The sequence below is a fragment of the Vreelandella lutescens genome, assembly GCF_014640815.1.
GTDB classification, from domain to species: domain Bacteria; phylum Pseudomonadota; class Gammaproteobacteria; order Pseudomonadales; family Halomonadaceae; genus Vreelandella; species Vreelandella lutescens.
Genome location: NZ_BMHM01000001.1, coordinates 516837 through 572736 on the forward strand (window position 1 = coordinate 516837; position 55900 = coordinate 572736).

Below are 55900 nucleotides of genomic sequence, written 5' to 3' on the forward strand. Positions count from 1 at the left end.
ACGTGGAGTAGCGCGAAAGCGGTGATGCATCAAAAATTCCTTAAGGAGAAGGAAATGAAAGGCGAGTGCCTGTGTGGGGAAGTGGCGTTTAAGATTGCGGGCGAGCTGCCTCATCTGTATCAATGCCACTGTTCGTTATGTCGTAAGGCAACCGGTGCCGCTGCTAATGCGGCCACCTTTGTGCAGGGCGAGCAGTTCAAGTGGCTTTCGGGGCAGGGGAATATCCGTTCTTATCAGCGTGAAAGCGGCTACCGAAGCGATTTCTGCGCGACATGCGGCAGCCCCGTGCCCAACCAACTGCGCGGTAGCGATTGGGTGTGGGTGCCTGCCGGGTTATTAGAAGGTGAGAGCTCGGCCAGAGTAGCGGTGCATCTTCATATGGAATCAGCTGCCGCCTGGGAGCAGGAGACAGCCCACTGCCAGCGCTTTGATGCCTCCCCCGAGAACCTACAAGCGCTGAACAGCGCACTGCAGCAGGTATAGTTATGAACGCTAACTCAACCGACTATCGCATACGCCCCTTTCAGGCCGATGATATGGAGGCCGTGCTCTCTATCTGGCTGTCGGCGTCGGTTCAAGCGCATGATTTTATCGCGCCCCGCTTTTGGGAATCGAAGCAGGGCGCAATGCGAGATGTGTATCTTCCTGCTTCAGAGACCTACGTGGCTGAAGCGTCGGGGCATGTAGTGGGCTTTTACAGCCTTTACGAAAACACGCTGGCCGCCATTTTTGTGCAACCCAACCAGCAGGGCAACGGCTTGGGCAGTGCGCTGCTGAAAGATGCCAAGCGCCGCAGGGAGTGGCTGCAGTTAACTGTTTATGCCCAGAACGCTCCTAGTATCCGTTTTTATGAAGCGCGTGGTTTTGTGCCAATGGGCGAGCAGTTAGATGAGCACACGGGAGAGCCGGAGCTGCTGATGCGTTTTAGCCCTTAGCCAGAATAGCGCTACACTCAATTCGAAACTTTTCCTCACTGCTTAGGAATGCACACAATGAACCACCGCCAACCACGCTGGATGCGTGCTGCGCTGTCAGCGTGCCTGTTGCTCGCTTCATCTTATGCGATGGCGCAGGAGGATCGCATTACCGCTGAGCTTGAGCGCATCGAGCAAACCCTGGATGCGCGCATTGGCTTTGCCGCCCACCATTTAGCCACGGGCCAGCGCTGGGGAGTGAATGCGGATGAGCGCTTTGCCATGTCCAGCACCTTTAAAACCCTGGCCTGCGGCGCGCTACTAGAGCAGGTAGATGAGGGGCAGCTGGCGCTGGAAACCGAGGTCAGTTTTGAAGCATCGGAGTTGGTCACTTACTCGCCGGTCACCGAGCAGTACGCGGGCCACCAGCCGATGACGCTGTTTGAACTGTGCGATGCCACCATGACTACCAGCGACAACACCGCCGCGAATCTTGTGCTGCAAGCGCTAGGCGGGCCGGAAGACATCACGGCGTTCGCGCGTAGTATGGATGACCCCGTTACCCGGCTGGACCGCTATGAGACCGAGCTAAACGAAGCCACGCCAGGGGATGAGCGCGACACCACCACGCCCAACGCCATGCTGGCTACGTTAGAAAAGCTGGTGCTTGGAGATGTGTTATCAGATGAGTCTCGTCAGCAGTTAGAAGCATGGATGAAGGGCAATGCGGTGGCGGATGGCTTGTTCCGTGCCGCCATGCCGTTTGATTGGGTGATTGCAGACAGAACCGGCGCAGGCGGTTACGGCTCACGCTCGATTACCGCGATTATTTGGCCTCCGGAGCAAGCGCCCACGGTGGTGGTGTTTTATATCACTGAAACCGAGGCATCGTTTGAAGAGCGCAATGCGGCTATTGCGTCGTTGGGAGAGGTGATCCAGACAGTGTTGGCGGATCATGAATAGATAAACGAGCCGATACTCTATTTTTTGAAGCAACTTTTTATGTTGAGTCGTGACCCACGAATTCTCGTTCGTGGGTATTCTTATGATAGTGTTTACTAAAATCTAGGTGCTTTTATTCCAAAATCACTAGCGCTGACGATCTCTTCTAGCTTTCCTATTTGAGATAAATCTTTCTCATTGAGGTCGCTGTTAAAAGTTGCTTCAGGGAATTTCAAGTTTTTCACCACGTTGACATTAATAGGAATGCCTTTTCGGTCTGTGTCTTTTATCCATGCTAAGTAGCCGCCCGAGTATTTTGCAAGACTTCCAATAGGGTATAGCCCATAAATTTGTATGTACTCTACTAAGATGGAGTTATTTAATATTTTTTCTTCGTCGTGTACTTTGCGATAAGCACTAATAGGCGAAAGTGGAGGTGTGCCATTTCTAGCATGCATCAGTTTGTTGATTTCCTTGACGACTAGCAAGATTTCAATGAAGTCAAATAACTTTTCTTCTATATCTGTTTCTCTTTCGTTGTTGTTGTTTTTGTCTGACTTTTTTATTATGGTCAGGCATATTTCACTTGGTTTCCACTCTGTCGTTTCTAGTTTTTTGATTAATGCTTCTCTGTGGCCCTTCAATATTTCTTTTTGAGCAGGCGTCATGTTTGATTTTAATGTGGTGATTTTAGGGCCTACTAATAAAGGTTTTCCAAGGCTGTGTAAAAGAGTGCCTAAAATAGTTTCTCTTATGTATGGGCTGTAAGGGTCTCGGCTGATAAGCATGTCAGTGACGTAACTGGCCACTTGTATGGAGTGTCGAACCCACTCCACCTCTTCTCTAAGTAACGAGAGTGCAAATAAAAAAGACTTCCTGTTCTCTTCGATGGAGTATCGAATAGCATCAACACACTTGTAAAATATTTCTAATGGGAATACGTTTTGAGTTTTTAAATACATTAAACCTGCTTGTAGCTGGTGTGCTATCTCTATGACACCCCTTTCCATCGCTGTTCGTTGAGCTTTTCGCTTACGGTCATTGCTTTCTTTGAGTAATATATTTTTCTCTTTAGCGCCTGGTATGAATAGGGAGGAATGCGAAGCCATCGCGTCGCTCATGCCCGTTTGGTAAGCAGCTTCTCTTTCTGCTTCATTAGTAAACCTAAAAAGTTGCTCTAGCTGTGTCATAGATAGGTTGGTAAATTGAATGCCGAGGGCGGCATAGCCAAAATAACCTAATGGTCGAATGTGTTTTATTTTGCCTTCAGCATGAAAACTTTCTCCGTTAGGAAATTCTAAGGTTAAACCGGATAGCTCTTTACCCACAACGATGGCATTAGTGTCGGATAGGGGGATATCTACCATGCATCCACCCACTGAAAGGTTGCGTATTTTTCCAGAGATAATCAGTTCGTTAGGATAGATTTCGATGTTTGCTCTAGCATTCATGCCTAGTACAAAAGGTATTCTTATTGTTCCTCTTTTTTCTTTAACAAAAATAGACTCAGGCAGTTGACAGTCGATTTTGTATAGCGATAAATCAAGCTTGGTGATTTTTGCATGAACGTTAGAGATGCTGAACGTTTCTTTATCTGATTGTAAAGGGCTCTTTACTGATTCAATATCAATGCTAACTAATCCGTTATTGATGTAAGAGTTTATCTCTCGGTCGGATGTTTGAGTCTCTAAAGTAAGCCTGCCGGTGCTAATATCTAACTCGCTTACTTCAGCCTTTAAAGAAAATGTACTGTTTATGGAAACAAGAGATACTTGATGTGTGTGTTGCAATAAAGACCTCACTACTGTTGCAGTGATATTCTTAGTGGCTGCGCTTTTAGGCATTTTCTTCCCCTGGATTTTAATTGCTGCAATGTTTAGTTTATTCGTTAAAAGGATGCAAGTTTTTTTGTTTTTCTATAGTCTTGTTTTGTGTTTAAAACGTTTGTTTTTGTAAGTGATTATATATTTTAAATTAATAGGGAAAATAGCTTGCAATGCGTCTAGTTGAGTGGTCTGTTTATTTTATTATTGTGTCATGGTTTTAGGAAAGTAAGTGATAACAGGGATAAGTGAGATGTTTGGCGAAGACGTTGATTTTGCTGGCTTGTTTGAGTTTGGAGCGAGGAAGACCCCTGTGGGCATCGTGCTAGTGGATGCACAGAGTGCCAGCATGCCTATCGTTTTTGCTAATAAAGAATTTTATAATATTACCGGCTATTCCAAAGGGGAGGTGTTAGGAAAGAATTGTCGGTTTTTACAAGGTATGGCTACTAATAAAGATACCGTGAATAAAATTAAAGAAGCCATAAGGGAAAGTAGAGAAGGCAGGTTCACAATCTTAAACTACCGAAAAGATGGTGCGCGTTTTTGGAACCAGCTGACGTTGAGCCCAGTTATCAATGCGAATGGTATATGTACGCATTATATTGGGTTTCAACAGGATATTACCCATCAATACAAGCAGGAGGCTTTGCTGTTATACCAATCTAATAACGATTTGTTGACTGGTTTGTTAAATCGTAGCGCATTGGACGACGTTCTTAATAGAATGTTGAATAGCGCTAATTTGGCAAATGAGCTAGTAGTTGTTATGTATTTAAATCTGGATGATTTTAAAACTATCAACGACGGACTGGGATATGAAATAGGTAATGAGCTGGTAAGGGGGGTGTCCGGTCGTTTAAAGGAGTTTCTAGAGCCAACGGATGTTTTGGCAAGACTCAGTGGCGATGAGTTTGCTTTTGTTTTTTCTGGTTTCAAAAGTTATGCTCAAGCGAATGAAAAAGCAAACGCTATCTTAGAGTCTATTTTGCTTCCATTTTATGTTAATGGCATTCCTCTGCATGTCAGTGCAAGTATGGGTATTTCATGTAACAAATACTCTAAAGAGCTGTCGTGTGATTTGATGCAGGAAGCTAGTATTGCAATGGCCGAAGCTAAAGATTCTGGTCGCAATACATGGTGTTGGTCAAATGGAAAGTCGGATAATATTTCGAACAATGAGTTAGCGGTAAATCTGCGCTATGAGTTGAATAGTGCAATGATAGATAATCAGTTTGAGCTTTTTTATCAGCCAGTTATCGATTTGGATAACGGTCATGTTAACAGTTATGAAGCACTGATAAGATGGCATCATCCTGAAAAAGGAATGATTTCCCCCGGTGTGTTTATACCGATAGCAGAGCAGACGGGGCAAATTATACCCTTAGGCCTCTGGATATTGAGGCAAGCCTGTTCCGACCTTGTCTCAATACAAGCGGCACAGGGCGAGGCGGCTCCTGTGGCCATTAATATCTCTCCTTTACAGTTCAGGCGAGCAGGTTTTTTTGAAGCATTTTTAGATATTGTCAATGAGTTTTCTTTGCCTACAAGCTTACTTCAAATTGAAGTAACAGAAAGCCTCTTAGTGGATGGTTCTCGAAAAGCTATCGAGCTAGTTGAAAAGTTTAGTGCAGCAGGTGTCAAGGTGGCACTGGATGATTTTGGAACTGGATATTCTAGTTTGAGTTATTTGAGAGATCTTCCTATTGATAAAGTGAAACTGGATAGAAGCTTTATAAAAGATATTGACAATAATGTAAAAAATGCCGCGATTGTTAAGGCGGTTGTCGATATGTCGCATTCATTAGGGCTTCAGGTTGTCGCCGAAGGGGTAGAAGAAGAGGGGCAATTAGAAGTGCTGAAGAGTTATAAGTGTGATTTTATCCAAGGTTTTTTATTTTCAAAGCCGTTGCCGCTTTTAGAGATCATTGGCATGAAAAACTTAGTGTACGGGGTTAATGCCTAGTATGGGCATGTTTGACACAGGAGGTGGTGATAAGCCAGCAGTGGGTGATATGAGGCAGCCCGGATAGGGCTTTTGCAGTGAACATCACAATACCCCCGTATGCTCCACAACCACCATTACACCAATCCCAATCAACACAACGCCGCCAATCAGCTCAGCCCAATGGCCAACATACTTACCTAGTTTGTGACCAAGCAGCGTTCCCATGGAAGCCATCACCGTGGTGGCGAGGCCAATAGCGAGGCTGGTGGTGATAATGTTCACATCAATAAAGGCAAGGCTTGCACCCACGGCCATGGCGTCTAGGCTGGTGGCCGTGGCTGTCAGTACCAGTAGCCACAGCGTTTGTTTGCGGTGCTCTACCTTTTCTTCTTTCTTCAGCCCTTCATGCATCATGTGAAGGCCAATGATGGACAGGAGTGTGAACGCGACCCAATGGTCCCAGGCTTCTACGTACTGTTGAGACGCCTTGCCAGCGAGCCAGCCCAGCACCGGTGTCATTGCTTCGATAACGCCAAACACTAGGCCAATGCCAATGGCATGACGGAAGCGGGGCTTGGTTAGTTCTGCGCCCTTGCTGATGGACGCCGCAAACGCATCCGCCGACATGGAAATCGCAAGAAAAAGCAGGGCAACAGGCGTCATGATAGGCAGGCTCTTTAGATAAAAGGCGATATGTAAAATGCTTACTTGAGTATAAAAGTAGGGATTTGAATAGCGCTGAATCCTATCAGGTTTTTTGCTGATAACAAGGCGGTTGTCAAAAAATAAAGTTTGTAATAGCGAACAAATATAGCCTTGGCTAACAATGTGTCTATCAGCTGATTTTGTTGGCTTTTTGAACTTAGATGTGGCTTAAGTGCTTGTGGTTGTTTTTTTATGATGCTGTGGTGTTTAGATGTCAAAGTAGTCGATAGATAAGTAAAGTCGGGGGATGAATAACTCCCCCGTTAGTGAAGTGGTTGTTAGCGTGCGTCTATCCTACTAAGCCCCAGTTATTAACGTTTACCGCATTAACAGTCTCTTTTGTATTTCGAAAATAAGGTCGATCGCCTTTTACGGTCACACGCTCCCCCCTTCGTGCCTGCCCGGAGTAATCAAAAATGGCTCGGTGCTGGGTGCAGCGGTTATCCCAAATAGCCAGGCTGTTGGGTGTCCAGTTTAGGCGCACGGTAAACTCGGGCGTTTCCTGGTGGCGATAGAGAAACTCCAGCAGCGCCTGACTCTCTGTGTGGGAAAGCTCAACAATCTCCCGAGTAAAACCGCGATTAACAAACAGGCTTTTGCGCCCGGTTTCAGGGTGAGTGCGCACCACAGGATGCACCGCCTCAGGGTAATCCGCACCGTTCTTGAAGCCAAATTGACTGCGATCTTTAGCCGCTTGATGACCGTAATGGAGGCGATAAGTAGCTTCGCCTGAGTGAACGGCGGTTAAGCCTTCAAGCAGCGATTGTAAGGCGGGGGAAAGGGCTTCATAGGCTGCATAACCGCTGCTGAACAGGGTGTCGCCTCCGTATTCAGGCACATCGCGCAGGTACAGCAAACTGCCCAGTGGAGGCTCTACATCGCAAGAAACATCCGAGTGCCAGTGGCCACCGTTGACCGCACGCTTGCCGCTGCGAATGGCCTTCGGGTCGTTAGATGAGTTGGCATCTGCCTCAATGGGAAAAATTTCCGGGTAGCCCTCAGGGCCTTTCGCCATAGGGTGAACGTGCAGGTCGCCAAAGCGTTTGCCCAGTGCAATATGCTGATCCCGTGTGAGCGCTTGGTTACGCAGAATCACCACTTGGTACTGGAGAAACAAAGATTTTAGCGCTGCAAACGTTTCGTTGTTTAGATTGGCAAGATCAATCCCTTCGATCTCAGCGCCAATATGCCCGCTTAATGGGCGTACATGAAGCGTGCTTTGTGTGAGTGTTAGCGATGTCATGTGCAGTGCTCTCTTAAATGGAGTGTGAACTCACTATCGAAGAGCCGCTGCATGAACCCAAATAACTTAATTAAACGTGCTTTTTATGATTTAGATATCAAAAGGCAGCGAATAAGTAGTTCAGTTATTCGCTGATAAGAACTTCTCGAAAACTCACTTCTGAGTCATATCAGAACTTCATAAGGTGGCCTGACATTTAATGCTCAGGAGCACCGCCATGACTCGAACGCTCATTAGTACTTCTATTAGTACTTCTATTAGTACTTCTATCGGTACCTATGGTTTAGCCACGCTGTTGGCGGTGTCGCTGGCAAGTGCCAGCCACGCTCAAGCCGCAGAACAACTGCGTATCGCTGAACAGTTTGGCATCACCTATTTACTGCTCCACGTTGCCCGTGACCAGGAACTGATTGAAAAGCACGGTGCTGAACGCGGTGTGGATATTGATGTGGAGTGGCTGCAGCTTTCAGGTGGGGCGGCTGTTAATGATGCGCTGCTCTCTAACAGCATCGATATTGCCGGGGCTGGGGTGGGGCCGCTGTTAACGGTGTGGGACCGGACGCATGGCAGCCACAATGTAAAAGGGGTGGCGTCGCTCGGGGAGTTCCCTAACTTTTTGATCACCAATAACCCCGATATTCAGACACTTGAAGATATTGATGACAATGACCGCATTGCCGTGCCCGCGGTGGGTGTATCTGTTCAGTCGCGCTTTCTGCAAAAGGCGGTGGCAGATGTCTTCGGCAATGATCAATTTGACCGCTTAGAAGGTAACACGGTTGCGCTACCAAACCCGGATGCTACCGCGGCACTCATCAGCGGCGGCACTGAAATCAACACCCACTTCTCCGCTATTCCTTTCCAGTATCAGGCGCTTCAGCACGAAGGTGTGCACAAAATCACCGATTCTTACGAGATTATGGGTGGTCCTATTTCTCCCACCGTGCTTTACGCCACAGAGGCATTTCGTGCTGATAACCCTGAAGTCTACGCAGCGTTCCTAGACGCTCTTGAGGAAGCAAGAACCTTCATTGAAGAAGACCCTCGCGAAGCGGCAAATATCTATCAGCGCCTGAGTGGTACGCAGTTGGATATCGATTTCCTTGAGTCGATCATTACCGATGAGCAGGTGAGTTTCTCACTGGTGCCCCACAACACCTTCCCCTTGGCAGAGTTTCTGTTTGAGGTCGGTGCGATACGTAATGAGCCCACCTCATGGCAGGACTACTTCTTTGACGATATCCATGCCTGGGAGGGGAGCTAATGTCGATTGCACTGCGTAAGCGCCATGTGCTGGGTGAGGCCTCGCTGGATCGCGAGGCTTACTCACCGACAAATACGTCATCCGCAGTAGCCACCCCTCGGCTGGCAGTGGACAACGTCACCCTTGAGTACCGCACTCGCCAACATGTCGTGAAAGCGACCCAGCAGGTTAGCTTTAACGTGCAGGAGGGGGATAGGTTTGTCCTGCTGGGCCCATCCGGTTGCGGCAAGTCCACGCTGCTCAAAGCCATCGCCGGTTTTCTAACCCCTGCAGAAGGCAGCATTCGCCTGGATGGCAACACCATTCATGGCCCAGGGCCTGACCGTATCGTGGTGTTTCAGGAGTTTGATCAACTGCCGCCCTGGAAAACCGTCAAGCAGAACGTCATGTTCCCGCTGCTGGCTTCGCGCACCTTGGGGCGCAAAGCGGCGGAGCAGCGGGCGTTAGAAACGCTGGAAAAAGTTGGGTTTGGGCGTTTTGCGGATGCCTATCCGCATACGCTTTCCGGTGGCATGAAGCAGCGTGTGGCCATCGCCCGTGCGCTGGCCATGCGGCCACGGGTGTTGCTGATGGATGAACCCTTTGCCGCACTCGATGCGCTCACCCGGCGCAAAATGCAGGAAGAGTTGCTGGCGTTGTGGCAGCAAGAGGGCTTTACGCTACTGTTTGTTACCCACTCTATTGAAGAAGCCCAGGTAATAGGTAACCGGGTACTGCTGCTGTCACCCCATCCAGGCCGGGTACGCGCTGAGCTAGGCTGCGCTGACGATAGCCTGCACAGCTTGGGCAGTGAAGCGACGAAAGCGCGCACCCAAACCATTCATCGGCTGCTATTTGAAAACGAGGTGGCCCCATGAGTGCGTTCGTCAGCCCGCGTGTAGATGAAAAAGTCACTCCCTTAGCAGGCCAACGTTATAGCTATGTTGAAGGGCTTTACTGCCCGCGCTGTGCTGCTGAATATGCCCATCAACACGTTCAACAGCTGTGCCAGTGTGGCTCGCCACTCTTGGTGCGTTATGACTTGGAGGCGCTTAAAGCGTCATGGTCGAAGGCGGATCTTGCCTCGCGCCCCTGGAGCCTGTGGCGTTACCACGAGTTGCTGCCCGTGACGTCGCCAGACGCCGTCGTCAGCCTAGGTGAAGTGGTCACACCGCTGATTGAGTTGCCTGTGCTGGGTGCCGATATGCGCTTGGATAACCTGGTCATGAAAGACGAAGGGCTACTGCCCACGGGGTCTTTTAAAGCGCGCGGCGCGGCGGTGGGCATATCCCGCGCTAAAGAGTTGGGGGTTACCCACCTAGCCATGCCAACCAATGGTAATGCTGGTGCCGCGTGGTCGTTATATGCCGCCCGAGCAGGCATTAAAGCCACGATCAGTATGCCGGTAGATGCCCCCTTTATTACTCGCCAAGAGTGCGCGGCTGCCGGTGCCAGCCTAACCCTGGTCGATGGGGTGATTAGTGATTCAGGTAAGCAGATTGGCGAGTGGGTTAAAGCCACCGGCCACTACGATGCTTCCACCCTGAAAGAGCCGTATCGCATTGAGGGCAAGAAGACCATGGGGCTGGAGTTAGCCGAGCAGCTCGGCTGGCAGTTGCCGGATGTGATTCTTTACCCCACCGGCGGAGGCGTGGGGCTGATCGGTATTTACAAAGCCTTGCAGGAGCTTCAGACGCTGGGATGGGTCACCGGCAAGCTGCCGCGGCTAATTGCCGTGCAAGCCAATGGTTGCGCGCCCATTGTGAAGGCGTGGCAAGAGGGCGCTCGAGTATCGGAATTCTGGGAGCGCAGTCATACCCATGCGTTTGGTATCAACGTCCCTAAAGCACTGGGGGATTTTCTGGTGTTAGACGCACTATATGCCACCGGCGGCCGAGCCATTGCGGTGAGTGAAACGGCGATTCGTTGGGAGCAAACCCGGGCAGCACAGCTAGAGGGTACCTTTGTATGCCCAGAGGGTGCCGCTGTTCTCGCTGCCGCACGGGAGTTAAGCACCCTCGGCGAAATCGGCACTCATGAGCGTGTGGTGGCGCTGAATACCGGCGCAGGCATCAAATACCCGGATAGCCAATCGTTCCACGTTGACGTGCTGGATAAACAGAGCGCTATTCCCACGGCAGGTTTCACGACGGCATCAGGAGATTCACATGAGCGTACATGACCTGCGTGGCCCCGTTGATTCACGGGTTGATCGCTTCTTTGATCTACCGCCTGTTGATGTGCGCGAGCTAAAAGTCGCTCGCAGTGTTGGCCAGCGGCTGTGGGATCAAAGCGTGGTGCGTAAAAGCGTCATTCTGGTGCTGTTGGTGGTCGCTTGGGAGGTGGTTGCCAGGGTACAGAACAATCCACTGATGCTGCCCAGTGCCATGGAAACCGCGAGTGCCCTTTGGCATGGGCTGGCGTCAGGCGTTCTATTGGCACGGGTAAGTGCATCGCTAAGCGTACTGCTAAAAGGTTTTGCCTTAGGTGCGTTTCTCGCTCTGGCGTTAACGACCTTGGCGGTCTCAACCCGTATTCGGCGAGACTTGCTCACCACGTTAACGTCCATGTTTAGCCCGCTGCCCGCCATTTCCCTGTTACCGCTGGCGCTGCTGTGGTTCGGCCTGGGCGAGGCCAGCTTGATCTTTGTATTGGTGCACTCGGTGCTGTGGGCCATGGCCATCAATATTCATGCAGGCTTTCAAGGCGTTTCAGAAACATTGCGCATGGCTGGGCGTAACTACGGCCTTAAGGGGCTGCGCTATGTGGCCTTCATTCTGATTCCTGCAGCGCTTCCGGCGTTGTTGGCAGGGTTAAAAATTGGCTGGGCGTTTGCCTGGCGCACCCTGATCGCCGCCGAGCTGGTGTTTGGTGCTTCTTCAGGCAAAGGCGGGCTTGGCTGGTACATCTTCCAGAACCGTAACGAGCTTTACACCGACAACGTTTTTGCAGGTTTAGTCGTCGTCATTGTGATTGGCCTGCTGGTGGAAAACATCATTTTTGACAGCGTTGAGCGCCTAACGGTGAAGCGCTGGGGCATGGTGCGCTGATGCCTAAAAAGGAGACTTTCTAATGCAATTAACACAAGTCACCCACTACTTAAATGAGCACCTCGACGCTTTAAATCCAAACGCCAGCCTGCGGCATCATGCGGCGTTTCATTGGGAGAGGGGAAGAATATGGGGGAAACTCTCCAATCTAACGCTTTATCCATCACAGCAGCCTATTTTCTCACTAGAGCGGTTGGATATTGCTGCCTGGGAAGCCGGGGTGGAAATTCGTGACCAACACGATGTACCTCACCCATCAGACTGGCTCTATTTTCTCTCGTGGAACCAGGAAGATGTGATTTTTTTAGACCGTTTTCTACGGGTTCTTCATGCCCTGAATCATTTGGCCCTGAATGGGGCCAATGCAAAGCCGCTGATTGTCGATGTGCACTGGCGCCATATCCAGGCCGTCGAGGTTTCTCATGGTAGTGTTTTTGAAAGCCTGTTAACCCAGTTGGGGCTGCATCCTAGCCAAGTGGTCTTGCGGCTAGATGGTTCTGTGGTGTTGGAAGAGGAACACGCCCAGGCCGCTGCCCATAGCTTTCATCAGCGTGGCTACCCGCTATTGGCACAAGCCGTGCCGTTGGGTACTACTGCTAACGAGTGGCAGCGGTTGAAGCAGAACGGTATACGTTGGGTAACACCACCGCCTGATGCCTTGCCGCTAGCGCGCACAAGTCGCGAACACTTCCCCCGCTTAACGGAGTGGAGCAAGGATGCGAGACGCGCAGGCTTAAATGTGTGGTGGCCAAAGCTAGATCGGCCTGGAGACTTGGCAATTATGACGCAGTTGGAGCCGACGTTGGTGAGTGGTTTATTAATGCAGAAGAGTATCGAGTTATCGCAGGTATAAGCGCCCCTCGTGTTTGCCTTCGTTAACTTTCAATATCACTTACGGCCCATCCACCCAGTCAGTAATGTCACGCGGTCCAAACCAGGGGACTGGCTGGGTGTTGTCTGAGGCAGAGCGGGCTGGCCGCTGGTGCTGCTTGCACCAGCGACGCCATTTGCCTACTAAACGCTTAGCCGTTTGCAACACGTTCATCAGGCAAGAACACGCGGCTATAGAGGGGGCGAATCCAAGCATCGCTACCTTGCGCTAAGCCCAAGGCGCGAAAGCGGTGCTTGGTGAGCTCCGCATGGACAAGCTCATCGCTGTTGTCGGTGCGCAGTTCAAGACGAACGGTAGGGCCTACTACCGATACCAGTTCTATTTTGGCATGCAGCGCATCCGAGTGTTCACGCCCGGCGAATACCTCAATCTCATGGGGTCTTACATACGCCTGACCTTGCTCATTTTTGTAGCCTTGGAATTCAGGCGCTGGCAGTTGCACATCGCCAATGCGGGCGATCCCATCATGAACACGCGCATGAAACAGGTTCACATTGCCGAGGAATTGGTACACAAAAGGGTTGGCCGGGTGGTCATAAACATCCTCTGGTGAACCATCCTGCTCAACGCGCCCTTTGTTCATTACAACAACCCGGTCTGAGACTTCCAGCGCCTCTTCCTGGTCATGGGTAACGAACACGCTGGTCACGTGAATATCGTCGTGTAATCGGCGTAGCCAGCGGCGAAGCTCGGCGCGCACTTTGGCATCCAGTGCGCCGAAAGGCTCATCCAGCAACAGCACTTTAGGCTCCACCGCCAGGGCACGGGCCAGCGCAATTCGCTGGCGCTGGCCGCCAGAGAGCTGATGGGGGTAGCGGTGGGCGGTCCAGTCCAGCTGTACGAGTTCCAGCAGTCGCATGACCTTCTGCTTAATCTCGGCTTTGCTGGGGCGAGTTTTGCGTGGCCGGACGGTTAACCCGTAAGCGACGTTTTGAAACACGGTCATATGCTTGAACAGGGCATAGTGCTGAAACACAAAGCCAACACCGCGCTCGCTGACATGCAGGTCGGTAGTGTCTTCGCCGTGAAAGCGGATTCTGCCGGTGTCTGGCTGCTCCAGCCCGGCGATGATCCGCAGCAGGGTGGTCTTGCCCGAGCCCGAAGGGCCTAGCAGGGCGGTCAGCTCACCATCGCGAAAGGTCAGGCTAACGTTGTCTACGGCCACGAAGTCGCGAAAGTGCTTATTGACGTGATCGATCTCTATGCTCATGTGTCGTCTCTTGTAACGGAAGCGTTCGTGGTTCAGGCGGCGGCGAGCCGCTGCTGACGTTCTTCTTGCCACTCCACCACGCTTTTGATGGCAATGGTGACCAGGGCCAGGCCCGTGAGCAGAGAAGAGACGGCAAAGGCCGCGGTGAACATGTATTCGTTGTAAAGCACTTCGATATGCAGTGGCATGGTGTTGGTTTCACCACGGATGCGTCCTGACACCACCGCGACAGCGCCAAATTCGCCCATGGCGCGTGCGTTACATAGAATCACGCCATAAATCAGGCCCCATTTGATATTGGGCAGTGTCACGTGCCAGAAGGTTTGCCAACCGTTGGCCCCTAGTGTCAGGGAGGCTTCTTCTTCCTCTTTTCCCTGCTGTTGCATGAGCGGGATAAGCTCGCGTGCGATGAAGGGTAGGGTTCCAAAGGCAATGACGATCACGATACCGGGGACGGCAAAGATGATGCGCAGGTCATGGGCGGAAAGCCACGGCCCCAGCCACCCTTGAGAGCCAAACAGGATGACAAAGATCAACCCGACCACCACGGGTGAAATGGCAAAAGGCATATCGATCAGCGAGATCAGGATGGGCTTGCCTCTGAACTCGAATTTGGCAATGGCCCAGGCGGCCGCCACGCCAAACAGCGTATTGAGGGGTACCACGATCGCGACGATCAACAGGGTCAGGCGTATAGCGGACATGGCGTCTGGATCGCGAATGGCGTCGTACCACACGCTGATGCCTTGCTCGAAAGCGCCGTAGAGCACGACCGATAGAGGCAGCAACAGAAATAGCGCCACGAAGATCAGTGATATCGTGATCAAGGTGACGCGTATCCAGGCAGGCTCTTCGGTGGCTCTGCGCCAGCGCTTGGCAATGGTGTCGTTGGTATCTATTACAGTGCTTGATGTGGCCACGTCGTAGGCTCCTTTATCCATGGCGTCGGCTTGTCCACCACTGCAGGCCGTTGATGAGCAGCAGCATCATGAAGGCAGCCACCAGCATCACCGTGCCGATGGCAGCGGCACCGTGGTAGTCGTACTGTTCGGTTTTCGCGACGATGAGAAGCGGTGTGATCTCGGTGCGAAAGGGGATGTTTCCCGAGATGAAGACGACGGAGCCGTACTCTCCCAATGCGCGTGCAAACGCCAGCGCATAGCCGGTCAACAGGGCTGGAAACAGCGCGGGGAAGATCACGCGGCGAATCGTGGTGAGTCGGTCTGCCCCCAGGCTCGCTGATGCTTCTTCCAGTTCGGCTTCTAGGTCCTCCAGCACGGGTTGCACCGTGCGCACCACGAAGGGCAAGCCGATATAGGTCAATGCAATGACGACACCCAGTTGTGTATAGGCAACGCGTATACCAAAAACATCCAGATACTGGCCCACCCAGCCGGTACTGGCATAGAGTGTGACGAGTGCGATGCCTGCAACCGCCGTCGGCAGGGCAAAGGGAAGGTCGACAAGGGCATCGATGAGCCGTTTGCCTGGAAAGCGGTAGCGTACCAAGACCCAAGCAAGAAGCGCCCCGAAGACCAAATTGATGGTCGCCGCAATGAGTGAACCACCAAACGAAAGTTTGTAGGAGGCCACCACCTGGCGCTGGGTAATGGCGCTCCAGAAGGTGTCCCAGCTCATGGTCGTGGTGTAAAGAAGAAACGCGCCCACGGGAATGAAAAACACCAGTCCCATGTATAACAGCGTGAAGCCCATGGTGAGCCCAAAGCCTGGTATCACCCGACGTTTAACCAGCGTAGCCGCCATAACCCCCCCTTGATGTAACGCCAGCAAGGAGCCACCGCGGGCTCCTTGCCAAAGGCTAGAACGAAAGATCAACGCGCGTTGATGTCTTCCAGAATGCGGTCAAAAACGCCGCCATCGTTGAAGTGGGTTTCCTGGGCGTGTTGCCACCCGCCTAATACGTCATCGATGGTAAAGAGCGTCAGTTCGGGGAAGTTATCGCTGTACTCAGCCAAAATGTCTGTATTGCTGGGCCGGTAGTAATGCTTGGCTGCCAGATGCTGAGCGTCATCGGTGTATAAAAACTCCAGGTAGGCTTCTGCAACGTCGCGAGTACCTTTACGGTCCACGTTAGCGTCAACAACGGTGACCGGGGGTTCCGCCAGAATGCTTTGGGAAGGGACAATGATTTCATATTCGCCTTGCCCCAACTGCTCCACCGAGAGGAAAGCTTCATTTTCCCAGGCAATGAAAACGTCCCCGATGCGGCGCTGTACAAAGGTGTTCGTTGCACCGCGCGCTGCTGGGTCCAGAACGGGTACGTTTTCGTATACTTGACGAACGAATTCGTAGGTTTGCTCTTCATCGCCGTCAAACTTGTCCAGTCCATAGCCCCACAGTGCCAGGTAGTTCCAGCGGGCGCCTCCAGACGTTTTAGGGTTTGGCGTAATCACTTCTACGTCGTCACGTACCAGGTCATCCCAGTCTTGAATATTCTTGGGGTTACCGTCACGGACCAGCAGCACGATGGTAGACGTATAAGGAGAGCTATTGTTGGGGAGGCGTGACTGCCAGTCTTCCGGAATCAGCTCCCCGCGTTGGTGAAGAGCATCGACATCGTAGGCCAGTGCCAGGGTCACCACATCGGCATCCAAGCCATCGATGACCGCACGTCCTTGAGAGCCTGAACCACCGTGAGACTGGCGAACATTGACCGTTTGATCGTGTTCGGTTTGCCAGTGTTCAGCGAAAATGGCGTTGTACTCGCGATAAAACTCGCGAGTGGGGTCATAGGAGACGTTGAGTAATTCAACACGGTTGCTTTGGGCATAGCTGGGTGTACTCATGCTTAGCACACCCGTAAGTACCGCGCTGCCGATAGCCACAGCGGCGGCAAGTTTAGAAACTGAGCGGGTGGTAACACCTGTCTTATGTAGCGGTAAGATTGGCATATGGGCTGCTCCAAAAGTGATCGTTGGTTGTGTCGATGACCACAGCGTAAGGGAGAGTCGTTATGCAAATTAACCAATAAAAAAAGGATTGCTTATATTTTTTTGTGCTTAAAGAGGCCGGCCTGCCAGCACTCGCTGAACGGTCTCTTCGTCCAGGTTTTCGCGGCAGAGTTTCAAGAACTGATAGGCATATCCACGCAGGAAGTGGCCACGGCGCAGGGCAAGGTAGGTGGTGTTGCGGGGGAAGAGGGCGCTTGCATCCAGGAGTTTCAATCCTTGATCGCGCTGCTCGTGGTACGCCATGGAGGCAATGAGCCCAACGCCCATTCCCAACTCTACGTAAGTTTTGATGACGTCTGCATCCAGCGCGGTAAGCACGATGTCCGGGTAAACATCCGCTGCGGAAAAGGCGGTATCAATGCGGGCGCGGCCAGTGAAGCCTTCGTGGTAGGTCACGATCGGATATTCAGTCACCCGTGCCAGGGTTAGCGGTAGGCCATCGTTGAGCGGATGCTCTTCCGGTACTACAACACCGTGATACCAGTGGTAGAACGGAAAACAAGCAAACAGCTGGCCTTCCTCATGGAGGGCTTCTGTCGCAATGCCGATATCCACCTTGCCCGCTTTGAGCAGAGAAACGATCTCTTCTGGACTGCACTGATGCAGCTCAAGATGCACTTTGGGAAAGGCCTGCTTGAAGCGAGCAATGATCGGTGGCAGCGCATAACGTGCTTGAGTGTGGGTGGTGGCGATGGCCAAGCTGCCCTGGTCTTCGTGGGTGAGCTGATGGGCCGAGCGCTTGAGGTTTTCGACATCGAGCAGGATACGCTCGATGAAGTCCATCAGCGTACTGCCCGCAATGGTCAGCCCAAGAATGCGTTTGCCACGGCGCTCGAAAAGCTCGACGCCGAGCTCTTCTTCCAGATCCCGAATATGTTTACTGGCACCAGATTGCGAGGTGAAAAGGGCGTTGGAAGCCTCGGTCAGGTTGAAATGCTGGCGTACCGTCTCACGCACGATGCGCAGTTGCTGAAGGTTCATAGCGAGGGGTATCCAGTCCGTTGATGATTTAATATTCTGAAAAAGAATATTAAAAATACCCGCTTATTCCATAATTATATTTTGAGATATGAATATCGCTTTTACGGGATTAAGCTTTCGCACATCGCTAATGTTATCGCTGAGCGTGCAACCACCGAATATCCACACCAAACGAGTAAGTCAATGTGATTAATGCGCTCAGCGCCAGCAGGCCTGCTAAAAAGGGCGAGGTCAGCGGTGTTAACGCTAGCAACATGGCCACCACCTGCCATACGCATACGGCTTTGCGACGGTAGCTCTCATTAAGCGGTGCATTAAGCCAAGGGAAGGGCAGGCTGGCTGCCACGAATAAGTAGCGCATACCGCCAATCAGCAGCACCCAAAGCCCCAAACCTTCTTCCATGATTAAGCCCACGCACAGAAGCATAATCAGCAGGGCGTCTAGCTCCATATCAAAGCGTGCGCCAAAGGGCGATTGGCTTCGGGTACGCCTTGCTATCCAACCATCCACACCGTCCAGCAATAGAGCGATGACCGCCACGCCCAGCCAGAGCCAAATGGCGTGAATAAAGGCGTCATTCCACAAAGCACCCGCCACCAGCGCTACTAGCACGGCGCGCCCGAGCGTCACGCGGTTGGCCCACCCCAGCGCCCCGTGGGGCCAATACGCTAATACTAATACGCTAACCAGTGCGTAGAAGGCGCTGGCCGCCCACCAGTTGGCCGCGCTTGCCATGAGCGGAGCAAGCAACATACCGAGCCCAATAAGCAGCATCGCACCCAGCAACAGCTCAATGGTGGTAAACAGCCGCTTAGGCAGTGGGTAGGAGGAAGATTCAGAGACGGGTGGCATGGTGGCTCACGAAGCGGAGTAATCGTCCGCAGTTGAAATTAGTGATGCAATAATTTATCTATGTACCATTATTGTATAGGGTGTATGGTTGTCAGCATCCAGGAAAGTTCCCTATTTAAACAATGTTGAAGGTTGGCAAGCGTTAATAGACCGATTGCTTTTATACGCTAAGCTACAGGGGTACTAATGAAAAGTCGCCAATGCTTAGTCATATTAAGATCAACGGATGGAAACAGCGCTTCAACGATAAGGAAATGTCATGTCGGCGCCTGATACGGCGGTGGCTTTTTGGGTAACGCACCCAGGCCACGGCGAACTGCAGCAGGAACGGCTGCCTGTAATCGGTGAATCAGAGGTGCGTGTTCGTGCTCTTTATAGCGGCGTTAGCCGCGGCACAGAATCACTGGTTTTTCACGCACGTGTGCCGGAAAGTGAAACCCAGCGCATGCGCGCGCCTTTTCAAGCCGGTGAGTTCCCGACTCCGGTGAAGTATGGTTACTGCAGCGTTGGTCGTGTTACCCACGGCCCGGCAGCGCTTATCGATAAGACCGTGTTTTGCCTGCACCCCCACCAGGACCACTACGTGGTGCCTGCCGAAATGGCAGTACCCGTACCCGATAGCGTGCCTGCCCACCGTGCGGTGCTCACTGCCAACATGGAAACTGCGCTGAACGGCGTTTGGGATGCTAACCCCATGCTAGGTGAGCGCGTCTGTGTCATTGGTGCTGGCGTGGTGGGCGCGCTGGTGGCGTATTTGTGCGCTCGCATCGCTGGGGTTGAGGTCACACTGGTGGACATTAATCCCGAGCGTGAACCCCTGGCCCATGCCCTGGGCGTGCCTTTTGCACTGCCTGAGCAAGCCCCAAACGATCAAGACTGCGTAATTCATGCTAGCGGCCACCCTGATGGCCTGCGCCTAGCTATGAGCTTGGTAGGTAATGAAGGCCGGGTGATTGAAATGAGCTGGTTTGGTCAGGGCGAGGTATCGCTGCCGCTTGGCGGCGCTTTCCACTCTCAACGCTTGACCCTGCGCGCTAGCCAAGTGGGCCAGCTGCCTGCCAAGCTGCAGCCGCGCTGGAATTACCGCCGCCGTCTCAATGTGGCACTACGTCTGCTGGCCGACCCCGCCTTAGAAGCGTTGATCAGCAGTGAATGCGATTTTGCGGATTTCCCTGAACTGGCCCCAACGCTGTTTAGTCCACAGAGCACGGCGCTTTGCCACCGAATTCGTTACCCCTAACCCATCAACTGTTACTTCCTAATGGAGTTGCCATGTACCGTTTATGCGTTCGTGATCACTTTATGATTGCCCACAGTTTTAAAGGCGAAATTTTCGGCCCTGCCCAGCGTACCCACGGCGCTACCTACGTGGTGGATGTTGTGTTCCAGCGCCCGGAGCTAGATCAGGATGGCTTGGTCATTGATATTGGCTTAGCCAGCGAAACGGTTAAAGAAGTGCTCGCGGGCTACAACTTCCGCAACTTGGATGAGGTAAGCGAGTTTACCGGTCAAAACACCACTACCGAGTTCATGGCCAAAGTCATTTTTGACCAGCTCGCCGCGGCCATTAAAGCGGGCCGTATGGGCGAGACCGCCAAAGGCCTGACCAAAATGGATATCAAGCTGCATGAATCTCATGTGGCATGGGCAAGTTACGAAGGGGCCCTATGAGCCAGCGTTTTACCTTGCTGGTGGCGGGTGACCCCAACCAGCGCACCGGCGGCTATATCTACGATGCGCAGATCGTTGCTGCGCTGCGTGAACAAGGCATTCAGGTGGACGTTGTCGGCCTGGAAGGCCGTTTTCCGCAGGCTGATGAAACGGCCGCCCACGCCCTGACTAGCGCGCTGGAAAGCCTGGCCGATAGCGAGCGCGTGATTATCGATGGCTTGGCCATGGGAGCACTGCCTGATGTGGTGGCCCGCCATGCGGGCCGGCTGAATATCACGTCGCTGCTGCACCATCCGTTGGGTGATGAGCAGGGGCTGTCCAGTGAAGAGCCGCAGCACCTACACCGCAGTGAGCTCACCGGGCTTGCGCAAGTTGCCCGGGTGATTGTCACCAGTCGTTTTACTGCCCGCCGTTTAAGTGAACTCGCCAAAGAGTACTCTCTGCCGATCACCGCGCCTGTTTCGGTAGTAGAGCCCGGCGTTGCCCATGCCCCGGTGAGCCCCGCTGCTCAACAGGGCGAAGCCATTCGCTTACTTTGCGTAGCCACGCTTACGCCGCGAAAGGGCCAAGATGTGTTGGTTAACGCGCTGGCCGAGGTCGAGAGCCACCAGTGGCAGTGTGACTGTTTCGGCGGTGCCCGGGATGCCGATTTTAGCGCTAAAGTGCAGCGGTTGATTGATGAGCACCAGTTGGCTGAGCGCGTCACCCTCCACGGTGAGTGCGATGCCGAAACCTTGGAGGCCGCGTACCAGAGCGCTCACGCGCTGGTGCTGCCCTCCTGGTACGAAGGCTATGGCATGGTGGTCACCGAAGCCTTGGCCCACGGCCTGCCGGTAATTACCACCACGGGTGGCGCGCTGCGCGATACTTTGCCAGAAGGTGCAGGTATCAGCGTTGAGCCTGGCGATGCGAAGGCACTCAGCGCAGCGATTAGCCATTTTTGCACTAATGAGGCGCTGCGCACCGAGCTACGTGCGGGTGTCGCGTTGGCCCGTGGTGAGCTCAACGACTGGCAGGCAGCGGGCATTGAATTTGCCAAAGCGTTAAATGATGAAAGTACCGCTGAACTCTCGGCAGGTAGCCAGTTTGCCGCCAGCTGGCTCACGCTGCGAGAAACTGTGGATAGCCACGCTCGCAGTGAAGCGCTGGTTAACCGACTCAATGCGTGGCTGGCCACCCGCGAAGCGCCGGTGTCGCTGGCGGATTTAGGCTGCGGTCGGGGCAGCAATATGCAGTTTTTAGCTCCGCGACTTGCTAGCCCGCAGCAGTGGGCGCTGTTTGATCACGACGACGCCCTGCTAAAAGAGGCGCGCAGCCGGGCAGTGTCGCTGCACGATGCGTCAGGCCAGCCGCTGACAGTGGACACCCATTGTGCGTCGCTGACCAAGCTCGATCACCCGGCCTTAAACGCAGTGGATGTGGTCAGCGCCTCTGCATTGATCGATTTGGTCTCGCAGCAGTGGATTGATGCGCTAGCGCAGCAGTGTGCCTCTCACCAGCAGGCGCTGTTAATCAGCTTGAGCGTTACCGGCGAGTGGTGCTTTATCGATGCCGATCAACAGCCCATCGATAACCCGGAAGACCGTTTTGTGCTGGGTCTTTTTAATGCCCATCAGCAGCGTGATAAAGGCTTGGGTGAGGCGCTTGGCGGAGACGCTCACCGGGCGCTTTATCACGCCATGGCGCAGCAGGGCTACGCGGTAGAAGAAGCGTCCACGCCTTGGCAGTTAGTCGCAGGTAGCCACGAGCATCAGCCGCTTGTCAGCTCGCTGATTAACGGTTGGGCGGAAGCTGCCACCGAGCAATCCCCTGAAGCGGCCACCCGGATTGCCGAGTGGCGTACTGCGCGCTTGGATGCCGTGGAGCGCGGCCAATTGGGCGTATGGGTAGGCCACCGTGACCTGCTGGCGCTGCCAGCGGAGAAGGGCTAGCTCATGCTTGCCTGGGGGTTTCTGCGTCGGCCGTGGGTGCAGCGCGGCATTGTCAGCGCTGCTCTCCTGGCGGCGGTAGCCCTATGGGTAGAGCCTGCCGCCATTCTGGCCGAGGTGACGCGCCTAGCGCCCGAGTGGGTGCTGGCGGCCCTGGGGATTAGCGTTTTGCAAGTCATGCTAAGCGCTTGGCGCTGGAAACTCACTGCTGGGCTGGTGGATGTTCCGCTGCGCTTTCGCTATGCCTTGCGCGAGTACTATCTGGCGCTGTTGGTGAACCAGCTACTGCCCGGGGGCGTGTTAGGCGATGCGGGGCGCGCCCACCGCCACGCCCGCCAAGCCGCTTCCAAAGGCAGCGCTTGGCGGGCCGTGGTGATTGAACGTGCCTCCGGGCAGGTGGCGGTGGCGCTGCTAACGCTAGTGGCGCTGTTTACATCGCCACTTTGGCACGCTGCGCTGGGTTCATCGTTGCTACTAACATTAGCAGCCAGCCTTGTGGCGGTGCTGCTGGCGTTGGTGGCGCTAGGCGAGTGGATGCGGCGTGGGCATGGGCTCACGCTACCTACTTGGTGCAATGCACTAGGTCGAGATATTCGCCGGGGGCTGTTGCAGCGCGGCGTATGGCCTTTGCAGCTGGCCTCTTCGTTGGCCATTGTGCTCAGCTACGGCCTCGTCATGGTGTGCGCGGCCAGGGCCATTGGTAGCGAGATGCCAGCCTTAGAGGTGCTAGCGCTGTCACCGGTGCTGCTTCTGGCTATGCTGGTGCCACTTTCCATTGCCGGCTGGGGGCTGCGGGAAGGTGCTGCGGCCGGTATTTGGGTGCTGGTCGGCTTGCCTGCCGCTCAAGGGGTGGCGATTTCGCTGGCTTACGGCGTGCTGGTGTTGGTCTCTAGCTTGCCGGGAGTGTGGGTAGCGTTGGCTAAGCGTGCTCACGCTACCCCAAGTGCTTCATTTTCTGGCCCTACTTCATCTGAGCCCACCTCGGCAGGTGGCCTAGAAAGCGCGAAGCTCCACGTCGAACAGCGTGTCGTCTCCACACCGGAACGAGCGCATCGTGGGGCGCAGCGCGCTCTCAAGCGTCTCGATGGGCGTCATTTGCAAACCGGGCCTGCCGGAACCTATCAGCAGCGGGGCCACCATCAGGTGCAGGCGATCAACGCATTGAGCCTCAATGAACTGGGAAATGGTAATTCCGCCACCTTCTACCAACACGCGTTTAAGCCCGCGAGCGGCCAGCAGTTCCACCACATCCGCTGGGGCAAACTGTCCGCTGGCGTTCAGGGGCAGCACGCAGTGCTCCGCATGGCTTGCCGCAGGCGCAGCATCTGGCCCGGTGATATGCAAAGTATCGACCTCGCCGCTGGTGAACAGCGCCATATCGCTGGGCACGCGCCCACGGGGGTCAAGTACCACTCTAGTTGGGTGGCGGCCACTCACGTGGCGAACGGTGAGCTGGGGATTGTCGGCAGCGGCGGTGCCCGCGCCTACCACCACCGCATCCGCCAAGGCACGCAGCCGGTGCAGGTGCACCAGGCTCTCACGGCCATTGATGTAGTGAGAGTGGCCGCTTTCCGTGGCAATTCGCCCATCCAGGCTCTGGCCCAGCTGGGCGATCACCCAGTGGTCATGCAGAGCCAGCGGGGCAAGGCAATCCAACAGCGCCTCTGCCTGGGGCGTGACGGCGTGCGGCGAATGCCACTGGCCGTTGCTGGTCAAAGAGATATCGACAGCGCTAGACGAGCCTTCGCGCTTGCCTGTCAACCACGCCCACGCCGTCTCAAGCTCAATGACATGGGATTGCTGTGTACTACTGGAGTCGGGCATGACGCCTCCACACTGAAAACAACCTCAGATCATGCGGGGCCATGTTGCCCAACGCAAGCAACCTTTGCCCTACTCATTAGGCAACCTGGAGGCCTACATGTATCAAATTGAACGCGCTATTTTCGATATTCGTCGTGGTTTGCCGGTCGTGATTAGCAGCGGTGAGCAGCGCCTTCTGGTTCAAGCGTTAGAGGGCTGCCGTTCGGTGGATACCCTGGCACGCTTGGCCGGGGCGCGGCCTGCGCTAGTGCTTACTCGCCATCGCCTGGAAGCCATGGGCTTATCGCTCACCGCTGATGCGGCCTGCCTACCCTTGGCTGAGCAGGTTAGCGAAAGCGAACTTCACCAACTGGCTGTGGCTCACTCCGGCAGTCAGCCTAGTGCGCTACTCAGCGGTTTGAAACCTGCTGGCGCTGCGGAGCGGGGGGCAGTGGCGTTAATGCGCCGTGCGCTGCTGATTCCGGCTGCGCTAACTGCCGTAGTGAGTGACGAAGCCCAGAGCGACATTGCTGAGCAAATCGCCCAGGGGCGGCTGTTGGAAGTAAAGGCAGATGAGGCGCAGAAGTGTTTGGCGGGTGCGCCGGGCATGTTAAAGCGGGTGAGCGAGGCGAATATTCCTCTGGAAGACGCCCCCAATAGCCGCTTTGTGCTGTTTCGTGAGCCAGACGGCCTGCGTGAGCACGTAGCGGTGGTGATTGGTCAGCTTGATAGTTTGGAAGGCCCTGTGCCGCTGCGGTTGCACTCCGCCTGCTTAACCGGCGACCTGTTCGGTAGCTTGCGCTGCGACTGCGGTGAGCAGCTGCGCAACGCCGTGGCGGATATCCAAGCCATGGGCGGCGGTGTGCTGCTCTATCTTGCCCAGGAAGGGCGCGGGATCGGGCTAGCCAACAAGCTGCGTGCCTACACGCTGCAAGATAGCGGGTTGGATACGGTAGACGCCGACCAAGTGCTGGGATTTGGCGACGACGAGCGTCAGTACGCTGTGGCGGTGGATATGCTGAACGCGCTGAGTATCGATCAGGTACAGCTACTGACCAATAATCCGCTGAAAATGTCGGCGCTGCGGGAGGGTGGCATCGAAGTGGTGTCCCGCCAGGCGCTGTATGGCAGCGTGACGGACCATAACCATCGCTACCTAAGTGCCAAAGCCAACCGGGCGGGTCACTTTTTAGATGAAGTGCTAGAAACCCGCAGCCGTTAACGCTTGCCTGCCGCTGGTGCCCCCAGCGGCGGCAGCTGAGCGGTTTCTGTGACCACCTGGGCAAGCTGTGCAGCGTAGTGTTGAACGAGCCGTTTGCCCAGGGCGGCGTTGGCTTGGCTGGCATCTCCGGCTACGCCGTGCTGGCTGAGATCCTCTCCTAACCACGCAAAGGCGGCACTGCCTTCTGGGCTGACCAACGCACCGTTGGCCGGTGTGGCTGGCAGGGTGGGCGTGTAGCCTTCAAGCGTGACTAACTGCGGTGCTAAGTGCTGCATCATAGCGGTTTCCAGCAGGCCACCGTGTAGCCCGTAGCGCAGCTCATCGGCGTTCATGGCACCTTCCAATGCGGGCAGCCGTGTGTAGGTTGCCTTTACCACGCGCATCGCGCAGCGCCGACGCAGCGTGAGCGCGGCTAAGTCCATCACTGCTTTATTGCCACCATGGCTATTAATCAGCACTAGCTTATGAATGCCTGCGCGGGCAATGCTCTCGCCGTAGGCTTCAAGCGTGGCAATGGCCAGCGGTGCGGGCAGGCTGAGCGTGCCTGCAAAGCTTGCGTGTTCGTCGCTGGCACCCACTGCAATGGTGGGAAGGCACAGCACCTCGACGCTGGCGTCCGCCTTTTCTAGCTGTTCCAGCATGGCAGCCTGCAACCCCTCACCAATGATCAGGTCGGTGCCGAGTGGCAGGTGCGTGCCATGCTGCTCAATCGCCCCAAGGGTAATCACCGCCACAGGGTCGCGTTGGGCAAGGGTATTCAGTTGAGGGGCGGTTAGGTGCTGCCAGTGATAAACCATAAAATCTCGTTAGCGTTGGCGTATTTTAGAGAGAAGCGCTGGGCGCAGTGCGGGAAGAAGCCAGTAGCGGGTGGTTGCTGCGGCAGGCGTAAATATCGCCCGAGGCGAGCTGCTCAGCGCCTTCGGCTAACCACGTGGCCATGGCGTCTGGCGTCAACCAGGTATCAAAGCGGAACTGGCGCTGCTCTCCGGCAATGGCGTTAAAGCGGTAGTCGCCTAGGCGGTTAATCTGCTCTAGGCAGGCGTGGCTGACGTCTAGCATACCCGCTACAAACTCCACCGAGAGGGCGGCCACGGGGTGGCTTAGGCCCTGCAGCACCTCGGCTTCAAAACCCTCCACATCAATTTTGATAAACCGCGGTTCGCCAAAGCGCTCAATCAGCGCATCTAACGTGGTCATCTCTACTTGCAGGGTGTGTTCCCAGCGCACGCGCTGAAAGCCGGGGTTGCGCTCACCTACTTGGCTGCGCCATTCGGTGGCCAGGGTAGAAAGTGTGGGGTTACCCACGCTAATCGCAATGTCCGCATGGCCAGGCTCGGGGCCAACCGCCATAGGCAACAGCGTAATATGCGGGCTTTTTAACAGTCGCTGAAACCACTTGGCCAGCACTGGCTGTGGCTCCAGAGCAATCACCTGAGCGCCTAGCGCTTGAAAAGCAGCGCTGCGGTCACCTAAGTGAGCGCCAACATCGAAAGCGATATCGCCCGGTGCTAAAAAAGGCTGATAGAGTCGCTTTAAGCTGCGTTGACGCCCAGGCCGCCAGTAAATGAACAGTGAGCGGGCCAAGCCGCTGGCGCTGCGTAGCTGCTGTAGCGTCGAAAAGGGCATTTAGTGAGGCTCCTTAGCGCGAGAGGTGGGCGGCTTATGAGGGGCTTTAACGGGTTTGAGCAGCTGGCAGGGCATGTCGCCATATAGCTCACTGGGCGGCATGTTCAGCATGGCAGGCTCTCGCATATTAATGACCTGGGGGCTGCGCGCCGTTAAATCTGCAAAATCTTTTAGCAACACGGGCTTCAAACTGATACTGGGCGTATGCAGTAGGCCAAAACGATGGCTAACAACGCCGCCCCAGGTGCCACTGCTGGAGTATTTTACCAACGGCGCGGCGGCCACTAGCCCAAGCCAAGCGGGCGTCAGCCATCCAAAGGCGGATGGCGAAAAGAGCATGATCACCCCCGCCCATAGCGCGCCACACAGCGTCATCCAACCGGTGTGCCGCCACGTTTCGCGCCAGCTTAACGAGCGTTCGCCCCGGTGCTGGGTCTGCCAGTCGATGGCACGGCCAATTAAAACGTTAATGATAAACAGGCTGTGCCATGCCATCATCAGCGGTGCTATCAGTGCAGCAAATACTACCTCCAGCAGCGTGCTGGCTACTAGCTTAACGCGTCCGCCAAAAGCATGGGGGCATTGGCAAAAAGTCAGCAGTAAGCCCAGTAGCTTAGGCGCGATCAGCATGCCTAAGGTAGTGATTAACAGCCACAGGGAGAGTGCCTTGGGTAGCAGCGGTTCAGCGGCGTCGTCAATCGCATGATAGCCCACCATCAAGCTGGTACATACCAGTAGTCCCAGCCATACCAGCGATGATAGGTAGGCAAACGCCCCAAAGAAGAAGTGCAGGCGGCTGATAAAGTGGAAGCCCGCACCGGTGAGCAGTCGCAGGTGCTGCAAGTTACCCTGCAGCCAACGGCGGTCGCGCTTGGCAAAATCGAGTAGGTTGCTGGGCATGGCCTCAAAGCTGTTGCGCGAGGCGCTGGCGTGTGGGTTGCGACGAGAAAGCGCTGCTGTCGCTGAAGTATCCAGCAGCACCTGCCAGCCGCCGCGTTTGAGTAGCGCTGCTTCAACAAAATCATGGCTGAGCAGTTCGCCCCCCAGCGGCGGTTTACCCGATAGTGTGGGCAGCCCCGCATGGGCCATAAAGGCACGCGTGCGAATAATCGCATTATGCCCCCAATAGTTAGCGGCATCGCCTTGCCAAAAGCTTTGGCCAGCCGCCAGCATAGGGCTATATAAAGCCGAGGCTAGCTGCGTAAAACGGCCAAACAGCGTGTGCTGACCGACCGGGATCGGCACGGTTTGAATCAAGCCTACGGTGGGGTAGCGCTGCATTTGATGCACCATGTGCAGCAGCGTGTCGCCACTCATTAGGCTGTCGGCATCTAGCACGATCATATAGTCGTAGCGACGCCCCCAGCGGCGGCAGAAGTCGGCGATGTTGCCTGCTTTGCGTCCGTGGTTATTGGGGCGGCGACGGTAGTGAACGGCTAACTGCCCGGCCAGACGCTGCTGAAGCGCGGCCACGTGGGCGGCTTCCTCCTTGGCCTGGGCAGCATCTTGGGTGTCACTCAGGATAAAGACTTCAAAGTGCTGGCGGATAACCTTGGCCGCATCGTCCGCCTGAGGCGCGGGCTGCTGTAAAAGCGAGCGGCAGGTAGCTTCCAGCCCGGCAATGGTGGGAATGGGTGGCTCGGCGTAAATGGGCATCACCAGCGCGGTACGACTGACCAGGCGGCTTGTCGTAGGGCGCTCGGCCGTTAAGCGTTTCAAGCTTAATGGGTCCAGGCGTAGGGCGCAGATCACGAAGCCACACACGGCTCCCCAGAAGGCTAGCGCAATCCAGCTGAAGGTCAGGCCAAACAGCGTCAGCATGGTGACTCGCCAGCCCAGGGCTAAATTAGCCACCACCTGTGCCATGGCGACGCAGCCCGCAATGCTAGAGCCAATGACTAGGGTGGCTAGCAGTGCGCGCCGGGCATTCAGCCAAGGAATGGACGGTATCAACGCCGCTGAATTATGCATCGGGATACCACACGTAATTCCAGGTTTCGGTGACCGGCTCACCGTCGCGCATCAGCCGTAAACGGATATCGCTGGGCTCACTGCTAGGAGGTAGCCTGAACGTCGCGCGTCGGCCGTTATCGGGCAGCACCTTCACCTGGGGCAGCAGCGCTTCGCCATTGATCACGCTGATATCCAGCGTGAGTTCTGCATCGGTCGCTAGCTCCTCTAAAGCGCCTCCAGCAAAATCGACCACAAACTGGCGCTGCCCAGCAGAAGGGGAGTCCGCTTCCCCTGGCACGGCGGCAGTACCGTGGCGGGTGCGTACCACTTGCCCCAGTGCGTGTTCTTCAGGCTGCTCGTTCAAGGTGTAAGTGCGGTAGTGCAGGCGCTGGGAGTCACCGGCGTTAAGCGCTTCATCGGCTACCCAATAGGCCACGATATTGTCGTGGGTTTCATCCGGTGTGGGAATTTCCACCAGCTCCACGTGGCCGTTGCCCCACGCCTCCAGCGGCTCAACCCACTGGCTGGGGCGGCGGTGGTAGTGGGCCTCTAGGTCTAGGTAGCGGTCGAAGTCGCGCTCGCGCTGCATCAGGCCAAACCCTTGGGGCGCGTCATCGGTGAAGCTGGAAATCCGTACTTCAGCAGGGTTGCTCAACGGCCGCCAGATCCATTCACCGCTGCCGGTATGCATCAGCAGGCTGTCGGAGTCATGCACCTGAGGGCGGAAGTCATCTGGCCGCTCGGCACTGGCCTCACCGAAGGTGAACATACTGGTGAGTGGCGCAATGCCTACTTTCTCTATATCGCTGCGAGCAAAAATTTCGGCTTCAACTTCCGCTTCAGTGTGCTCGCCTGGCGTCAGGGTAAAACGATAGGCACCGCTCAGCGATGGGCTATCCATCAGCGCCATCAGTGTTACGCTCTCGGCGTCGCTGTCAGGGGTGACCAGCCAAAATTCGCGAAAGGCAGGAAACTCTTCGCCCTGGGAGGAGGCGGTATTGATCGCCAACCCTCGGGTGGATAATCCGTAGGCTTGATGTTGGCCCACCAAACGAAAGTAGCTGGCCCCTAAAAACACCGCGAATTCGTCTGCGTAGTCGGGGTTATTGATCGGATAGTGGAGCCGAAAGCCAGCATGGCCGCTGCCGCTAAGATCATGTTCGAGCAGCTCGCTGGCCTCACCGTCGTAGCGAAAGTCGTCGGCAGTGAAGTCGAGCGGCACGACATCGCCGTTTTCAACCCTATTCAACGTCACCGGCGTCTGGAATAGAAAGCCGCTATGAAAGAGCTGTAGGCTGAAAGGGCTTTCAGCGCGCCAGTAGGCACGTTCAGGGTTAAAGCGTATTTGCCGGTAGCCGTCGTAGGTAAGCGCTTGCAGAGCATCCGGCAATGTGGATTGCGGTGCTTGATAAGGAGTGGCCGCTAACTGTTTGGCACGTTCTACTACCTGTTGAAAAACCGTATCTTCGCTGGCGGAGGCGGGGAGAGCGAGTACCCAGCTAAGTGACAGCATCCATTTTGCAGCAGTACGACAAGCCATGGGCGAGTTCCTTTCGTTACCTGATAAGAGAGTCAATAGCACGTCATTGTGTGAAATATTTAAACAAAAACTATACGCTTAACAAGTTAGGTTAAAAAATGGCAGTTTAAACGCAGCGAGGCGTGTGTGCCGCTGGTCGGTTATACCGCTGATGTTCTCTTCAACGCTAGTGGTGGTATGAATGCTTCGTCTCCTAATCACGGCCTGTGTGTTAAACCTGCTGCTGGTAATGCCTTTGTGGTGGCGCTTCGGCACGCTGGGGTCGCCACTCATTGCCTGGGAAGCTTGGATCATTGCCCCAGCCATGCTGCTGTTGCCTCCTGGCAGGTGGCGGCTCTGGAGTGGGGTAAGTGTTGTCAGCGTGGTGGCGCTGATAACGGCGGCAAACTTAGGTGAGGCAGCGACGTTTACTGCCTTCGGAAGGCCGTTAAACCTCTACCTGGACGTGCCGCTGGTGCGCTCTATCTATCACCTGCTAGTGGGTAATGTAGGCCAACTTGCGGCAATTTGCCTGATGCTGCTAGGCAGTGCGCTGCTGCTGAGCTTGCTGTGGCTGATGCTGCGACTGCTGATGCCGGTTAATGCACCCGTGCGCCGGGGGTTGCCTGGCAAAGTCGCCGCCTGCCTGCTGGTAGGTGCTGTGTGTTTGTCCTTGTTAGAGGCGAATCGCTACCGCTTGGTTCCCCACACGGCGCTGCCGATGGTGAATACCGCCCGTTTTCAGTGGTCACAAGTCGTAGAGACGCATCGTGCGCGTGAAGCATTTACCGAGCAGTTGGAAGAGACGCCGCTGGCGGCTCAAGCGCTGCCCGGCTTGGCGGAGCGGAACGTGCTGCTGACGTTTATTGAATCCTACGGCGTCTCTGCGCTCAATGACCCTCGTTATAACCGCACGCTGCTACTGACCTTAGAAGATATTCAACGCCGGTTATCAGAAAGTGAGCTGCATGTGGTGTCGGGGCTGGTGGAGTCTCCGATTCGCGGCGGTCAGTCGTGGCTTGCCCACGCCACGGCGTTGAGCGGGCGGTGGATCGACAATCAGCTGTGGTACCGGTTGATGCTGGATAGCAGCCACGCCACGATGATTGATGACTTTCGCGCCACCGGGCAGCGTACGCTGAGCGTAATGCCTGCTATTACGTTGGCATGGCCTGAAGGGCGCGCCTACGGTTTTGACGAGATTGCCGCTGCCAAGGATATTCCCTATGCAGGGCCGCCGCTCAATTGGGTCACCATGCCGGACCAGTTCACACTGGACTATACCCAGCGAGAGTTACTGGGCGATGCGCCCGTATTTGCGCAATTAGCGTTGATTTCCAGCCATGCCCCCTGGACCCCCATCCTGCCCGTGTTAGAGAACTGGTCGCTGGTGGGCGATGGCAGTATCTATGCGCCCTGGGAAAACGCAGGCGACCCGCCTGAAGTGATTTGGCGAGATTTAGAGCGTATCCGCGACCATTACGCTTGGTCGGTGGACTACGCGGTGAGCGTGACAGGGCGCTGGGCGGCGAGAGTGGCCGATGAGCAAACGCTGCTGATGGTACTGGGCGACCATCAAGCCGCACCGTTGATTACTGGCGATGATGCCAGTGCCGCCGTGCCGGTGCATATTATTAGCGGCGATCCGGCATTACTGGCACCGTTTAAACAGCGCGGCTTTGTGGATGGCATGCTGCCTCCGTTAGCGCGCCCGGAGGATGCGCCTCGTATGAGCCAGCTACGCCACTGGCTACAGCAGGATTTTGGCACGGCTGCACAACCACCAAGGACGACACCATGATTCAACCGGTAATTCTAAGCGGCGGCAGCGGCACCCGGCTTTGGCCGCTCTCCCGCGAGCAGATGCCCAAACAGTTTTTGCGCTTAACCGGCGAGCAGAGCCTGCTTCAGCAAACGCTCGCTCGCCTTGAGGGCTTAACGACGCTGCCGCCCATGCTAATGGGCCATCACTCGCACCGGTTTCTAATGGCTGAGCAACTGCGTGAAGCTCAGCAAGCGGGCCAGATTGTGCTAGAGCCAGCAGGGCGCAATACCGCGCCTGCGATTGCCTGCGCGGCGCTGTTGGCGCGCCAATCCGGCGAAGACCCGCTGCTGTTAGTACTGCCTGCTGACCACGTGATAGGCGATGCGGGAGCGTTTGCCGACAGCGTGCAGCGTGCCGTGCCGCTGGCAGAGCAGGGCTATTTAGTCACGTTTGGCGTGGTGCCAACCCATCCGGAAACGGGCTATGGCTACATTGCCTGTGGTGACGTGTTAGGCGAGGGCCACCACTTGGCCGCGTTTATTGAAAAACCGGCGCTGGAACGGGCTAAAGCACTGCTTGAGCAGGGCGACACGCTTTGGAATAGCGGCATGTTTTTGCTGCGTGCCTCCCGCTATTTGGCGGAGCTGGAGCGGCTTCAGCCCAGCATGCTGGCGGCCTGCCAAGAGGCGGTGGCCTGTGCCCACCGTGACCTGGACTTTCTGCGCTTGGATGAGCAGGCGTTTCAACGCTGCCCCAGTGAGTCGATTGATTACGCGGTGATGGAGCACTGCGCGCAGGCAGCCGTGGTGCCGTTGGATGCTCAGTGGAGCGATATTGGCAGCTTTGATGCGCTGATGGCGACCCACACCCCTGATGCGGCTGGCAACGTGGTGACAGGCGATGGCGTACTGAGCGATACCCGCCGCTCGCTCGTGGTGGCGAACCACCGCTTAGTCGCCACGCTGGGTGTTGAAGACCTGATTGTGGTGGAAACCTCAGACAGCGTGCTGGTAGCGCATAGAGACCAAGCGCAGGGCGTTAAGCAGCTAGTGGCAGCGCTTACCCAAGCGGGGCGCAGCGAGCCGCAGACGTCGCCCCAAGTACATCGCCCTTGGGGCAGTTTTCAGGCCATGGACAGCGGCGAACGCTACCAAGTGAAGCATATCACCGTGCGCCCTGGTGCGCGGCTTTCGCTGCAGCGCCACCATCACCGCGCCGAGCACTGGGTGGTGGTGAGCGGCACGGCCAAGGTCACGGTGGACGAGCGCACGTTTTTGGTCAGCGAGAACCAGTCTACTTACATCCCCATTGGCGCGCTGCACCGCTTGGAGAATCCGGGCAAAATCCCGCTAGAGCTGATTGAGGTGCAGTCCGGTAGCTACTTGGGCGAGGATGATATCGAACGCTTAGACGACGTATACGCTCGCCATAGCGACGAGTAATTGCTCTTATTTACCAATAACAGGTTTACCAATAACAGGCTTACCAGAGCCAGCTGCCCGGCCTTGCCGGTGGCTGGCCTTTACGCACGGCCACCCAGCCAAGAATACAGCGCACGCCTAGCCATACCACTAGCAGCGGCCACAGCAGCGTGCCAATAAAGATCAGGCTCAGCGTGAAGGTAACGAGAAAATAGAGGCTGCCAATCCAGAACGTGCGGATCATGTAGCGGTAATGGGCCTGCAGCCAGGGTGCTGCCTCTTTCCGATAGACATAAGCGATAATCACACCGATCAACAGGGTGATGTTGGCCGTGACCAGCCCTGCTAAATAGAGGGCATAAATAATTTGCGGCGGACGCGTATCCTCTTTGGGAAGGTATCGTTCGGTCATGTCTATCCTCACTCAGTAAAGGCGAAATTCGCTAGCATCAACGGTGCCATGGCACTCTTCAACGACCTTACGGTAGCGCTTGTATTCCCACTGATACTGAACGGGATCAAGGGCAAGCGAGGCTTCTACGCTGGCATTAACGCCTGTCGCCGACGCCACATCGTCTTCGCTGTATACCTGTTCGTCGGCATCAAGAAAGTGGATCTCGAAGCCCTTGCCGGGCACCCGTAGTGCCACCCCTGTCACTACCCGTGCCTGTGTACGCGCCACTAATTTCGGCAGCAGCGTTGCGGTGTAGGCGCTGCGGCCGTAAAACGGCGCAAACACGCCGCTGCCCCAGTCCGGCTCTTGATCTGGCAAAATCCCAATCGCTTCACTGCGTTTGAGGGCTTTGAGAAGCGCCGCGACACCCCGTGGGTTGGTGGGTACCAGCTTGGCCCCCATACGTTCGCGGCCATGGCGAATAATCGGGTCTAAATCGGCAATTTTGGGTGGCTCGTACATCGCGGTAAACGGAAAGTGGCTGGATAGCCAAAAGTTCAGCACTTCCCAGTTGCCAAAATGGGGGGCCAGCACAATCACGCCGCGCCCTTCCGCCCGTGCGCTATCGAGCTTATCGCGACCATGAACGGCTAAAATGCTGGCCTCTACCTTTTCGGGCGGTGCCATCCAGGCGTGGCCTAGTTCGAGCATCGTCGCGGTCGAGTGCTGAAGGCTCTGCTTGGTAAGCGACGCTCGCTGGCGGTCAGATGCGTCGGGGTAGACCACCTTGAGATTGATCTCGGTGACCTTGCGTTCACGCTTGCTAAACCGGTACACCTGCGGCCCCACGAAGGCCGCTGCCCGCCATAGCCAGCGCAGCGGAAAGCGGGAGAGGGTTCGCCATAGCCCGGCAATGGCCCGGGCTTGAAAGCGCGATGAAGGGGGAGTTGCCTGTTCGGTCATGGGTTACAGCAGCCAGCTATCGACATTGGAGGGGGCGCGTTTTTCCTGCAGCCCTTTAAAGCCTTTTACGCAGCGCACGATAAACCACACGGCCAGTGCCAACAGCATAGGGAAGCCGACCAGAATCAGAGTGAGCAGGGTGGCTACGCTGCCGTATAAAAGACCGATCCAGAACGTGCGGATCTGGTAACGGTAGTGTTCATCTAGCCAAGCGGGACCTTTGTCACGGTAGACATAGGCAATAATGACCCCGATCAGCGATGTAAAGCCCACCACAAAACTCGCTAGGTAAAGGGCGTAAATCACCATGGCCATCGTGGTGTCCGGGGCGGGCGAAGCCTCTGAGGGCTCTTCCGACGTCGCGTGTCGGTCGACCACTTCACCTTCTAGCGGGGCATCATCACGCATGGGCGTTCCTTCTACATTCAGGTTGACTCAAGCATCCAACGGACACCTTTGCAGCGCGCTATGATAGCGTGGGCGCTGCGACTTATCACCCGCAGGCCCACGTGTGGTTAAGGGCTTAGCGCGCTGGACGACAAATTTCCAGCAGGTTGCCGTCAGGGTCGCGCAGGTAAATCGACTCAATCGGGCCGCTGGCCCCTTGGCGGGCTACGGGGCCAAGCTCTACCTCAATGGCGAGCGCATCCAGATGCTGCTTGAACTCATCAAGCGGCAGTAGGCAGCGCAGGCATAAGTCCAGGCTACCCGGAGTGGGGGTAGCTGAAATAGGCGCAATGTCGGTGTCGGTTTGGTGCAGGCGCAGGGCGGTGTCACCCAGCAGTAGATCAACGCGCTGGGCGTCTCGGTAGCGCACATCCAGGCCCAACACACGAGAGTAAAAGTCCACTGCGCGACCCATATCGGTCACGGTAACCACAAGATGATCCAGACCTGAGAGCATGCCTCTTTCCTTAATACAAACGTAAAACCAGAGAATACGATGATGCGACGCTGTCCGCTATGCCACGCGCAGGAGCCTGCGCTGTACCACCAAGACCGTCGCCGTGATTACTATCAGTGTGCCACGTGTGCGCTGGTGTTTGTGCCTAACGAGCAGCATTTAAATGCCGCCGATGAAAAAGCCGAGTATGACCAGCACCAAAACTCGCCGCAGGATACGGGATATCGTCGCTTTTTGGGGCGTTTATTTACCCCGTTGGTTGCCAAATTGGCCCCAGGCGCAAAAGGGCTGGATTTTGGCTGCGGCCCAGGGCCAACCCTCTCCGTGATGTTTGAGGAAGCGGGTTTTGATATGGAGGTGTATGACATCTTTTACGCGCCCCATGCCGCGAATCTGTCTCGCCAGTATGACTTCATCACCGCGACCGAAGTGGTGGAGCATTTGGCGGCACCGGGCGAGGTGCTGAGCCAGCGGGTCGCGCAACTGCTTCCCGGCGGCTATCTTGGGCTGATGACTAAACGGGTCACCAGCCAAGAGGCGTTTGCTCGCTGGCACTATATTAATGACCCGACCCACGTGTGCTTCTTTAGCGAAGCGACTTTCCGCTGGTGGGCCGCTCAGCAGGGTTTAACAGTCGAATTTACTGCGAATGACGTGGTAATTTTTAGAAAACACTAATCTACCAGTCAGAAGGGCGAAAAAGCATTGACTTTGCTCCTCTGGCAGCAATAATTGCGCGCCCGTTTTCTTGCCTGCTTGATGTGATGGCGTGCGAACGGCAACGATTTAACCATTGAGCAAGGTGAGGTACGCATGTCGCGGCAACTGCTGGCCATGGCGCTAGCGCCCCTACTAGGGCTGTTTATTCTTGGGATTGGCAATGGCTTTCTTGCCACGCTGATTACCGTGCGTTTAGACGCAGCGGGCGAGTCGGCGACGGTGATCGGGATTGTCTCGTCGGCCTATTTTATCGGCTTAGCTCTGGGTGCCATGGTCAATGACCGCCTGCTGCTGCGTATCGGCCATATCCGCGCTTACGGCAGCTTTGCCTCGCTTGTCGCGGTCACCGTTCTTCTGCAAGGCCTTTTCTTCGACCCTTGGGCGTGGTTTGCACTGCGTTTGATTGGCGGCTGGGCGACCGTGGGCGTCTATTTGGTCATTGAAAGTTGGCTGCTGACCGCAGGCGATCAGAAAGTGCGTGGCCGTCTGCTGGCGCTGTATATGATTTCCCTGTACGCCGCCGGGGTGCTGGGGCAACTGATGCTCGGCGTGACCAACGCCATGGGCGACACCGCGCCCTTTATGGTGATTGGCCTGTTGGCGTCGCTCTCGGTACTGCCAATGGCGATGATTCCCCGTGTCTCGCCGCTGATCGAACACGCCGAGCCGCTGCCGCCGCACCGCCTGATTACCATGACCCCCACTGGCGTCATGGGCAGCCTGGGCTCTGGCATGGTGGTGGCGGCGGCCTACACGCTGCTGCCGCTCTACCTGCAACGCATTGGCATGAGTGTGAATCAGGTAGGCCAGATGATGGCCGTGGTGATTTTGGGCGCGATGCTGCTCCAATACCCCATTGGCCGCTGGTCGGATCGTCACGACCGCCAAATGGTGCTGATCGGTATCAGCGCCTTCTGCGTGGTGATTTCAGCGGCCATGCTGTGGCTGCCGCTCTCCACACCGCTACTGGCCGTGCTGTTGTTTTTGCTGGGCGGAGGCGTGTTTGCGCTATACCCAGTGGCCGTTAGCCATGCCGCCGACCGTGCCCCCGCAGGTGCCTTGGTACGCATGAGCCAGGGCCTTTTGTTGATTAACTCGATTGGTGCCACCATCAGCCCGCTGATGATCTCGCCAGTAATGACGGCCATGGGCGATGCGGGCCTATTCTGGGCGTTTGGTTCACTCAGCCTGTTCTTCGTGCTGTTCTTCAGCTGGCGTCGTAGCGTTCGTCCTGCGCCGATGCCGGTAGCACCGTTTACCGCAACCACGCCGATGACCGCCGCAGGTGCTGAGTTGGTGGTCACTGAGGAGCTGGTACAAGGGGCACTTGAGCACGAGCACTTGGAAGACCTGTCTGACGTTGTGCCCGAGATAGACGTTGCCGAGCCCATGGTAGGCCCGCCCCAGGAAGATGAGAGCCATATTACCTATTACGATGACGTAGAAACCGAGGTGCGCAAATAAGCTCTAAGGTGTCTGCCAGGTGAGACCTTGGGCTAATGGTGTGGTGAAAGTAGGGAAACTACTATCGGCGATAGTGTTTTTACTATTTCACCGCATTTGCCTGAGGTTTTGCCATGAATTATTACGCCGCGCCGGTCCGCGATCTGCGCTTTGTGCTCGAAGAGATGTTGGAGCACCGCTCCCTAGCGCTGCCAGGGTTTGAAGAAGCCACGCCGGATCTCGTTGAGGCCGTGCTGGAAGAGGCCGCCAAGCTGGCTGGCGATGTCTGGGGCCCGCTCAACAGCACGGGCGACCGCCAGGGGGCTAAGCGCCATACCGATGGCAGCGTCACCACTCCAGAAGGCTTTGCCGCCGCCTATCACGCCTATGTTGAGGGCGGTTGGAACGGGATTGGCGTGTCCGAAGAGCTGGGCGGGCAGAACCTACCCGAAGTGGTGGCCAGCGCGGTACAGGAGATGCTCCACGGCGCGAACATGGCGCTAGGGCTATGCCCGATGCTCACCGCTGGCGCCATTGAGGCGCTGGCCCATCACGGCAGCGATGCCTTAAAAGCGACCTACCTGCCCAAGTTAGTTGAAGGCTCCTGGACGGGCACCATGAACCTCACCGAACCCCAAGCGGGGTCGGACCTCTCCAAAGTGCGCACTAAAGCCGTTCCGGAAGGCGAGCACTACCGTATCAGCGGCCAAAAGATCTACATCACCTGGGGCGAACACGACGCCGCTGAGAACATCATTCACCTCGTTCTTGCCCGTAAGCCCGATGCCCCGGAAGGTAATAAGGGTATTTCCCTGTTCCTAGTTCCCAAGTTTCTGGTGAACGACGATGGCTCGCTTGGCGAGCGAAATGACGTCACCTGCGCCTCCATTGAGCATAAGCTCGGCATTCACGGCTCGCCCACCTGTACGCTGAGCTTTGGGGAAAATGGCGGTGCCGTAGGCTACCTCGTGGGGGAAGAGGGCCGCGGCCTGAACCATATGTTTACCATGATGAACGAGGCACGCCATAAAGTCGGGATTCAAGGCATTGGCGTGGCCGAACGCGCCTGCCAGCACGCTTTTGCCTACGCCCACGACCGCACCCAGGGCCGTTCGCCCAAACAGCGGGGCGGCAGTGAATGCACCATTAGCGACCACTTTGACGTGCGCCGTATGCTGCTCTCTATGCGTGCCCGTACCGATGCGCTGCGTGCGCTGGCGCTCTACTGTGCCGGGCAGTTAGATATCGCCCGCCGCGCCGAGAGCGACGCCGAACGCCAAGCCGCCCAAGCCTGCGCTGATGTTCTGATTCCGATTGTGAAGAGCTTCTCGACCGACCAAGCGGTGGATATCGCGTCCATGGGCGTGCAGGTACACGGCGGCATGGGCTACGTGGAAGAGACCGGCGCGGCCCAGCTGCTGCGGGATGCGCGCATTGCGCCTATTTATGAAGGCACCAACGGCATTCAAGCGCTGGACTTAGCAGGCCGCAAACTGCAGCGAGACGGCGGCGCGGCGCTCTCTGCGCTGCTGGATGACGTGCATAAAACGGCCGAAGCGTTGCGGGGTGAAGCATCGCTTGCCAGCTTGGGAAGTGCGCTTTCCGCCGGTGCTGACGACCTGCGCGCCGCTATGGCCCTGGTACTGGAGCAGGGCAGTGACCCAGAACACGGCCCCGATGCCGTGCAGGCGTACGCCACGCCGCTGTTGAACCTTGCCGGGCACGTGCTGTGCGCTTGGCAAATGGGCATCGCGGCTTTGCATGCCCAACAGGCTTTAAAAGACGGCAGCGATGAGCCGTTTTATCGCGCCAAACTGAGCAGCGCCGAGTTTGTCATTCACCAATGGCTGCCGGTGGGCCGCGCTCAGCGTGCCGTCATTGAGGCTGGCTGGCAGTGTTTTAGCCAGTTTGATAGCCACGCCGCTCACTAACCTTGCCGCCGCCTTTTAGGCGGCGGTGTTCATTAGGCATCGCCCATTCGCGAGCGTCGCTCATAATAAAATCGTCAATAATAAAACCGAGAGTGCAGGAACCGATCATGACCTCCATCTTTGAACAAGACTTACCACCCACCGCTGCCAACCATGTGCCGCTCTCACCGCTCACATTCATTGAGCGCTCGGCGGCCATCTACCCGGACTACCCCGCGGTAGTGCATGGCGCAACGCGCCGCACCTGGGCCGAGACTTGGACACGCTGCCGCCAGTTAGCCTCGGCTCTTGAAAAACGTGGCATTCAACCTGGGCAAACGGTGGCGGCCATGTTGCCCAACATTCCCGCGATGTTTGAGGCGCACTTCGGCGTGCCGCTCGCGGGCTGCGTGCTGAATACGCTCAATATTCGCCTCGATGCCGACGCCATTAGCTATATGTTGGCCCACGGAGAAGCTAAGGCGGTTCTAGTAGACCCTGAGTTTGCCGAGGTGATTCAAGCAGCGGTTGCCAAGTTGGAAAGCAAGCCGCTGATTATCGATGTAGCTGACCCGGAGTTTTTGGGCGACACCCAAGGCATTGGCGAGCTGGAGTACGAAGCGCTGCTGGCTGAGGGCGACGCTGATTACGCCTACCGGCTGCCCAACGACGAGTGGCAGGCGATTTCGCTGAACTACACCTCCGGCACCACCGGCAAGCCCAAAGGCGTGGTGTATCACCATCGCGGTGCTTACTTGAACGCGGTGAGTAATATTCTTGAGTGGGCTATGCCCCACCACCCGGTATACCTCTGGACGCTGCCGATGTTCCACTGTAACGGCTGGTGTTTCCCCTGGACCATTGCCGCCAATGCGGGCGTTAGCGTGTGCCTGCGCAAAGTGGATCCCAAGCGCATTACCGATCTCATCGTGGAAGAGGGCGTCACCCATTTTAGCGGCGCGCCCATTGTGCTTAATGGGTTGGTGAACCTACCGGCCGATCAAAAGCGGGTGTTCGATCATCCGGTGAAAGTAACCACCGCTGGCGCCGCGCCGCCCGCCTCGGTGATTGCCGGGGTAGAAAAGCTCGGCATTGAAGTGACCCATGTGTACGGGCTTACTGAAGTGTACGGCCCGGTGACCGTGTGTGCATGGCGCGAGGCGTGGAACGAGCTGCCGCTGGAATCCCGCGCTAAGATTAAAGCCCGCCAAGGCGTGCGCTACCACATGCTGGAAGCGCTCTGTGTGGCCGACCCGGTGACGTTAGAACCCGTCGCGAAAGATGGCCGAACCATGGGCGAAATCTTGATGCGCGGCAATAACGTCATGAAGGGGTATCTCAAAAACGCCGAGGCGACGGAAAAAGCGCTAGAGGGTGGCTGGTACCACACCGGTGATTTAGCGGTATGGCACGCCGATGGCTATATCGAGATTAAAGACCGCTCGAAAGATATCATCATCTCCGGCGGTGAAAATATCTCCACTATCGAAGTGGAAGATGCCATTTACAGCCATCCGGCGGTTGAAGAGGCGGCGGTGGTCGCTAAACCTGATGAAAAGTGGGGCGAAACACCCTGTGCGTTTGTTAAGTTGAAAATCGGCTACGGCGAAGTCACCGAGGCGGATATCATCGCCCACTGCCGTGAGCACTTAGCGAGCTTTAAAGTGCCCAAAACGGTGATTTTTAGCGAGCTGCCGAAAACATCGACGGGCAAAATTCAAAAATTCGTGCTGCGCGAAGAAGCCAAACAGCACCAGTCAGAGGAACAGCAATGAGCGAACAACGGATTGGCGTGGTAGGCGCAGGCACTATGGGGCAGGGCATTGCCCAAGTGGTAGCGGCCAGTGGCTTTAACGTGCGGTTGTACGATGTCGCCGACGAGCAGCTCACTCGCGCTAAAGCAGCTATCGATAAAGGGCTTGAGAAGCTTGTTACCAAAGAGAAGATGACGGCAGAGGACAAGCAGAAAGCACTCGCTCGACTCTCTACCACCACGGCGTTAGATGCGCTCAGCGACTGCAGCGTGATTATCGAAGCCGCCCCCGAGCAGCCCGCGCTAAAAGAGAAGCTGTTTCGCGATCTCAGCCATCTGAGCAGTGATGCCATTCTGGCCTCTAACACTTCCTCGTTGTCACTCACCCGCTTGGCCGCGGTGTGCGAGCGCCCTGAGCGAGTAGTGGGTATGCACTTCTTCAACCCAGTGCCGGTACTCAAGCTGGTGGAAGTAATTCGCGCTGAGCAAACCTCGGATGCCACCGTGGAGCGCATCGAAGCGCTGGCCAAAGCGCTGGGTAAAACCGCCGTGCCGGTAGGCGACGCGCCGGGCTTTGCCGTGAACCGTTTGCTAGTGCCGATGATTAACGAAGCTGCGTTTATCGTCCAGGAAGGCACTGCCACGCCGGAGGCCATCGATGAGGCCATGATGCTAGGTGCCGCCCACCCGATGGGGCCGCTGGCGCTGGCGGATTTGATTGGTCTAGATGTGTGCCTCGCGATTATGGACGTGCTGCAGGAAGGCTTTGGCGACCCCAAATATCGCCCCTGCCCGTTGCTCAAGCGCATGGTGGCTGCAGGCTACCTGGGCCGTAAGAGTGGCCGTGGGTTCTATATCTACGAGTAGCCAGCTGCCGGATTGAAGCGCGACAAAAGAAGTGATTGCCACCCAACCAAGCGTTCGCTAGGGTTGAGTGGTAACCACTTCTACGCGCAATAACAATGAAGGAGCCACTATGAGCGACGCAGTGATCGAGAAGGTTGATAACGACGGCGTGGTACGCCTGACCATTAATCGCCCCAAAGCACTGAACGCGCTGAACAGCGACGTGCTCAGCGCTTTGGAAGCGCATTTAGTTGAGCTTGAAGCGCACCCCAACCTGCGGGCGGTATTGATTACCGGTGCTGGGGAAAAATCCTTTGTGGCCGGGGCTGATATCACCGAAATGCGTGATAAAACCCCCGAAGAGGCCCGCGCGTTTGCTAGCCAAGCGTTACGTACCATCAAGCGACTTGAAACGCTGCCCGTGCCGGTGGTCGCGCTGGTGAACGGGTTTTGCCTTGGCGGCGGCTGCGAACTGGCGCTGGCCTGCGACTGGGCAGTCGCCAGCGACAACGCGGTCTTCGGCCAGCCGGAAGTCCTGTTAGGTGTCATTCCTGGCTTTGGCGGCACTCAGCGCCTGCCACGCCGAGTCGGCCCCGCTATGGCGATTGATTTGGTCACCACCGGGCGCAAAATCGATGCCCACGAAGCGCTGCGTATTGGCCTGGTTAACCGCGTAATGCCCCAGGCAGAGCTTGAGAGCTATGTGGAAGAGCTTACCAAACAGCTGAAGGGTAACGGGCCGCAGTCGGTCCGCGGGGCCAAACAAGCCGTCCACGACGGCATGGACCAAGACCTAGACAGCGCCCTGGCGCTAGAAACCAGCCTGTTCGCCTTCTGCTTTGCAGGTCAAGAGCAGAAAGAGGGCATGAGCGCTTTTGTCGAGAAGCGTAAACCCAACTTCTAAGCTCTCTTTTTTCTAAGTTCTCTTTTTTCGAGTTTTACTTATTTGAGGGGTGGCGCATGCGTCACCCCTTATTTTATTCTCAGGCTTACTATTTCTTAATATGCCGGAGTGACCGCGATGCAGTGGGCCGCCTTTCTTCTCGCCGCGCTGGGCTTTGCCTATTTACCCGGGCCTGCGATGTTATACACCGCTGCACAAACGCTGGGGCGTGGTCGGCGAGCAGGATGGCTGGCGGTGGCTGGGGTGCATCTTGGTTGCTATGTGCATGTCATCGCCGCTGCATTGGGGTTGGCACTGCTGTTTGCGGCCATTCCACCTGCCTATCTGGCGATGAAAATCATCGGCGGGCTCTATTTGCTCTGGATGGGGGTGCGCTTATGGCAACAAGGCATTCGCACGAGCGGTGAGGAGCTCCCGCTCGCGACCACCAGGCGGGTACTGCGCGATAGCTTTTTGGTGGAAGTGCTAAACCCCAAAACGGCGCTTTTCTTCGTGGCGTTTCTGCCGCAATTTGTGCAGCCCGATATTGCCATGCCGGTCGCGTGGCAACTGCTTTGGTTAGGCATTGCTACCAATGTGCTGTTCTCATCAGCGGATGTGGTGGTGGTGCTATTGGCCAGCCCGCTTCGCGCATGGCTGCAAACGTCCCATGGCTCTTCCAGGTTGATTCAACGAATTGGCGGAGGGGTATTAATGGGACTCGGAAGTAATACGTTGGTCCAGGCAGCACGGTAGGGCCAGTCACTGTGATGTTCACCGTAAGGAGCGCGGCATGTTTGATCTGTATATCGCTAATAAGAACTACTCTTCCTGGTCACTTCGCCCTTGGGTGCTGCTGAAAGCGCTGGAGATCCCCTTTAACGAGCATTTAATGCCTTTTGAAGGTGGGTTCGGGGAGAGTCACACCACGTTTAAGCGCTTTTCGCCGTCTGGCTTAGTGCCGTGCCTGGTGGATAACGATCACAATGTCGCCGTGTGGGACTCGCTGGCGATTGTAGAGTACGTGGCAGAAACACACCCGAACGTATGGCCGCAAGCGCGTGAGGCGCGGGCCTGGGCGCGCTCCGCCAGTGCCGAGATGCATAGCGGCTTTGGCGCGTTGCGGGATGAGTGTTCCATGAACTGTGGCGTGCGCGTGGCGATGAATGAACTCTCTCCTGGCCTTAACAGCAACTTGGCGCGTTTAGATGCGCTGTGGCAGGAGGGGCTTGCGCGTTTTGGCGGCCCGTTTCTGGCAGGTGAGCGCTTTACCGCGGTAGATGCGTTTTACGCCCCGGTGGCGTTTCGGATACAAACCTTCAACCTGCCGCTGAGTGAAGCCTCCCTCGCTTATGTGCAGCGCCTGTTAGCCCTACCCGCCATGCAGGAGTGGTACGAGGCTGCGCTGAAAGAGACATGGCGTGAGCCGATGCATGAAGAAGAAACAGTGAAGCATGCCACCCTGCTGAGTGACGAACGCGCGATAGGGTAGTGCGCAGCGCGTGGATGGCTGCGCGGTGATCACACAAATCCGCTACACTGGCGCGCATATCACTAGAGAATGTTGAGATTCATGTTATGGCGCTAAGTGCGACCCCTTATAAAGTCGACGTTAACCTGACCGACCTGGATCGCAACGTTTATGAAACGTTGCGGTTCACGGTGGCCCGCCACCCCTCTGAAACAGAAGAACGTCTGTGCTCCCGGCTGATTGCTTATATCCTGTGGTACAGCGAATCGCTGGCATTCGGGCGGGGGCTGTCTGATGTTGATGAGCCTGCGCTTTGGGAAAAAAGCCTGGATGGCCGAGTGCTGCACTGGATAGAGGTCGGTTTGCCCGACGCCGAGCGCTTAACCTGGTGTTCGCGCCGCGCTGAGCGAGTCTCGCTGCTGGCGTATGGCCGCGTGGATATTTGGGAAAGCAAGGTGCTGCCCGCCGTCGCCTCGTTGAAAAATGTTCATGTGGCAGGGCTGCCTCAAGAGGCACTGGCCACCGTGGCGGCAAACCTACCGCGGGCGATTAACTGGGCTGTGATGATTAGCGATGGTTCGCTGTTTATCACCGATGAAAATGGCCAGCACGAGATTACTCCGCAGTGGCTATTACGGGAGCGATAGGGATTCCTGTGCTAGTTTTTAAATGACGAACTGGTCGCCAGTTCGTCATCACAAGGAAGTGTTTCCAGGCTGGACAGTGCATTACATAAAGTAGCTTGCTATCTATTTGCATGATTACATACAATCAGCAATGTTTGTTGCCCCCCCCCCGATAATGTGCTGCCTACCTGTCCAGCCTTTAACTCAAGGAATGAGCCATGACTCTGTCTGTCATCCATCGTAGAGACCCAGCCCCTAAAGCCGTCTTTTATAAAGCTTTGCTGCCGTTGGTACTACCGTTGAGCCTGCTGCCCGCTGTCGCATCAGCCGACGATAGTGCGCTTTCTATTAAGCTTGAAAACGATGGACTCGCCAGCAGCGATGATGGCCACTTTACCAGTGGCTTTGAGCTGAACTGGATGTTTACCCCCGAACCGCAAAGCTGGACACAGCGCTTAGCGGCTGCGTTGCCTGACAGCATTATTAGCCAGGCAGATCGCGCCTCTTACCGCTTAGTACACCAAATTTATACGCCCAATGTGATTGAGCGTCGCGAGCTGATTGAAGATGATCGCCCTTACGCAGGTTTAGTGTATGGCGGTGTGTCACTTTATGAAGATAAGCCGATGGGACGTTGGCAGCAGGCGACCGACCTACACTTAGATGTTGGTTTAGTGGGGCCTTCTTCGCAGGCGGATAGCATTCAGCGCGAGGTACACCGCGTGACTGAAAGCGACCGACCGCGTGGCTGGCGCAACCAGCTAGGCGATGAAGCTATCGTTAACCTGACCATGCGCCGCCAGTGGTGGCACGATACCCCCTTGGCAGGTAAGCAGTTCTCCCACGGCCCCAGCGTCGGTGCCGCACTGGGCAACTTGCACACCTATGCCAGTGCGGGTTACAGCGTGCGCTGGGGGGATGATGCCCAAGGTATTCCCACGCTGACGCCTAACCCGGGTAGCCGCCATTACATTAACGGCACTAGCGGTTGGCAGTGGTACCTGTTCGCTAACGTAGAAGGGTACTACATGGCTCATAACCTGACGCTGGATGGCAATACCATCCGCGATAGTCACTCGGTGGATCGCAACGAGTGGATTGCAGAAGCCTCTGCTGGGTTAGCGCTGGCCTGGGAAGATTGGCAGGTGACCTACGCTGCCGTTCAGCGTACCCGCGAATTTGATGGTCAGGATGAGCAGGATAAATTTGGCGCACTGACGCTGACCAAACGTTTCTAGGTCATCCATCCATATTAACGATACGCAGCGGCCAGTGGCTGTGTAAGGTGAAACGAGATGGCAAATAAGTACCCTCATACACCGGATGGCCGCTACTTCGTTGCCAAAAATCGACTCTGGCGCTGTACGGACCCACGCCTAACGGCCGAAGAAAAACGCGGCCATGTTAAAGCGCTGATGAAGGCCCGCCGAGCAGTGCGTAGCGCCCAGCAGCAGAACGATGAAGAGGCGCTTGGCCAAGCGCGTGAGGCCGTGCAGGAAGCCAAAGAGGCACTAGGTGAGCGCGGCCCGGTATGGTGGCAAGACGGTGCACCGGATGAGGGTGGCCTTGCCCCGCACAATAGCTCGTATGCCTCGTGGTGGGCATCGCACGTCTAATCCATGGTTGTTCTTACCGGATGGCCGTTCACGGGCAGCGAGCACAGTGGTAATCTTCGCCCCTTTCTTAACGCGTAAGGGCGACCTGTGAACATTAAAGCTGACCTATCGATTCTAGACATTATTGGCCACCTGCTTATCTGGGTGTTGCTCACCATTATTACCTTGGGTATTGCGCTGTTTTTCTTCCCTTACTCGTTTGCCCGCTTTGTCATCAACCGCACTCGCGTGGTGGATAACGCTACCGGTGTGGAGCGGAAAATGGTCTGTGATATCAATATCTTCAGCAATATTGGTCACATCATTTTATGGATGGTGATCTCGTTTCTGACCCTGGGACTTGGCTATATCTTCTACTTCTACCGGGTGTGGAACTACGCGTTGAATAACTCTCGCCTGCAGTAATGTCAGCCCCCTTGTAAGCGAAGAGCCCCTTGTACTGCCTGCCGACCTCCGGCAGGCAGTCATTTTTTGAGAAATATTTGCATTAACGCATCTTCCTGTCCGGCTCAACTCACCTTTCGCCTCCGTTGACATCCTTTGTATAGCCTCCTATATTTGCGCGAATAAAAATTACTATCATTAACATTAATATTCGCTCTGGGATCTTATACGATGAACAATGTAGTGTCGTTTCGACTGCGCACGCTGAGCGTCGCGGTTGCCTTAGCCTCGGTTGCTGCTGTGCCGGTAGTCTATGCACAAGAGAGCAGCGTCAATCTGGATACAGTTGAAGTCACCGCTGAATCGGCCGGTCTTTATGGGTACAGCGATGCTGAGCGGGAGCCGTCTGTAGGCAAGCTGGATGTGCCGCTGGCCGAGCAGCCTTACTCCATGTCAGTGATCGACCAAGAGTTTATTCAGGAGAGCGGTGCCAAAAACATTCAAGATGCGCTGCTGTATACCCCCGGCGTGTATGCGGGTAACTTCGGTTTTGATACTCGTGGCGACAGCGCTAAAGTGCGCGGACTTGATGCAGGCCGCTATTTGGATGGCCTGCGCCAAGTGTACGGCTCTTACAACACCGTGCGGACCAACGTGTACGCGCTGGAGAGCGTAGAGGTGCTGCGCGGACCATCTTCCATGCTGTACGGCCAAGCGGATTTGGGCGGTATTATCAACGGCGTCTCTAAACTGCCCCAGGAAGAGCGCAGCGGCGAGGTTTGGGCGCAGTACGGCTCCTACGACCGCAGGCAGCTGGCGTTGGATGTGACCGGGGCCGCTGACGAAGAGGGCGAATTTCTTTATCGCCTCGTCGCATTAACCCGCGATAGCGATACCCAAGTCGATCATGTTGAAGATGACGGCTACCTGTTTGCGCCGTCGTTTACGTGGCGCCCCAACGACGCTACCAGCATTACCCTGCTGCTCAATCGTCAGGAAAACAAAGGCCAGGTGTCGGCACAGTTTCTTCCCCAGGCGGGCACGTTAGAGTCGGGTTCTCTGGGTTTTATTGGCTCTGAGCGCTTTGTTGGCGAGCCGGGCTGGGACCGCTACGACCGGGAAAAAACCGAAACCACGCTGTTTGTTGATCATCAGCTCAACGACAGCTGGGCGTTTGCAGCCACCGCACGCTATACCGATTCCAGCACGGAAACCCGCGAGCACTGGGTGAATATCCCCAGCGCGCCCGATGCTAACGGTAATGTGAACCGCACGATTTTTATGGCCGACGCCCAAACACGCATTCTTAATATGGATGCGCGCTTGGAAGGCGAGTTTGCGCTCGGCAGTACCCAGCACACTCTAGTGGCGGGTATTGACCGTCAGGATGCGCGCTGGTCAGAGGATAACTACAGTTCGGTAGTCAGCGGTGGCGGCTTGTTTAACGTCTACAACCCGCAGTACGGGAATCTTCAGCTGGGTTCACTGAACCCGACTGACCGCCCGGATAATGAGATTGAGCAAGTAGGCATCTACTTGGCGGACCATATTGAAGTAGGCCCCGTGGTGGTATCGGCAGGCCTGCGCCGTGACTGGGCAGAGAACCGCACGCTGGCGCTTTCTGGCCCCGATACGGTGAGTGATGAAGGTGAAACCACCGGCCGGCTGGGGCTGATGTATCGCTTCGATAATGGCTTCTCACCCTATGTCAGCTACTCCGAAGCGTTCGCCATGAACTTGGGCACCGACGGTACGGCCAACCCGAGCCCCTTGAAACCAACTACCGGCGATCAGGAGGAGATTGGCTTTAAGTACGTATCCCCGGATCAGTCGCTGGCCGTGAGTGCGGCGTACTTTGATATTACTCAGCAAAACCGCATTAGCGACGGCGTTACTCCGGGTGGCGTAGAGCAAGTGGGGGCGGTGGTAGATGGCTGGGAGCTACAGGTGAATAAGCGCTGGCAGCAGTTTGAAACCCAGGTCGCATACACTAACTTAAACGCCAAAAACGACGGTACCGGTATTCGCTTGCCGTATGTGGCCGAAGAGCAGGCTTCTTGGTGGAACCGCCTGTATGTGGGGAATAACTGGCGTGTTGGGGCGGGCGTTCGCTATGTGGGCGACAACGTTGGCTTTGGCGGTGCGCCGGTGGTGCCTTCCAGCACGCTGTATGATGCGATGGTGGGCTATACCCTGGGCGAGTGGGACTTCTCCGTAGACCTGAAAAACGCCACCGATGAGGAGTACATCTCTTGGTGCCGCTATGACGGTGGTGACTGTGGCTACGGCGACCGTCGTAGCGTGACGGCCAACGTGCGCTATCAGTTTTAACGCATCATGACATAACAAACGGGGCCTGCGATGAGCAGGCCCCGTTTGTTTGATGAGGCGCAGTGAGTGAACGGCGTTAGTGCGGCTGCTTGATCAGTAGCTTCACCAACCGCCGCACGATGGGGGAGACCAAGTTGATCACCGGAAGCGCGACGGCAAAGGCAAACAGCCACGCCTTAAGCCAAATCACCACAATCCCCTCCACAAGCCCCACGTTATACAGCGTAATCACCAGCGACATAATGCATGACATAAACAGTGCCATCAGGCATGAAAATATCAGCTGGGCGTATTTCGGATCGAACATCGTACGTTTTCCTAATACGCGAATTAACGCTTATCTTCGGTTTTTTCAGTGAAGTCGCTGGCGTCGTGGCGCTCGTGAAGCTGCTCGCTGGGCTCACCCCAGGTGCGGTTCACCATGCGGCCCCGCTGAACTGCTGGGCGGGCATCAATCTCTTCGGTCCAGCGCAGCACGTTGGTGTAGGTGTGTGCTTCAAGGAACTCTGCCGCCTCATACACGCGATTTTTGACCAGTGCGCCGTACCAGGGGTGAATCGCCATATCGGCAATGGTGTACTCATCGCCTGCCATAAAGCGGTTGTCGGCTAAATGACGATCCAGCACGTCTAGCTGGCGTTTTACTTCCATGGTGTAGCGGTCAATCGGGTACTGGTACTTCTCTGGCGCGTAGGCGTAGAAGTGACCAAAGCCGCCGCCCAGCATGGGAGCGCTGCCCATTTGCCAGAACAGCCAAGAGAGGCACTCGGTGCGTTTGGCCGGGTCTGTAGGCAGAAATTCACCGAACTTCTCGGCGAGATAGAGCAAAATAGCCCCTGACTCAAACACCCGTTGGGGCGGGTTCATACTGTGATCCATCAGCACCGGGATCTTGGAGTTAGGGTTAGCCTCAACGAAGCCGCTGCCAAACTGGTCGCCTTCGCCGATTTGAATCAGGTGCGCATCGTACTCGGCTGCCTCAATACCTTTTTCCAGCAGCTCTTCCAGCATTACCGTGACTTTCACACCGTTGGGCGTGGCGAGGGAGTAGAGCTGTAGCGGATGTTTGCCCACCGGCAGGGCTTTATCATGGGTCGCGCCCGCCACAGGACGGTTGATATTGGCAAACTTACCGCCGTTGCCCGGCTCCCATTTCCATACGCTCGGTGGTGTATAGGTCGTATCGGTCATCATAGCCTCGCTGTTCAACAGGTAAGAAAAACGCAGTGCAATCGCCTAGCCTAGCTTGCTGAGTTATCCCTACTTTATGGGGCCGTAACAGGTAGGTACAAGGGGGTGTTTGTTAGCCCGTTAAATAAAAATGCGCAGAGAAAAATGAAAAGAGGCAGAGTCGCCATGTTGGCACTAAAGGGAGAATGGGAGGCGAGGGGGAAAACAATGAACTACCGCCTTGCAGGCTGGCAAGGCGGCGGCGACAGAGGTGGTTTATACCAGTGTCAGAGTGACATCAATGTTGCCACGGGTTGCGTTGGAGTAAGGGCAAACGATATGGGCTTTATCCACTAGCGCCTGAGCCACGTCTTTCTCCAGGCCCGGCAGGCTGATTTTTAGCTCAACTTCGATACCAAAACCGGTAGGGATCGCACCAATGCCTACGCTGCCATCGATTTGAGTATCAGCAGGCAGTTTGACTTTCTCTTGGCTGGCTACATGCTTCAGCGCACCTAGAAAGCAAGCGGAGTAGCCCGCTGCAAACAGCTGTTCTGGGTTGGTGCCTTCGCCGCCAGCACCGCCAAGTTCTTTTGGGGTGCTCAGTTTGACGTCGAGCGCGCCATCAGAAGATTTCGCATGGCCTTCACGGCCACCCGTGGCATGAGCATGGGCGCGGTAAGCAATCGTTTCAATCGACATTTATGACGTCTCCTGTCTATGGGTAGATCGAGCTATGGGTAGATCTAAGTAATAAAGCATTCGACTTCAATTTAGTGCAGCTTTATTTTGTACGCAAGTTAAATGATGGAAATGATGCTGCACTACTGAGGAGCGTGGCACTACTTGGCTTTTTGCAGGCTCTCGCGTAGTTGCACCAAATCCTCTTTGAGCTGAGTTAAGGCTTCTACCGACTTCTCACTGGCATTGACCACGCAGCTTGGAATGTGTCGCGCCTGCTCTCGCAGCGAGCGGCCTTTATCGGTCAGAAACAGCTCCACCACACGCTCGTCTTGAATGCTACGCTGACGGCGCAGCAACTGATCTGCTTCTAACCGTTTGAGAAGAGGGGTCAGCGAGCCGGGGTCAGTCAGTAACCGCTTACTCAGCGATCCGACAGTAATGCCATCCTCTTGCCAAAGTACCAGCATAGCTAAGTACTGCGGGTAAGTAAGCCCTAACTCTTTCAAAAGCGGTTTATAGATTTTTGTCATCATCAACGATGTTGAATAGAGGGCGAAGCAGAGCTGATGATCTAGCTCCAGTTCGCTGCAAGGGTCTAACGCAGGCATGTGGACTCCAAGACAAGGTACATAGCGGGTAATGTAGCGCGCCAGGGCGTAAGTGGCTATCCCTAGACGTTGGTCGTAGGTTTGCAGTTTTGTTTTGACACCCCGCTTGGCGGTCGCTAGCCTTCGCTTATTGAATGTTACCGGTAACACGGCGTCGCACTAAGCCGTTTTAGCACGGCAGCGTTCATAACCGCTCAGCACTCAGCACTCAGCACTCAGCAGTTCAGCACTCAACAACAATGAATGTTTGGAGATCACGTCATGACAGCGATTTGGCGCAGCACGCTTACTCTTGTAGGCGCAACCACTCTGACTTTTGGCATGGCGCATGCCCAAAGCCCTGAGCTTTCTGACCCGCCTGCCATCGAAGGGGATATCGTAGCTGACCACGGTAGCCACACCTTACGCATGGGCATCGGCCTTTCTGAAACCTCTCCGCAGTTTCTTTCCAGCCAGTACTTTGGCGAGATTCTAGAGCAGCGCACCGATGGCCGTATCACGGTCAACGTGTTCCCCAACAGCCAGTTGGGTGACGATGTTCAGATGATGGAAATGCTGCAGACCGGCACGCTAGACATGACGTATCCATCCAGCTCTGCAACCACAGGCTATGTTCAAGCGCTGTCGGCGTTTGATCTACCGTTCCTGCTGCCCAGCCGTGAAGCGGCCATTGCGGTGATGCAGAGCGACGTTGCCCAAGAGATGCTGGATGGCTTTGAAGGTACAGGGCTAAAAGCACTGACGTTCTCTGAAAATGGTTACCGCCAGCTCTCTAACAGTGCGCGCCCCGTTGAAACGCCAGAAGATGTTGCAGGCCTGGACGTGCGTGGCCTCAGCGTACGTACTATGCAGAACCCGGTTCACCTAGCCATCTGGGAAGCGTTGGGTGCTAACCCCACGCCGATGGCCTTTGGTGAGCTCTTCTCTGCCCTGGAGCAGGGCGTGGTCGATGGCCAGGAGAATCCCTGGAGCACCATCCTGACCTCTAACTTCAACGAAGTGCAGGATTACGGCACTGAAACACGCCACGTCTACACGCCGTTCATTATGATGCTCTCCGAGCGCACCTGGGACCGTATGGCCCCTGAGTACCAAGAGCTGGTGCTGGAAGCCGCGCGTCAATCCGCTGAGTACGAAATTCAGCTTTCCGCCGAGTACGATGACTGGTCGCGGGATCAGTTAGAAGCGCGCGGAATGCAGATCACTCGCTTGAGCGATGAGCAGCTGGCCGCGTTCCAAGAAGCCGTTCAGCCCGTTTATGAAGAGTGGGCGCCGCGCATCGGCGAAGACCTGATCGCTGAAATTCAGCAGATCGTAGAAGACAGCAGCAACTAATACGCACCGTTTAGCGCGCCATCGGGCAGGCCATTGTGCCTGCCCGACTTGTCAGTGCCCCCTGGAGTTCTTATGACACCCTCCTCAACACCTCCCAACGCTGAATCCTCTTTAACAGCACCCACGATAGAAGATCCGTCGGTCTACTTAGACGATCCCAATCGTAAGCTGCTGGAAATCGATACCGAAACGCGCCAAGGCCCGGCGCTGTTTCGCTGGTTAACGCTTGGCATGGAGTATTTGATTGGCGCGATTTTGGTGGCGCTGATTGTGGCGGTGTCCAGCAACGTGGTGGGCCGTTCGCTGTTTAACCACTCGCTACCTTGGGTCGATGAGCTGGCGCGTATGCTGTTTATCTGGCTGGTGTTTATTGGTGCCGCTGCGGCGTTTGCCCGCTATGAGCACATTGCCGTTGATGCGCTGGTGCGGCGTTTGCCGCTGCGCTTTGCGCACATGCTCTACTGCCTACAGCACCTGATTATTGCCGGGCTAATGCTGGTGATGGTGTTTGGCGGCTATCAAGTGCTGTCACGCTCCAGCGGGCGCTCTGCGATTATGGGCGTGCCTCTCAGCTTGGTCAGCCTTTCCCTCGTGCTCTGCGTCATCTTTATCGCCGCTGTTTCGCTGTGGCGGGTATGGATGAGCGTACGCATTATTGTTCAACCACACGGCCAGTCGGCCAAAGCACAAGGGGAGTAATCGTCATGCTGTGGATTTTTCTCGCCATTTTATTAGTGTCGATTGTGATTGGCCTGCCTATCGCGTTTGGTTTGGGGGTAGCGGCGCTGGTCATGGCGGTGCTTTCTGATATTCCGCTCTCAATCATGATTGAGCAGTCTATTCGTGGGGTGAATAGCTTTCCGCTGCTGGCCATTCCATTCTTTATTTTGGTCGGCGAAGTGATGAGTAACGGCGGCATTGCGCGTCGTTTGATGGAGCTTGCGGGGGCGCTGGTCGGCTTTATGCGCGGCGGCCTGGGTCAAGTGGCCATTACGGGCTCTATGTTTTTCGGCGGCATTAGCGGCTCTGCGGTTGCCGATACAGCGGCCACCGGCTCGATGATGATTCCCTCCATGAAGCAGCAGGGCTACACCGCGGCCAACGCCACGGCGATTAACACCGTCTCGTCGGTGATCGGGATTATTATTCCGCCCTCTATTCCGCTGATTCTGTACGGCATCGTGACAGAAACCTCTATCAGCCGCCTGTTTATCTCCGGCATCGTACCTGGGATGTTGATTGGTGCTGCACTCATGGTCACCACCTATATTTTGGCTAACAAGCAGGGCGGTGGGGTGCGCAAGTTCCGTTGGGACGTGCTGTGGAAAGCCTTCAAAGACGCTTGGCTAGCCTTAGTACTGCCGGTGATCGTGATTGGCGGCATTATTGGCGGCGTGTTTACTGCCACAGAAGCTGCCGTGGCGGCGCTGCTTTACTCGCTGGCGATTTCTTTACTGGTCTACCGCGAGTTCAAATTCAAGGAACTGGTTGGCATGCTGATCCGTACCGCCAGGCTGACCGGTATGGTGATGATGCTGCTGGCCTTTGCCACCGTCATTGCCTGGTTCTTAACCATCAATATGGTGCCGCAAACGCTGGTGCGTCAGGTACAGGCAATTACCCAAGAGCCGTTCCTGCTGCTGCTGATTGTGGCGGCACTGCTGCTGTTGGTCGGCTTTGTGATGGACTTGACGCCCGCCATGGTGATCATGGCACCGATGCTGGCACCGATTGTTACCTCGGTGGGCGTTGACGCTGCCTACTTTGGCGTGCTGATGGCCTTTATTCTAGGTATTGGCCTACTCACGCCGCCAGTGGGTACCTGCCTGTATGTGGGCTGTGGCGTGGGCAAAGTCTCCATGGAGTCGCTGGTCAAAGCCATGCTGCCATACTACGCCGCGCTGCTGGTCGTGCTGGTGCTGCTCATTGCCTTCCCAAGTATTGTGACTTGGTTACCTGACCTCACCGCTGTACGCGGTAACTGATAGGAGTCGCGAGTGACTACTTACTCAGCTCATAACGGCTCACATCGTATTCTCGTCATGGGAGTCTCAGGGTCGGGAAAATCGCATATTGGCCAGCAGCTAGCGGCCAGCTTGGGAGCCACCTTTATTGATGGCGACGACCACCACTCGCCAGCCAACGTGGCCAAGATGGCCAGCGGCCAGCCGCTGA

At 55.8% G+C, this 55900-nt stretch carries 55 protein-coding genes and 1 pseudogene (2 of these 56 only partly in view); 34 read left to right on the plus strand and 22 right to left on the minus strand.

What is annotated here, in order from left to right; translation table 11 throughout:
- The 4 genes in view from IEW65_RS02400 to bla are tightly spaced (at most 57 nt apart) and all read left to right on the plus strand, a layout consistent with a single transcriptional unit that may run on beyond the window.
- Positions 1–11: the 3' end of a GNAT family N-acetyltransferase gene (locus tag IEW65_RS02400; RefSeq protein WP_188637912.1), read on the plus strand. Its footprint begins 460 nt before the window's first position; the window shows 11 of its 471 coding nt (coding positions 461–471); its start codon lies beyond the left edge, outside the window; it ends in the stop codon at positions 9–11.
- 43 nt (positions 12–54) lie between these two features.
- On the plus strand, positions 55–483 hold the full coding sequence (locus IEW65_RS02405) for a GFA family protein (RefSeq protein ID WP_188637913.1): 429 nt from the start codon (positions 55–57) through the stop codon (positions 481–483).
- Positions 484–485: 2 nt separating this feature from the next.
- Entirely contained in the window at positions 486–935 is a 450-nt protein-coding gene (locus tag IEW65_RS02410) for a GNAT family N-acetyltransferase (RefSeq protein WP_188637914.1), read from the plus strand.
- 57 nt (positions 936–992) lie between these two features.
- Positions 993–1877 carry a class A beta-lactamase gene (gene bla / locus IEW65_RS02415; protein ID WP_188637915.1) on the plus strand — a complete coding sequence of 295 codons (885 nt, stop codon included), beginning with the start codon at positions 993–995 and terminating at the stop codon, positions 1875–1877.
- A 95-nt stretch (positions 1878–1972) separates the two neighbouring features.
- Here the strand turns inward: bla and IEW65_RS02420 are convergent, their stop codons facing one another.
- A complete protein-coding gene (locus IEW65_RS02420) occupies positions 1973–3700 on the minus strand; it encodes a PilZ domain-containing protein (protein ID WP_188637916.1) in 1728 nt (575 codons plus the stop codon).
- Between the two features lie 232 nt (positions 3701–3932).
- On the opposite strand from IEW65_RS02420, the gene IEW65_RS02425 reads away from it, so the two are divergent.
- Positions 3933–5645, plus strand: a complete 1713-nt coding sequence (locus IEW65_RS02425; RefSeq protein ID WP_188637917.1) for a putative bifunctional diguanylate cyclase/phosphodiesterase — start codon at positions 3933–3935, stop codon at positions 5643–5645.
- A gap of 84 nt (positions 5646–5729) precedes the next feature.
- Here IEW65_RS02425 and IEW65_RS02430 read toward each other — a convergent pair whose 3' ends face one another.
- Both IEW65_RS02430 and IEW65_RS02435 read right to left on the minus strand, forming a co-directional pair.
- Positions 5730–6290: a manganese efflux pump MntP gene (locus IEW65_RS02430; protein WP_188637918.1), complete on the minus strand. Its 561-nt coding sequence runs from the start codon at positions 6288–6290 to the stop codon at positions 5730–5732.
- 331 nt (positions 6291–6621) lie between these two features.
- Entirely contained in the window at positions 6622–7575 is a 954-nt protein-coding gene (locus tag IEW65_RS02435; RefSeq protein WP_188637919.1) for a TauD/TfdA dioxygenase family protein, read from the minus strand.
- Positions 7576–7792: 217 nt separating this feature from the next.
- Here IEW65_RS02435 and IEW65_RS02440 point away from each other — a divergent pair, with 217 nt between their 5' ends.
- Genes IEW65_RS02440 through IEW65_RS02460 form a run of 5 tightly spaced genes read left to right on the plus strand, consistent with a single transcriptional unit; the run spans position 7793 to position 12721 of the window.
- A complete protein-coding gene (locus IEW65_RS02440) occupies positions 7793–8839 on the plus strand; it encodes an ABC transporter substrate-binding protein (RefSeq protein ID WP_188637920.1) in 1047 nt (348 codons plus the stop codon).
- Positions 8839–9696, plus strand: a complete 858-nt coding sequence (locus IEW65_RS02445) for an ABC transporter ATP-binding protein (RefSeq protein WP_188637921.1) — start codon at positions 8839–8841, stop codon at positions 9694–9696. Before IEW65_RS02440 ends, IEW65_RS02445 begins: the two co-directional genes overlap by 1 nt.
- A complete protein-coding gene (locus IEW65_RS02450; protein ID WP_188637922.1) occupies positions 9693–11000 on the plus strand; it encodes a threonine synthase in 1308 nt (435 codons plus the stop codon). The genes IEW65_RS02445 and IEW65_RS02450 overlap by 4 nt, the downstream gene beginning before the upstream one ends.
- On the plus strand, positions 10987–11868 hold the full coding sequence (locus tag IEW65_RS02455; protein WP_188637923.1) for an ABC transporter permease: 882 nt from the start codon (positions 10987–10989) through the stop codon (positions 11866–11868). The genes IEW65_RS02450 and IEW65_RS02455 overlap by 14 nt, the downstream gene beginning before the upstream one ends.
- Positions 11869–11890: 22 nt before the next feature.
- Positions 11891–12721: a MoaD/ThiS family protein gene (locus tag IEW65_RS02460; protein WP_188637924.1), complete on the plus strand. Its 831-nt coding sequence runs from the start codon at positions 11891–11893 to the stop codon at positions 12719–12721.
- A gap of 169 nt (positions 12722–12890) precedes the next feature.
- On the opposite strand, the gene IEW65_RS02465 is transcribed toward IEW65_RS02460, so the two are convergent.
- From IEW65_RS02465 to IEW65_RS02490, 6 genes are all read right to left on the minus strand, one after another.
- A complete protein-coding gene (locus tag IEW65_RS02465) occupies positions 12891–13970 on the minus strand; it encodes a sulfate/molybdate ABC transporter ATP-binding protein (RefSeq protein ID WP_188637925.1) in 1080 nt (359 codons plus the stop codon).
- Positions 13971–14002: 32 nt separating this feature from the next.
- Positions 14003–14890 (minus strand): sulfate ABC transporter permease subunit CysW, encoded by an 888-nt coding sequence (gene cysW, locus IEW65_RS02470; protein ID WP_188637926.1) that lies wholly within the window; start codon positions 14888–14890, stop codon positions 14003–14005.
- A 13-nt stretch (positions 14891–14903) separates the two neighbouring features.
- Positions 14904–15734: a sulfate ABC transporter permease subunit CysT gene (gene cysT, locus IEW65_RS02475; RefSeq protein WP_188637927.1), complete on the minus strand. Its 831-nt coding sequence runs from the start codon at positions 15732–15734 to the stop codon at positions 14904–14906.
- A gap of 68 nt (positions 15735–15802) precedes the next feature.
- The gene (locus IEW65_RS02480; protein ID WP_229755453.1) at positions 15803–16882 is read right to left on the minus strand and encodes a sulfate ABC transporter substrate-binding protein; all 1080 of its coding nucleotides are present in this window, start codon (positions 16880–16882) and stop codon (positions 15803–15805) included.
- A gap of 108 nt (positions 16883–16990) precedes the next feature.
- Positions 16991–17923: a CysB family HTH-type transcriptional regulator gene (locus tag IEW65_RS02485; protein ID WP_188637928.1), complete on the minus strand. Its 933-nt coding sequence runs from the start codon at positions 17921–17923 to the stop codon at positions 16991–16993.
- A 133-nt stretch (positions 17924–18056) separates the two neighbouring features.
- Complete coding sequence (locus IEW65_RS02490; protein WP_188637929.1) at positions 18057–18776, minus strand: CDP-alcohol phosphatidyltransferase family protein; 720 nt, start codon at positions 18774–18776, stop codon at positions 18057–18059.
- Between the two features lie 259 nt (positions 18777–19035).
- Between IEW65_RS02490 and IEW65_RS02495 the strand changes: the two genes are divergently transcribed.
- From IEW65_RS02495 to IEW65_RS17065, 4 genes and pseudogenes are all read left to right on the plus strand, one after another.
- Positions 19036–20016 (plus strand): zinc-dependent alcohol dehydrogenase, encoded by a 981-nt coding sequence (locus IEW65_RS02495; RefSeq protein ID WP_188637930.1) that lies wholly within the window; start codon positions 19036–19038, stop codon positions 20014–20016.
- Positions 20017–20048: 32 nt separating this feature from the next.
- Positions 20049–20447 carry a 6-pyruvoyl trahydropterin synthase family protein gene (locus IEW65_RS02500; protein WP_188637931.1) on the plus strand — a complete coding sequence of 133 codons (399 nt, stop codon included), beginning with the start codon at positions 20049–20051 and terminating at the stop codon, positions 20445–20447.
- Positions 20444–22378, plus strand: a complete 1935-nt coding sequence (locus tag IEW65_RS02505; protein WP_188637932.1) for a glycosyltransferase — start codon at positions 20444–20446, stop codon at positions 22376–22378. Before IEW65_RS02500 ends, IEW65_RS02505 begins: the two co-directional genes overlap by 4 nt.
- 3 nt (positions 22379–22381) lie before the next feature.
- A pseudogene (locus IEW65_RS17065) lies at positions 22382–23260 on the plus strand (lysylphosphatidylglycerol synthase transmembrane domain-containing protein); the annotation flags it as partial.
- A gap of 108 nt (positions 23261–23368) precedes the next feature.
- Here the strand turns inward: IEW65_RS17065 and IEW65_RS17070 are convergent.
- The gene (locus tag IEW65_RS17070) at positions 23369–24199 is read right to left on the minus strand and encodes a RibD family protein (protein ID WP_229755465.1); all 831 of its coding nucleotides are present in this window, start codon (positions 24197–24199) and stop codon (positions 23369–23371) included.
- Between the two features lie 97 nt (positions 24200–24296).
- Between IEW65_RS17070 and ribA the strand changes: the two genes are divergently transcribed.
- Positions 24297–25400, plus strand: a complete 1104-nt coding sequence (gene ribA, locus IEW65_RS02515; protein ID WP_188637934.1) for a GTP cyclohydrolase II RibA — start codon at positions 24297–24299, stop codon at positions 25398–25400.
- On the opposite strand, the gene IEW65_RS02520 is transcribed toward ribA, so the two are convergent.
- Genes IEW65_RS02520 through IEW65_RS02535 form a run of 4 tightly spaced genes read right to left on the minus strand, consistent with a single transcriptional unit; the run spans position 25397 to position 30519 of the window.
- Positions 25397–26197, minus strand: coding sequence for a creatininase family protein (locus IEW65_RS02520; protein WP_188637935.1), 801 nt, complete (start codon positions 26195–26197; stop codon positions 25397–25399). The genes ribA and IEW65_RS02520 overlap by 4 nt on opposite strands.
- 25 nt (positions 26198–26222) lie before the next feature.
- Positions 26223–27026, minus strand: a complete 804-nt coding sequence (locus IEW65_RS02525) for an FkbM family methyltransferase (RefSeq protein ID WP_188637936.1) — start codon at positions 27024–27026, stop codon at positions 26223–26225.
- Positions 27027–28997 carry a glucans biosynthesis glucosyltransferase MdoH gene (gene mdoH, locus IEW65_RS02530; protein WP_188637937.1) on the minus strand — a complete coding sequence of 657 codons (1971 nt, stop codon included), beginning with the start codon at positions 28995–28997 and terminating at the stop codon, positions 27027–27029.
- Positions 28990–30519, minus strand: a complete 1530-nt coding sequence (locus IEW65_RS02535) for an OpgD/OpgG family glucan biosynthesis protein (protein WP_188637938.1) — start codon at positions 30517–30519, stop codon at positions 28990–28992. Before IEW65_RS02535 ends, mdoH begins: the two co-directional genes overlap by 8 nt.
- 181 nt (positions 30520–30700) lie before the next feature.
- Between IEW65_RS02535 and IEW65_RS02540 the strand changes: the two genes are divergently transcribed.
- Positions 30701–32299, plus strand: a complete 1599-nt coding sequence (locus tag IEW65_RS02540) for an alkaline phosphatase family protein (RefSeq protein ID WP_188637939.1) — start codon at positions 30701–30703, stop codon at positions 32297–32299.
- Entirely contained in the window at positions 32296–33705 is a 1410-nt protein-coding gene (locus tag IEW65_RS02545; RefSeq protein ID WP_188637940.1) for a mannose-1-phosphate guanylyltransferase/mannose-6-phosphate isomerase, read from the plus strand. The genes IEW65_RS02540 and IEW65_RS02545 overlap by 4 nt, the downstream gene beginning before the upstream one ends.
- Positions 33706–33745: 40 nt before the next feature.
- Here IEW65_RS02545 and IEW65_RS02550 read toward each other — a convergent pair whose 3' ends face one another.
- The 4 genes from IEW65_RS02550 to IEW65_RS02565 all read right to left on the minus strand — a co-directional run bounded on the left by IEW65_RS02550 (position 33746) and on the right by IEW65_RS02565 (position 35945).
- The gene (locus IEW65_RS02550) at positions 33746–34096 is read right to left on the minus strand and encodes a DUF4870 family protein (RefSeq protein ID WP_188637941.1); all 351 of its coding nucleotides are present in this window, start codon (positions 34094–34096) and stop codon (positions 33746–33748) included.
- Positions 34097–34108: 12 nt separating this feature from the next.
- Positions 34109–35041, minus strand: coding sequence for a lysophospholipid acyltransferase family protein (locus IEW65_RS02555; RefSeq protein WP_188637942.1), 933 nt, complete (start codon positions 35039–35041; stop codon positions 34109–34111).
- A 3-nt stretch (positions 35042–35044) separates the two neighbouring features.
- Entirely contained in the window at positions 35045–35449 is a 405-nt protein-coding gene (locus tag IEW65_RS02560) for a DUF4870 family protein (RefSeq protein ID WP_188637943.1), read from the minus strand.
- A 115-nt stretch (positions 35450–35564) separates the two neighbouring features.
- Positions 35565–35945 carry a VOC family protein gene (locus IEW65_RS02565; protein ID WP_188637944.1) on the minus strand — a complete coding sequence of 127 codons (381 nt, stop codon included), beginning with the start codon at positions 35943–35945 and terminating at the stop codon, positions 35565–35567.
- Between the two features lie 39 nt (positions 35946–35984).
- Here IEW65_RS02565 and IEW65_RS02570 point away from each other — a divergent pair, with 39 nt between their 5' ends.
- The 13 genes from IEW65_RS02570 (at position 35985) to IEW65_RS02630 (ending at position 49928) form a co-directional block, all read left to right on the plus strand.
- The gene (locus IEW65_RS02570) at positions 35985–36623 is read left to right on the plus strand and encodes a class I SAM-dependent methyltransferase (RefSeq protein WP_188637945.1); all 639 of its coding nucleotides are present in this window, start codon (positions 35985–35987) and stop codon (positions 36621–36623) included.
- Positions 36624–36758: 135 nt separating this feature from the next.
- Positions 36759–38129 carry an MFS transporter gene (locus IEW65_RS02575; protein ID WP_188637946.1) on the plus strand — a complete coding sequence of 457 codons (1371 nt, stop codon included), beginning with the start codon at positions 36759–36761 and terminating at the stop codon, positions 38127–38129.
- 113 nt (positions 38130–38242) lie between these two features.
- Positions 38243–40039 carry an acyl-CoA dehydrogenase gene (locus IEW65_RS02580; RefSeq protein ID WP_188637947.1) on the plus strand — a complete coding sequence of 599 codons (1797 nt, stop codon included), beginning with the start codon at positions 38243–38245 and terminating at the stop codon, positions 40037–40039.
- Between the two features lie 107 nt (positions 40040–40146).
- Positions 40147–41793: an acyl-CoA synthetase gene (locus IEW65_RS02585; protein ID WP_188637948.1), complete on the plus strand. Its 1647-nt coding sequence runs from the start codon at positions 40147–40149 to the stop codon at positions 41791–41793.
- Complete coding sequence (locus IEW65_RS02590) at positions 41742–42638, plus strand: 3-hydroxybutyryl-CoA dehydrogenase (protein WP_229755466.1); 897 nt, start codon at positions 41742–41744, stop codon at positions 42636–42638. The genes IEW65_RS02585 and IEW65_RS02590 overlap by 52 nt, the downstream gene beginning before the upstream one ends.
- Positions 42639–42747: 109 nt before the next feature.
- Complete coding sequence (locus IEW65_RS02595; protein ID WP_188637950.1) at positions 42748–43521, plus strand: enoyl-CoA hydratase-related protein; 774 nt, start codon at positions 42748–42750, stop codon at positions 43519–43521.
- Positions 43522–43638: 117 nt separating this feature from the next.
- Positions 43639–44256, plus strand: a complete 618-nt coding sequence (locus IEW65_RS02600) for a LysE family translocator (protein WP_188637951.1) — start codon at positions 43639–43641, stop codon at positions 44254–44256.
- Between the two features lie 37 nt (positions 44257–44293).
- Positions 44294–44992: a glutathione S-transferase family protein gene (locus IEW65_RS02605; RefSeq protein WP_188637952.1), complete on the plus strand. Its 699-nt coding sequence runs from the start codon at positions 44294–44296 to the stop codon at positions 44990–44992.
- Positions 44993–45078: 86 nt separating this feature from the next.
- Positions 45079–45618 (plus strand): YaeQ family protein, encoded by a 540-nt coding sequence (locus IEW65_RS02610; protein ID WP_188637953.1) that lies wholly within the window; start codon positions 45079–45081, stop codon positions 45616–45618.
- A gap of 197 nt (positions 45619–45815) precedes the next feature.
- A complete protein-coding gene (locus tag IEW65_RS02615) occupies positions 45816–46835 on the plus strand; it encodes a lipid A deacylase LpxR family protein (RefSeq protein WP_188637954.1) in 1020 nt (339 codons plus the stop codon).
- Between the two features lie 57 nt (positions 46836–46892).
- Positions 46893–47213: a hypothetical protein gene (locus IEW65_RS02620; protein WP_188637955.1), complete on the plus strand. Its 321-nt coding sequence runs from the start codon at positions 46893–46895 to the stop codon at positions 47211–47213.
- A gap of 87 nt (positions 47214–47300) precedes the next feature.
- On the plus strand, positions 47301–47618 hold the full coding sequence (locus IEW65_RS02625; protein WP_188637956.1) for a DUF6693 family protein: 318 nt from the start codon (positions 47301–47303) through the stop codon (positions 47616–47618).
- 210 nt (positions 47619–47828) lie between these two features.
- Positions 47829–49928: a TonB-dependent siderophore receptor gene (locus tag IEW65_RS02630; protein ID WP_188637957.1), complete on the plus strand. Its 2100-nt coding sequence runs from the start codon at positions 47829–47831 to the stop codon at positions 49926–49928.
- Between the two features lie 76 nt (positions 49929–50004).
- Here IEW65_RS02630 and IEW65_RS02635 read toward each other — a convergent pair whose 3' ends face one another.
- The 4 genes from IEW65_RS02635 to IEW65_RS02650 form a co-directional block, all read right to left on the minus strand.
- Positions 50005–50235 carry a DUF2798 domain-containing protein gene (locus IEW65_RS02635; RefSeq protein WP_188637958.1) on the minus strand — a complete coding sequence of 77 codons (231 nt, stop codon included), beginning with the start codon at positions 50233–50235 and terminating at the stop codon, positions 50005–50007.
- 23 nt (positions 50236–50258) lie between these two features.
- The gene (yghU, locus tag IEW65_RS02640; RefSeq protein WP_188637959.1) at positions 50259–51119 is read right to left on the minus strand and encodes a glutathione-dependent disulfide-bond oxidoreductase; all 861 of its coding nucleotides are present in this window, start codon (positions 51117–51119) and stop codon (positions 50259–50261) included.
- 255 nt (positions 51120–51374) lie between these two features.
- Complete coding sequence (locus tag IEW65_RS02645) at positions 51375–51800, minus strand: organic hydroperoxide resistance protein (RefSeq protein WP_188637960.1); 426 nt, start codon at positions 51798–51800, stop codon at positions 51375–51377.
- Positions 51801–51940: 140 nt separating this feature from the next.
- Positions 51941–52390, minus strand: a complete 450-nt coding sequence (locus tag IEW65_RS02650) for a MarR family winged helix-turn-helix transcriptional regulator (RefSeq protein ID WP_188637961.1) — start codon at positions 52388–52390, stop codon at positions 51941–51943.
- Positions 52391–52651: 261 nt separating this feature from the next.
- On the opposite strand from IEW65_RS02650, the gene IEW65_RS02655 reads away from it, so the two are divergent.
- The 4 genes from IEW65_RS02655 to IEW65_RS02670 all read left to right on the plus strand — a co-directional run.
- Positions 52652–53725, plus strand: a complete 1074-nt coding sequence (locus tag IEW65_RS02655) for a TRAP transporter substrate-binding protein (RefSeq protein ID WP_188637962.1) — start codon at positions 52652–52654, stop codon at positions 53723–53725.
- 72 nt (positions 53726–53797) lie between these two features.
- Positions 53798–54424: a TRAP transporter small permease gene (locus tag IEW65_RS02660; RefSeq protein ID WP_188637963.1), complete on the plus strand. Its 627-nt coding sequence runs from the start codon at positions 53798–53800 to the stop codon at positions 54422–54424.
- A 5-nt stretch (positions 54425–54429) separates the two neighbouring features.
- Positions 54430–55710, plus strand: a complete 1281-nt coding sequence (locus tag IEW65_RS02665) for a TRAP transporter large permease (RefSeq protein ID WP_188637964.1) — start codon at positions 54430–54432, stop codon at positions 55708–55710.
- Between the two features lie 57 nt (positions 55711–55767).
- Positions 55768–55900: the 5' portion of a gluconokinase gene (locus IEW65_RS02670; RefSeq protein ID WP_188638274.1), read on the plus strand. The gene runs 368 nt beyond the window's last position; 133 of the gene's 501 nt are visible here — the first part of the coding sequence; its start codon is at positions 55768–55770; its stop codon lies off the right edge, out of view.

What these genes read in the sequence shown, in the direction of transcription:
- IEW65_RS02560 (WP_188637943.1), bottom strand. Translation starts at nt 35,449, where the DNA reads ATGCGTGATGATGCCCCGCTAGAAGGTGAAGTGGTCGACCGACACGCG.
- IEW65_RS02505 (WP_188637932.1), top strand. Translation starts at nt 20,444, where the DNA reads ATGAGCCAGCGTTTTACCTTGCTGGTGGCGGGTGACCCCAACCAGCGC.
- IEW65_RS02490 (WP_188637929.1), bottom strand. Translation starts at nt 18,776, where the DNA reads ATGCCACCCGTCTCTGAATCTTCCTCCTACCCACTGCCTAAGCGGCTG.
- IEW65_RS02570 (WP_188637945.1), top strand. Translation starts at nt 35,985, where the DNA reads ATGATGCGACGCTGTCCGCTATGCCACGCGCAGGAGCCTGCGCTGTAC.
- IEW65_RS02610 (WP_188637953.1), top strand. Translation starts at nt 45,079, where the DNA reads ATGGCGCTAAGTGCGACCCCTTATAAAGTCGACGTTAACCTGACCGAC.
- IEW65_RS02445 (WP_188637921.1), top strand. Translation starts at nt 8,839, where the DNA reads ATGTCGATTGCACTGCGTAAGCGCCATGTGCTGGGTGAGGCCTCGCTG.
- IEW65_RS02555 (WP_188637942.1), bottom strand. Translation starts at nt 35,041, where the DNA reads ATGACCGAACAGGCAACTCCCCCTTCATCGCGCTTTCAAGCCCGGGCC.
- IEW65_RS02550 (WP_188637941.1), bottom strand. Translation starts at nt 34,096, where the DNA reads ATGACCGAACGATACCTTCCCAAAGAGGATACGCGTCCGCCGCAAATT.
- IEW65_RS02465 (WP_188637925.1), bottom strand. Translation starts at nt 13,970, where the DNA reads ATGAGCATAGAGATCGATCACGTCAATAAGCACTTTCGCGACTTCGTG.
- IEW65_RS02425 (WP_188637917.1), top strand. Translation starts at nt 3,933, where the DNA reads ATGTTTGGCGAAGACGTTGATTTTGCTGGCTTGTTTGAGTTTGGAGCG.
- IEW65_RS02480 (WP_229755453.1), bottom strand. Translation starts at nt 16,882, where the DNA reads ATGCCAATCTTACCGCTACATAAGACAGGTGTTACCACCCGCTCAGTT.
- IEW65_RS02565 (WP_188637944.1), bottom strand. Translation starts at nt 35,945, where the DNA reads ATGCTCTCAGGTCTGGATCATCTTGTGGTTACCGTGACCGATATGGGT.
- IEW65_RS02650 (WP_188637961.1), bottom strand. Translation starts at nt 52,390, where the DNA reads ATGCCTGCGTTAGACCCTTGCAGCGAACTGGAGCTAGATCATCAGCTC.
- IEW65_RS02410 (WP_188637914.1), top strand. Translation starts at nt 486, where the DNA reads ATGAACGCTAACTCAACCGACTATCGCATACGCCCCTTTCAGGCCGAT.
- IEW65_RS02430 (WP_188637918.1), bottom strand. Translation starts at nt 6,290, where the DNA reads ATGACGCCTGTTGCCCTGCTTTTTCTTGCGATTTCCATGTCGGCGGAT.
- IEW65_RS02455 (WP_188637923.1), top strand. Translation starts at nt 10,987, where the DNA reads ATGAGCGTACATGACCTGCGTGGCCCCGTTGATTCACGGGTTGATCGC.
- IEW65_RS02665 (WP_188637964.1), top strand. Translation starts at nt 54,430, where the DNA reads ATGCTGTGGATTTTTCTCGCCATTTTATTAGTGTCGATTGTGATTGGC.
- IEW65_RS17070 (WP_229755465.1), bottom strand. Translation starts at nt 24,199, where the DNA reads ATGCCCGACTCCAGTAGTACACAGCAATCCCATGTCATTGAGCTTGAG.
- IEW65_RS02600 (WP_188637951.1), top strand. Translation starts at nt 43,639, where the DNA reads ATGCAGTGGGCCGCCTTTCTTCTCGCCGCGCTGGGCTTTGCCTATTTA.
- IEW65_RS02630 (WP_188637957.1), top strand. Translation starts at nt 47,829, where the DNA reads ATGAACAATGTAGTGTCGTTTCGACTGCGCACGCTGAGCGTCGCGGTT.
- mdoH (WP_188637937.1), bottom strand. Translation starts at nt 28,997, where the DNA reads ATGCATAATTCAGCGGCGTTGATACCGTCCATTCCTTGGCTGAATGCC.
- IEW65_RS02645 (WP_188637960.1), bottom strand. Translation starts at nt 51,800, where the DNA reads ATGTCGATTGAAACGATTGCTTACCGCGCCCATGCTCATGCCACGGGT.
- IEW65_RS02605 (WP_188637952.1), top strand. Translation starts at nt 44,294, where the DNA reads ATGTTTGATCTGTATATCGCTAATAAGAACTACTCTTCCTGGTCACTT.
- IEW65_RS02450 (WP_188637922.1), top strand. Translation starts at nt 9,693, where the DNA reads ATGAGTGCGTTCGTCAGCCCGCGTGTAGATGAAAAAGTCACTCCCTTA.
- IEW65_RS02500 (WP_188637931.1), top strand. Translation starts at nt 20,049, where the DNA reads ATGTACCGTTTATGCGTTCGTGATCACTTTATGATTGCCCACAGTTTT.
- IEW65_RS02495 (WP_188637930.1), top strand. Translation starts at nt 19,036, where the DNA reads ATGTCGGCGCCTGATACGGCGGTGGCTTTTTGGGTAACGCACCCAGGC.
- ribA (WP_188637934.1), top strand. Translation starts at nt 24,297, where the DNA reads ATGTATCAAATTGAACGCGCTATTTTCGATATTCGTCGTGGTTTGCCG.
- IEW65_RS02620 (WP_188637955.1), top strand. Translation starts at nt 46,893, where the DNA reads ATGGCAAATAAGTACCCTCATACACCGGATGGCCGCTACTTCGTTGCC.
- IEW65_RS02660 (WP_188637963.1), top strand. Translation starts at nt 53,798, where the DNA reads ATGACACCCTCCTCAACACCTCCCAACGCTGAATCCTCTTTAACAGCA.
- IEW65_RS02655 (WP_188637962.1), top strand. Translation starts at nt 52,652, where the DNA reads ATGACAGCGATTTGGCGCAGCACGCTTACTCTTGTAGGCGCAACCACT.
- bla (WP_188637915.1), top strand. Translation starts at nt 993, where the DNA reads ATGAACCACCGCCAACCACGCTGGATGCGTGCTGCGCTGTCAGCGTGC.
- IEW65_RS02440 (WP_188637920.1), top strand. Translation starts at nt 7,793, where the DNA reads ATGACTCGAACGCTCATTAGTACTTCTATTAGTACTTCTATTAGTACT.
- IEW65_RS02525 (WP_188637936.1), bottom strand. Translation starts at nt 27,026, where the DNA reads ATGCCCTTTTCGACGCTACAGCAGCTACGCAGCGCCAGCGGCTTGGCC.
- IEW65_RS02520 (WP_188637935.1), bottom strand. Translation starts at nt 26,197, where the DNA reads ATGGTTTATCACTGGCAGCACCTAACCGCCCCTCAACTGAATACCCTT.
- IEW65_RS02460 (WP_188637924.1), top strand. Translation starts at nt 11,891, where the DNA reads ATGCAATTAACACAAGTCACCCACTACTTAAATGAGCACCTCGACGCT.
- IEW65_RS02535 (WP_188637938.1), bottom strand. Translation starts at nt 30,519, where the DNA reads ATGGCTTGTCGTACTGCTGCAAAATGGATGCTGTCACTTAGCTGGGTA.
- IEW65_RS02435 (WP_188637919.1), bottom strand. Translation starts at nt 7,575, where the DNA reads ATGACATCGCTAACACTCACACAAAGCACGCTTCATGTACGCCCATTA.
- IEW65_RS02575 (WP_188637946.1), top strand. Translation starts at nt 36,759, where the DNA reads ATGTCGCGGCAACTGCTGGCCATGGCGCTAGCGCCCCTACTAGGGCTG.
- IEW65_RS02405 (WP_188637913.1), top strand. Translation starts at nt 55, where the DNA reads ATGAAAGGCGAGTGCCTGTGTGGGGAAGTGGCGTTTAAGATTGCGGGC.
- IEW65_RS02580 (WP_188637947.1), top strand. Translation starts at nt 38,243, where the DNA reads ATGAATTATTACGCCGCGCCGGTCCGCGATCTGCGCTTTGTGCTCGAA.
- IEW65_RS02635 (WP_188637958.1), bottom strand. Translation starts at nt 50,235, where the DNA reads ATGTTCGATCCGAAATACGCCCAGCTGATATTTTCATGCCTGATGGCA.
- IEW65_RS02585 (WP_188637948.1), top strand. Translation starts at nt 40,147, where the DNA reads ATGACCTCCATCTTTGAACAAGACTTACCACCCACCGCTGCCAACCAT.
- cysT (WP_188637927.1), bottom strand. Translation starts at nt 15,734, where the DNA reads ATGGCGGCTACGCTGGTTAAACGTCGGGTGATACCAGGCTTTGGGCTC.
- IEW65_RS02540 (WP_188637939.1), top strand. Translation starts at nt 30,701, where the DNA reads ATGCTTCGTCTCCTAATCACGGCCTGTGTGTTAAACCTGCTGCTGGTA.
- IEW65_RS02420 (WP_188637916.1), bottom strand. Translation starts at nt 3,700, where the DNA reads ATGCCTAAAAGCGCAGCCACTAAGAATATCACTGCAACAGTAGTGAGG.
- IEW65_RS02615 (WP_188637954.1), top strand. Translation starts at nt 45,816, where the DNA reads ATGACTCTGTCTGTCATCCATCGTAGAGACCCAGCCCCTAAAGCCGTC.
- IEW65_RS02545 (WP_188637940.1), top strand. Translation starts at nt 32,296, where the DNA reads ATGATTCAACCGGTAATTCTAAGCGGCGGCAGCGGCACCCGGCTTTGG.
- IEW65_RS02485 (WP_188637928.1), bottom strand. Translation starts at nt 17,923, where the DNA reads ATGAACCTTCAGCAACTGCGCATCGTGCGTGAGACGGTACGCCAGCAT.
- IEW65_RS02595 (WP_188637950.1), top strand. Translation starts at nt 42,748, where the DNA reads ATGAGCGACGCAGTGATCGAGAAGGTTGATAACGACGGCGTGGTACGC.
- yghU (WP_188637959.1), bottom strand. Translation starts at nt 51,119, where the DNA reads ATGACCGATACGACCTATACACCACCGAGCGTATGGAAATGGGAGCCG.